The 57,671-nt window shown below is 74.3% G+C and carries 47 protein-coding genes (2 of these 47 cut by a window edge); 27 read left to right on the forward strand and 20 right to left on the reverse strand.

The features are described 5' to 3' along the window. Together ACIQLL_RS16970 and ACIQLL_RS16975 are read right to left on the reverse strand one after the other, a co-directional pair. On the reverse strand, positions 1 to 1,020 hold the start of the coding sequence (locus ACIQLL_RS16970; protein WP_402469721.1) for a helix-turn-helix transcriptional regulator. 1,932 nt of this gene lie to the left of the window's left edge; 1,020 of the gene's 2,952 nt are visible here — the first part of the coding sequence; it begins with the start codon at positions 1,018 to 1,020; its stop codon lies beyond the left edge, outside the window. A 138-nt stretch (positions 1,021 to 1,158) separates the two neighbouring features. Then, positions 1,159 to 4,458, reverse strand: coding sequence for a S8 family serine peptidase (locus ACIQLL_RS16975; RefSeq protein WP_402469724.1), 3,300 nt, complete (start codon positions 4,456 to 4,458; stop codon positions 1,159 to 1,161). A gap of 271 nt (positions 4,459 to 4,729) precedes the next feature. Here ACIQLL_RS16975 and ACIQLL_RS16980 point away from each other — a divergent pair, with 271 nt between their 5' ends. Continuing rightward, the gene (locus ACIQLL_RS16980) at positions 4,730 to 5,383 is read left to right on the forward strand and encodes a biliverdin-producing heme oxygenase (RefSeq protein ID WP_402469727.1); all 654 of its coding nucleotides are present in this window, start codon (positions 4,730 to 4,732) and stop codon (positions 5,381 to 5,383) included. Between the two features lie 102 nt (positions 5,384 to 5,485). After that, a complete protein-coding gene (locus ACIQLL_RS16985; protein WP_402469730.1) occupies positions 5,486 to 6,295 on the forward strand; it encodes a CPBP family glutamic-type intramembrane protease in 810 nt (269 codons plus the stop codon). Here the strand turns inward: ACIQLL_RS16985 and ACIQLL_RS16990 are convergent. Beyond that, positions 6,282 to 7,316, reverse strand: a complete 1,035-nt coding sequence (locus tag ACIQLL_RS16990; RefSeq protein WP_402469732.1) for a DMT family transporter — start codon at positions 7,314 to 7,316, stop codon at positions 6,282 to 6,284. The genes ACIQLL_RS16985 and ACIQLL_RS16990 overlap by 14 nt on opposite strands. A 134-nt stretch (positions 7,317 to 7,450) precedes the next feature. Here ACIQLL_RS16990 and ACIQLL_RS16995 point away from each other — a divergent pair, with 134 nt between their 5' ends. The 3 genes from ACIQLL_RS16995 to aztD all read left to right on the forward strand — a co-directional run bounded on the left by ACIQLL_RS16995 (position 7,451) and on the right by aztD (position 10,987). After that, complete coding sequence (locus ACIQLL_RS16995) at positions 7,451 to 8,767, forward strand: YibE/F family protein (protein ID WP_402469735.1); 1,317 nt, start codon at positions 7,451 to 7,453, stop codon at positions 8,765 to 8,767. Beyond that, positions 8,764 to 9,552, forward strand: a complete 789-nt coding sequence (locus tag ACIQLL_RS17000; RefSeq protein WP_402469737.1) for a potassium channel family protein — start codon at positions 8,764 to 8,766, stop codon at positions 9,550 to 9,552. Before ACIQLL_RS16995 ends, ACIQLL_RS17000 begins: the two co-directional genes overlap by 4 nt. Positions 9,553 to 9,679: 127 nt before the next feature. Continuing rightward, the gene (aztD, locus tag ACIQLL_RS17005) at positions 9,680 to 10,987 is read left to right on the forward strand and encodes a zinc metallochaperone AztD (protein ID WP_402469739.1); all 1,308 of its coding nucleotides are present in this window, start codon (positions 9,680 to 9,682) and stop codon (positions 10,985 to 10,987) included. A gap of 51 nt (positions 10,988 to 11,038) precedes the next feature. On the opposite strand, the gene ACIQLL_RS17010 is transcribed toward aztD, so the two are convergent. Further along, on the reverse strand, positions 11,039 to 11,908 hold the full coding sequence (locus tag ACIQLL_RS17010; RefSeq protein WP_402469741.1) for an MBL fold metallo-hydrolase: 870 nt from the start codon (positions 11,906 to 11,908) through the stop codon (positions 11,039 to 11,041). 75 nt (positions 11,909 to 11,983) lie between these two features. On the opposite strand from ACIQLL_RS17010, the gene ACIQLL_RS17015 reads away from it, so the two are divergent. From ACIQLL_RS17015 to ACIQLL_RS17050, 8 genes are all read left to right on the forward strand, one after another. After that, the gene (locus ACIQLL_RS17015) at positions 11,984 to 13,354 is read left to right on the forward strand and encodes a sensor histidine kinase (protein ID WP_402469744.1); all 1,371 of its coding nucleotides are present in this window, start codon (positions 11,984 to 11,986) and stop codon (positions 13,352 to 13,354) included. Next, a complete protein-coding gene (locus ACIQLL_RS17020) occupies positions 13,351 to 14,088 on the forward strand; it encodes a response regulator (protein WP_402469747.1) in 738 nt (245 codons plus the stop codon). Before ACIQLL_RS17015 ends, ACIQLL_RS17020 begins: the two co-directional genes overlap by 4 nt. Before the next feature lie 111 nt (positions 14,089 to 14,199). Further along, complete coding sequence (locus ACIQLL_RS17025; protein WP_402469749.1) at positions 14,200 to 15,087, forward strand: ABC transporter ATP-binding protein; 888 nt, start codon at positions 14,200 to 14,202, stop codon at positions 15,085 to 15,087. Next, positions 15,084 to 16,340, forward strand: coding sequence for an ABC transporter permease (locus ACIQLL_RS17030; RefSeq protein WP_402469752.1), 1,257 nt, complete (start codon positions 15,084 to 15,086; stop codon positions 16,338 to 16,340). Before ACIQLL_RS17025 ends, ACIQLL_RS17030 begins: the two co-directional genes overlap by 4 nt. Before the next feature lie 39 nt (positions 16,341 to 16,379). Next, entirely contained in the window at positions 16,380 to 18,029 is a 1,650-nt protein-coding gene (locus ACIQLL_RS17035; protein WP_402469755.1) for an outer membrane protein assembly factor BamB family protein, read from the forward strand. A gap of 9 nt (positions 18,030 to 18,038) precedes the next feature. Then, complete coding sequence (locus tag ACIQLL_RS17040; protein WP_402469757.1) at positions 18,039 to 19,712, forward strand: hypothetical protein; 1,674 nt, start codon at positions 18,039 to 18,041, stop codon at positions 19,710 to 19,712. 9 nt (positions 19,713 to 19,721) lie between these two features. Continuing rightward, a complete protein-coding gene (locus ACIQLL_RS17045; RefSeq protein ID WP_402469760.1) occupies positions 19,722 to 21,344 on the forward strand; it encodes a hypothetical protein in 1,623 nt (540 codons plus the stop codon). Positions 21,345 to 21,420: 76 nt separating this feature from the next. Next, complete coding sequence (locus ACIQLL_RS17050) at positions 21,421 to 23,145, forward strand: outer membrane protein assembly factor BamB family protein (RefSeq protein WP_402469763.1); 1,725 nt, start codon at positions 21,421 to 21,423, stop codon at positions 23,143 to 23,145. Here the strand turns inward: ACIQLL_RS17050 and ACIQLL_RS17055 are convergent, their stop codons facing one another. Next, positions 23,146 to 23,787, reverse strand: a complete 642-nt coding sequence (locus ACIQLL_RS17055; protein WP_402469766.1) for a PadR family transcriptional regulator — start codon at positions 23,785 to 23,787, stop codon at positions 23,146 to 23,148. Positions 23,788 to 23,898: 111 nt separating this feature from the next. Between ACIQLL_RS17055 and ACIQLL_RS17060 the strand changes: the two genes are divergently transcribed. Both ACIQLL_RS17060 and ACIQLL_RS17065 read left to right on the forward strand, forming a co-directional pair. After that, a complete protein-coding gene (locus ACIQLL_RS17060; RefSeq protein WP_402469768.1) occupies positions 23,899 to 24,798 on the forward strand; it encodes a DNA/RNA non-specific endonuclease in 900 nt (299 codons plus the stop codon). A gap of 105 nt (positions 24,799 to 24,903) precedes the next feature. After that, positions 24,904 to 26,790, forward strand: coding sequence for a cation:proton antiporter (locus ACIQLL_RS17065; protein ID WP_402469771.1), 1,887 nt, complete (start codon positions 24,904 to 24,906; stop codon positions 26,788 to 26,790). A gap of 53 nt (positions 26,791 to 26,843) precedes the next feature. Here the strand turns inward: ACIQLL_RS17065 and ACIQLL_RS17070 are convergent, their stop codons facing one another. Next, positions 26,844 to 27,638 carry an ABC transporter permease gene (locus tag ACIQLL_RS17070; RefSeq protein ID WP_402469773.1) on the reverse strand — a complete coding sequence of 265 codons (795 nt, stop codon included), beginning with the start codon at positions 27,636 to 27,638 and terminating at the stop codon, positions 26,844 to 26,846. Then, the gene (locus ACIQLL_RS17075; protein ID WP_402469775.1) at positions 27,635 to 28,534 is read right to left on the reverse strand and encodes an ABC transporter ATP-binding protein; all 900 of its coding nucleotides are present in this window, start codon (positions 28,532 to 28,534) and stop codon (positions 27,635 to 27,637) included. Before ACIQLL_RS17075 ends, ACIQLL_RS17070 begins: the two co-directional genes overlap by 4 nt. Positions 28,535 to 28,663: 129 nt before the next feature. Here ACIQLL_RS17075 and ACIQLL_RS17080 point away from each other — a divergent pair, with 129 nt between their 5' ends. Both ACIQLL_RS17080 and ACIQLL_RS17085 read left to right on the forward strand, forming a co-directional pair. Continuing rightward, entirely contained in the window at positions 28,664 to 29,923 is a 1,260-nt protein-coding gene (locus ACIQLL_RS17080; RefSeq protein WP_402469778.1) for a sensor histidine kinase, read from the forward strand. Further along, positions 29,920 to 30,600: a response regulator gene (locus ACIQLL_RS17085; RefSeq protein WP_402469780.1), complete on the forward strand. Its 681-nt coding sequence runs from the start codon at positions 29,920 to 29,922 to the stop codon at positions 30,598 to 30,600. The genes ACIQLL_RS17080 and ACIQLL_RS17085 overlap by 4 nt, the downstream gene beginning before the upstream one ends. 256 nt (positions 30,601 to 30,856) lie before the next feature. Here ACIQLL_RS17085 and ACIQLL_RS17090 read toward each other — a convergent pair whose 3' ends face one another. Next, positions 30,857 to 31,639: a deoxyribonuclease IV gene (locus ACIQLL_RS17090; RefSeq protein ID WP_402469783.1), complete on the reverse strand. Its 783-nt coding sequence runs from the start codon at positions 31,637 to 31,639 to the stop codon at positions 30,857 to 30,859. A gap of 101 nt (positions 31,640 to 31,740) precedes the next feature. Here ACIQLL_RS17090 and ACIQLL_RS17095 point away from each other — a divergent pair, with 101 nt between their 5' ends. From ACIQLL_RS17095 to ACIQLL_RS17110, 4 genes are all read left to right on the forward strand, one after another. After that, entirely contained in the window at positions 31,741 to 31,980 is a 240-nt protein-coding gene (locus ACIQLL_RS17095) for a hypothetical protein (RefSeq protein ID WP_402469785.1), read from the forward strand. Between the two features lie 10 nt (positions 31,981 to 31,990). After that, complete coding sequence (locus ACIQLL_RS17100) at positions 31,991 to 32,821, forward strand: hydroxymethylpyrimidine/phosphomethylpyrimidine kinase (protein WP_402469787.1); 831 nt, start codon at positions 31,991 to 31,993, stop codon at positions 32,819 to 32,821. A 163-nt stretch (positions 32,822 to 32,984) separates the two neighbouring features. Continuing rightward, positions 32,985 to 35,639, forward strand: a complete 2,655-nt coding sequence (locus tag ACIQLL_RS17105; protein WP_402469987.1) for a phosphoenolpyruvate carboxylase — start codon at positions 32,985 to 32,987, stop codon at positions 35,637 to 35,639. Continuing rightward, positions 35,639 to 36,487 carry a copper homeostasis protein CutC gene (locus ACIQLL_RS17110; protein ID WP_402469790.1) on the forward strand — a complete coding sequence of 283 codons (849 nt, stop codon included), beginning with the start codon at positions 35,639 to 35,641 and terminating at the stop codon, positions 36,485 to 36,487. Before ACIQLL_RS17105 ends, ACIQLL_RS17110 begins: the two co-directional genes overlap by 1 nt. Before the next feature lie 15 nt (positions 36,488 to 36,502). Here ACIQLL_RS17110 and ACIQLL_RS17115 read toward each other — a convergent pair whose 3' ends face one another. The 6 genes from ACIQLL_RS17115 to ACIQLL_RS17140 form a co-directional block, all read right to left on the reverse strand. Beyond that, positions 36,503 to 37,267, reverse strand: coding sequence for a VOC family protein (locus tag ACIQLL_RS17115; RefSeq protein ID WP_402469792.1), 765 nt, complete (start codon positions 37,265 to 37,267; stop codon positions 36,503 to 36,505). A gap of 92 nt (positions 37,268 to 37,359) precedes the next feature. Next, positions 37,360 to 38,325 carry a 5'-3' exonuclease gene (locus tag ACIQLL_RS17120; protein WP_402469794.1) on the reverse strand — a complete coding sequence of 322 codons (966 nt, stop codon included), beginning with the start codon at positions 38,323 to 38,325 and terminating at the stop codon, positions 37,360 to 37,362. Positions 38,326 to 38,356: 31 nt separating this feature from the next. Next, complete coding sequence (gene crcB / locus ACIQLL_RS17125) at positions 38,357 to 38,743, reverse strand: fluoride efflux transporter CrcB (protein WP_402469796.1); 387 nt, start codon at positions 38,741 to 38,743, stop codon at positions 38,357 to 38,359. Next, a complete protein-coding gene (locus ACIQLL_RS17130) occupies positions 38,740 to 39,195 on the reverse strand; it encodes a fluoride efflux transporter FluC (RefSeq protein ID WP_402469798.1) in 456 nt (151 codons plus the stop codon). The genes crcB and ACIQLL_RS17130 overlap by 4 nt, the downstream gene beginning before the upstream one ends. A gap of 62 nt (positions 39,196 to 39,257) precedes the next feature. Further along, positions 39,258 to 40,295 (reverse strand): sigma-70 family RNA polymerase sigma factor, encoded by a 1,038-nt coding sequence (locus tag ACIQLL_RS17135; RefSeq protein ID WP_402469800.1) that lies wholly within the window; start codon positions 40,293 to 40,295, stop codon positions 39,258 to 39,260. A gap of 43 nt (positions 40,296 to 40,338) precedes the next feature. Beyond that, complete coding sequence (locus tag ACIQLL_RS17140) at positions 40,339 to 42,684, reverse strand: SpoIIE family protein phosphatase (protein ID WP_402469803.1); 2,346 nt, start codon at positions 42,682 to 42,684, stop codon at positions 40,339 to 40,341. A 147-nt stretch (positions 42,685 to 42,831) separates the two neighbouring features. Here ACIQLL_RS17140 and ACIQLL_RS17145 point away from each other — a divergent pair, with 147 nt between their 5' ends. Both ACIQLL_RS17145 and ACIQLL_RS17150 read left to right on the forward strand, forming a co-directional pair. Then, the gene (locus tag ACIQLL_RS17145) at positions 42,832 to 43,524 is read left to right on the forward strand and encodes a hypothetical protein (protein ID WP_402469805.1); all 693 of its coding nucleotides are present in this window, start codon (positions 42,832 to 42,834) and stop codon (positions 43,522 to 43,524) included. A 67-nt stretch (positions 43,525 to 43,591) separates the two neighbouring features. Further along, complete coding sequence (locus ACIQLL_RS17150) at positions 43,592 to 44,788, forward strand: MalY/PatB family protein (protein ID WP_402469808.1); 1,197 nt, start codon at positions 43,592 to 43,594, stop codon at positions 44,786 to 44,788. A 16-nt stretch (positions 44,789 to 44,804) separates the two neighbouring features. On the opposite strand, the gene ACIQLL_RS17155 is transcribed toward ACIQLL_RS17150, so the two are convergent. Then, complete coding sequence (locus ACIQLL_RS17155; protein WP_402469810.1) at positions 44,805 to 45,809, reverse strand: M15 family metallopeptidase; 1,005 nt, start codon at positions 45,807 to 45,809, stop codon at positions 44,805 to 44,807. Between the two features lie 89 nt (positions 45,810 to 45,898). On the opposite strand from ACIQLL_RS17155, the gene ACIQLL_RS17160 reads away from it, so the two are divergent. Beyond that, the gene (locus tag ACIQLL_RS17160; RefSeq protein WP_402469813.1) at positions 45,899 to 47,998 is read left to right on the forward strand and encodes a penicillin-binding transpeptidase domain-containing protein; all 2,100 of its coding nucleotides are present in this window, start codon (positions 45,899 to 45,901) and stop codon (positions 47,996 to 47,998) included. A 74-nt stretch (positions 47,999 to 48,072) separates the two neighbouring features. Here ACIQLL_RS17160 and ACIQLL_RS17165 read toward each other — a convergent pair whose 3' ends face one another. From ACIQLL_RS17165 to ACIQLL_RS17180, 4 genes are all read right to left on the reverse strand, one after another. After that, on the reverse strand, positions 48,073 to 48,516 hold the full coding sequence (locus ACIQLL_RS17165) for a hypothetical protein (protein ID WP_402469816.1): 444 nt from the start codon (positions 48,514 to 48,516) through the stop codon (positions 48,073 to 48,075). Between the two features lie 73 nt (positions 48,517 to 48,589). After that, positions 48,590 to 49,855, reverse strand: a complete 1,266-nt coding sequence (locus ACIQLL_RS17170) for an amidohydrolase (RefSeq protein ID WP_402469819.1) — start codon at positions 49,853 to 49,855, stop codon at positions 48,590 to 48,592. 234 nt (positions 49,856 to 50,089) lie between these two features. Then, complete coding sequence (locus ACIQLL_RS17175; protein ID WP_402469822.1) at positions 50,090 to 50,206, reverse strand: ribbon-helix-helix domain-containing protein; 117 nt, start codon at positions 50,204 to 50,206, stop codon at positions 50,090 to 50,092. Between the two features lie 344 nt (positions 50,207 to 50,550). After that, positions 50,551 to 52,599 (reverse strand): NAD(+) synthase, encoded by a 2,049-nt coding sequence (locus tag ACIQLL_RS17180; protein WP_402469825.1) that lies wholly within the window; start codon positions 52,597 to 52,599, stop codon positions 50,551 to 50,553. A 71-nt stretch (positions 52,600 to 52,670) separates the two neighbouring features. Between ACIQLL_RS17180 and ACIQLL_RS17185 the strand changes: the two genes are divergently transcribed. Together ACIQLL_RS17185 and ACIQLL_RS17190 are read left to right on the forward strand one after the other, a co-directional pair. Further along, the gene (locus tag ACIQLL_RS17185; protein WP_402469828.1) at positions 52,671 to 53,447 is read left to right on the forward strand and encodes a copper resistance CopC family protein; all 777 of its coding nucleotides are present in this window, start codon (positions 52,671 to 52,673) and stop codon (positions 53,445 to 53,447) included. A 163-nt stretch (positions 53,448 to 53,610) separates the two neighbouring features. Then, positions 53,611 to 53,892 (forward strand): HU family DNA-binding protein, encoded by a 282-nt coding sequence (locus tag ACIQLL_RS17190; protein ID WP_402469830.1) that lies wholly within the window; start codon positions 53,611 to 53,613, stop codon positions 53,890 to 53,892. A gap of 97 nt (positions 53,893 to 53,989) precedes the next feature. Here the strand turns inward: ACIQLL_RS17190 and ACIQLL_RS17195 are convergent, their stop codons facing one another. Next, positions 53,990 to 56,809, reverse strand: a complete 2,820-nt coding sequence (locus ACIQLL_RS17195) for a flippase-like domain-containing protein (RefSeq protein WP_402469833.1) — start codon at positions 56,807 to 56,809, stop codon at positions 53,990 to 53,992. Positions 56,810 to 56,989: 180 nt separating this feature from the next. Here ACIQLL_RS17195 and ACIQLL_RS17200 point away from each other — a divergent pair, with 180 nt between their 5' ends. After that, positions 56,990 to 57,671 carry the beginning of an ABC transporter substrate-binding protein gene (locus ACIQLL_RS17200; RefSeq protein ID WP_402469836.1) on the forward strand. Its footprint extends 971 nt past the window's final position, so 682 of the gene's 1,653 nt are visible here — the first part of the coding sequence; its start codon is at positions 56,990 to 56,992; the stop codon falls past the right edge of the window.

Raw genomic sequence — 57,671 nt, forward strand, 5'->3', positions numbered from 1 at the left:
GACCCCGAGCACCTGGTGCGTCACGGCGTCGCGGAGCGCGGCGGCCGTCGCCGCCGGGTCCTCGAGCCCCGCGGTGCGCTCCGCGGCCGCGCGCAGGAGGTCCTCGCGCACCTGGCGCCCGGCGACCGAGGCGAGCCGGACGAGCTGCTGCACCGCCGGCGCCAGGTCCTGCATGCGGGCGTGCAGCACGTCGGCGAGCGACCACGGCAGCGTGCCGGTGGCGAGCCCGGCGGCCACGAGCTCCTCGGCGAAGAACGCGTTGCCCTCCGAGCGGCGCAGCACCTGGGCGAACTCGGCCTCGGGCAGCGGAGCGTCGTTGAGGGCGGTGGTGAAGGCGCGCAGCTCGGCGGTGGTGAACGGTTCCAGCTCGACGTGGTCCACGCGTTCGGAGCGGTGCAGCTCCGCCAGGAGGGGGCGCAGCGGGTGGCGGCGGTCGACGTCGTCGCTGCGGTAGGTGAGCACGAGCAGCAGGTGCTCGGACCGCAGGCGGGTGACGAGGAAGCGCAGCACGTCCCGCGTCGACGGGTCGGCCCAGTGCAGGTCCTCGATGACGAGGACCAGCGGGGCGCCGGGGCGGCCGACGGCGGTCAGGGCGCTCGCCACGCCGTCGAGCAGCGGCAGGCGCTCCGCGTGCTGGTCGTCGGCGGCCTGGCGGGGACCGGCCGGGTCGAGGAGGCGGGCCAGGGCCGGACGTTCGGCGACCAGCTCGGCCACGCAGGCGGCGACGTCGTCGGTGCTGTCCGCACCGGCCGGCCGCTGCAGCTGGCCCAGCGCCTCGGTGAACGGCAGGTAGGGGATGCCGATCTCGCCCAGGTCGACGCAGTGCGCGACGACGACGCGTCCTCCGGCCTCCTCCGCCGTGGCGGCGAGGTGGGTCACGAGGCGGGTCTTGCCCACGCCCGCGTCCCCGCCCACCAGGAGCACGCCCGGTTCGCCGGAGGCCGCACGGTCGAAGGACCGGCGGAACCCGGCGACCTGCTCCTCGCGCGCCACGAGGGGGATCTGTGAGGACCGTCGCACCTGGGCATCGTCCCACCAGCCGCCGACACCGGCCGAGCGAAATTCGCCCCGACGCTCCCCGGGCGGGGACGTGCGACGGCCCCGCCGTCCCGGGTGGATTCCGGGCCGGCGGGGCCGCGCCTGCTCACCGCGCCGCGGTCAGCGGCGGTGCTTGAACAGCGTCACCTTCACCGGCGTCTCGACGATCGTGGTGCCGGGCACCTCGTCCGCCACGAGCTCGGTGTGCACGATGCCCTTGCCGGGGCGCTTGGCCTTCAACGTCACGTCGTACGTGAGGCTGCCGCCCGGCGTCGGGTCGGTCGAGGTGACCACCTGCGTGTTGCCGTCGGGGAGCTCGTCGACCATGTCGCCCGTACCCGCGGCGTTCTCCGCCCCGACGAGGAAGTCCATGCCCGGGTCGGCCATGGCCTCGGCGTAGTCGAAGGTGATGTCCTGCTCACCGTTGGACCCGATCCAGACCTGGAACGAGCGCGCGTCCTGGGTGCCCCAGACGTACATGTCCCACTGGACCACGAGCCAGTCGTTCACGCCGTCGGTCAGGGAGCCGATCCGGACGCCCTCGGCCGCGGTGCCGTCGCCGGCCTCGCTGTTGAGGTCCGTCCAGAACGGCGCGAGCACCGAGTTGGGCCGTGCGGAGGATGCACCGTCCGGCAGGTCGCAGCAGTTGTTGTCCTCCGACGTCCCGCCGCCGGCCACCAGGTAGCCGTTGGAGTCGACGCCGATCGAGGTGTACGTCCGGCCGTTGAACTCGAACGCGGGCACGTCGTAGTTCGTCAGGGTCTCGTCCCCGAAGGCCTCCGGCGTGATGCCGAAGCTCTCGAGGTCGAGGAACCCGGCGCCGTCGAGCACGTCGACGCTCGGCACGCCCAGCTCGGCGGCCGCGAGGGTCGCCGACTCGGAGTGCTTGCCCTTGAGCGCCCGCTCACCGGTGGTGGTGACCGAGACGTCCTGCTCGTTGAACGACTCGTTGGTCGCGGTCACGGTACAGGTCACGTCGCTCTTGAAGTGGATCGACTCCTCGTCGCACGACTGGCTGAGCGACACGTTGCCCTGGGTGGGCACGTAGGCCACGGGGAGGTGCCCCTCGCCGCGCTGCGTGGCGAACGTGATCTCGGCGAACTTCTGCTCGCCGCTGGCCGACGTGTCGGTGATCGTGATGTCGAACGACCTGCTCTTGCCCGGCTTGAGCACCGCGATCCGGGGGCTGAACGAGATCTTCGTGCCCTTCGGGGTCTCGGCCTTCGGGTGGACCACCAGCGTGCGGCCCGAGGTGTTCTCGAGCGTGCGCGTGGTGGTGAGCCGGCCGGGCAGGGTCGGCGCGTTGATCGACGGGATGTTGAGGTCGACGGCGTGCACCGGGTCCGTGGTCAGCGCGGCGAAGTTCTCCGTGGTGTCGCTGATCGTGAACGGCGGGGTGAGCGACTCACCCACGTCGACCCGTCCCGCACCCATGTCGAACGGGTCGGCCGGCGTGGTCAGGTCCTCCTTGACGACGTCGGTGGTCGACTGCGTCATGATGGCGGACTTGATCTGGCCGGGCGTCCAGTCGGGGTGCGCCGCCTTGAGCAGCAGCCCCACGCCGGCGATGTGCGGCGAGGACATCGAGGTGCCGTTGATGGCCTGGTAGTACTGGCCGGACGGACCGCTCTCCGGGGCCTCCGGCGTCGGCGTCATGGCGGCGAGGATCTGGACCCCGGGCGCCGTGATGTCGGGCTTGACGACCGGACCGGCCGGGCCGCGGGACGAGAACGCCGCGATGACGTCGCCCTGACCCTCGGCCGGCGCGCCGTCGGTGAAGGTGCCGGTGACGCCGGTGTGGGAGTCGAACCACGCCATCATCTCCGTGCCGTCCGCGAGGTGCACGGCCGGCAGGTAGTGGTTGTCCGTCGCGACGTCGGCGAGCGTCGGGTTGTAGAGGACCATCCCGGCGGCGTCACCCTGGAGCACGTTGTACCCCTTGAGCACCCGGGCGTTCTGCCCGCGCTCGCAGAGCACGATCGTGTCCTCGAACAGACCCTCGGGGGCGGGCTCGAGGCACAGCGGGTCGGAGTACGGCGGCTCGGAGGCGTGGACGACGGGCAGCGGCTCGTCGATCCCCTCCACGATGGAGGCGCCCTCCGCGGTGAAGGTCTCGCCGTCGTCGGCGGTGAGGGTCAGCTCGGAGGTGAAGGTGCGGTCCTGCGTGGAGGCCGCGACCGTCGTGACCCAGGGGCTGACGTGGTTGGCCGTCGCCGCGGTGGGACCGGAGTTGCCGGCCGACGCCGCGACGAACACCCCGGCGTCGTACGCGTTGAGGAACGCGATCTCGATCGGGTCGGTCACCGTGCTGCCGCCGGAGATCGAGTAGTTGATCGCGTCGACGTCGTCGAGGATCGCCTGCTCGACGGCGGCGACCAGGTCGGAGGTGTACCCGCCGCCCGGGCCCAGGGCCTTGTACTCGATGATCTTCGCGCCGGGGGCCACGCCCTGGATCTTGGCGATCTCGGGGCCGATGGTCTGGACGTCCTCGACGACGTTGCCCGCCGAGGTGCCCGAGGTGTGCGAGCCGTGCCCCTCGGAGTCCCGCGCGGTGCCCTCGTAGAGGTACTCGCCGGGGTTGAGCAGGTCGTACAGGTCGGTGAACGAGTAGCCGCCGATGAGCTTGTCGTTGCACTCGAACGGGTCGACGGCGTCGGTCAGCGGGTTGTCGCCGAAGTTGCAGGCGACGGTGGGGCCGTCGTACTCGCTGAGGTTGCCCTGGTCCTCGAACGAGGGGTGCTCGGGCCACAGACCGGTGTCGATGTTGCCGAGCACGAGCCCGTCGCCGGCCTCGGACTCGGTGCCGAGCTCGTCGTACGCCGCGGGGGCGTCGATGAAGTCGATGCTGGAGTCCGTCAGGGGCTTCTCCAGGGTGTTCTCCTGGACCGCGACCACACCGGGCACCTCGAGCAGGTCGGGGATCCGGTCCCCGGGCACCAGGGCGGCGACGCCGCCGTAGACGGTGTCGAAGCTGTCCACGACCTCGGTGGCGGGGACGGCGTCGGTGACGTCGGCGGTGATGGACCGCTCCTGCTTCGAGACGTAGCCGCGGTAGCGCTTCTCGGCCTTGCCGTCCTCGGCGAGCGACTTCCCCGTGACGGCGGGGCTGGTGGCGTCGAACCCTGCCACGGAGCCGTCGTAGGAGGCCACGGCGTCGTAGTCGTACTTGACCAGCACCGGGATCTTCTTGCTCGAGCTGATCTTCAGGAGCTTCTTCGGGGTCTCGACGAGCGCGCTCGTCGGTGCCTTGGGGCCGTCCGCGGTGGAGGTGGCCGTGGGCTGGGCCTCGGCGAGGCTCAGGTCGTCGGGGTCGGACGGTGCCGCACCCGCCGCCGCGGCGGTGAGCGACGTGATGGCCAGCGCGGCGCCGGAGGTGGCGGCGACGAGCCGGAGTCTGGTCTGGTGTTTCCGCAAGCGCATGTGAGCGCACCCTTCGTCTCGGTCGTGGAACACGACTGCCGGTCCGTGGCCACCTCGGTGTGGCGTCCCCGTCGCCGGAGTCAACGGAAAATGTACGACGGATGTGATGCAGGCAACATTCGAACGTGTGTCAGGCGTGTGACATGGCACAGCGACGCGACCCGTCGGGGAGTCCAGCGAGCGGGACTGAGGGTAGGTATGCCTAATCCCGACTGCTACCGTGGGCATCGTCCTGACAGCTCGTCATGATCACGCCCCGTCGGAGGTCCCCATGTCTGCCGTCGCCCCCGAGGCCACGCTCTCCACCCTGCTGCGCGACGGCACCCGCGCCGAGCACGAGCAGGCCGAGAACGAGGGCTTCGTCTCGCGGCTGCTCTCCGGCGGGCTCGACGTCGCCGCCTACGCCGATCTGGCCGCCCAGCAGCTCGCGGTCTACACCGCGCTGGAGGAGGCGAGCGCCGTCGTGCGTGCCGACGACCGGGGCGCGACGGTCGTCTTCGACGAGCTGACCCGCGTCCCGGCGATCGAGCGAGACCTGTCCCACCTGTACGGTCCCGGCTGGCGGAGCGAGGTCCGGATCCTGCCCGCCACCGAGACCTACGCGGCCCGCCTGCGCGACGTCGGCGCCGACCTGCCGCGGTACGCGGCGCACGCCTACACCCGCTACCTCGGGGACCTGTCCGGCGGGCAGATCATCGCGCGCATGATGCAGCGCCACTACGGCATGGGCGCCGCCGGGCTGGAGTTCTACGACTTCCCCGCGATCGTCAAGGTCAAGCCCTTCAAGGACCTCTACCGCGAGCGCCTCGACGGCCTCGCTCTGACGCCGGGCGAGGTCGCCGTCGCCGTCGCCGAGGCGCAGGAGGCGTTCCGCCTCAACCGCGCGATGTTCGTCGAGCTGGGCGCGGTGCACCCCGGCGCCTGACCGCGCGTCGCCATCTCACCGGCAGTTCGTCGTCTGCGCGGCAGTCCGAACTGCCGCGCAGACGACGAACTGCCGTCCTGACGGCTCGGTAGGGTGCCGGACATGCCTGTCGTGGTCGCCCGCTACGCCGCCGCGGCGCTCGTCTGCTCCTCGGCGGTGCTGCTGTTCGCCGTGCACGTGCGGCCGCTCGGCTACGTGCCGCTGGTGGCCGGCGTCGTCCTCGGTCTGCTCGTGGACCGGGCCCTGGGGCGCGACCTGGCGCTCGTCGCGGCCGGGATGTCCATCGTCTCGGCGATCCCGCTCGCGGCCGACCTGTCGAACGCGGGCATGACCCGGTTCACGGTGGCGCTGTCCCTGGCGGTGCTGGTGCCGTGGGCGGTCTCGCGGTGGGTGTTCCGCGACGACGGCGGCGCGGGGGCGGTGCGCTTCCCGGTCGCGACGGGCCGGCGCTGGACGCGGGGGCAGTGGATCTACCTGAGCATGGTCGTGGTGATCGGCTACCTGGTGCTGCCGCCGTACTTCCTGGGGTCGGGCGCCTACCTCAACTGGCCCTCCCTGGAGGGCGACGGTCAGGTCGCGCGGCTGTTCGTGGGCGTCAACGCGGTGGGCCTGTGGGACGAGCTGTTCTTCATCTGCGTGGTCTTCACGCTGCTGTGCCGGCACTTCCCCGTGCAGGTCGCGAACGTGCTGCAGGCGACGGTGTTCGTCTCGTTCCTGTGGGAGCTCGGGTACCGCGAGTGGGGCCCGCTGCTGACCATCCCGTTCGCGCTGGTCCAGGGCTGGATCTTCGCGCGGTACAAGTCGTTGTCCTACGTGGTGGCCGTGCACCTGCTGTTCGACGCCGTGGTCTTCGCGGTGCTGGTGCACGGGCACCGGCCCGAGCTGTTCGACGTCTTCGTCACGGCTCCCTGACGCCGGTCGCGGCTCGGCGCCGCAGCCGGGACTCCACCAGCGGGATCGCGACCGCGACCAGGGTCAGCGCGGCGCCGACGTACATCGCGACGCCCGGCGGCGCGGCCTCCGGCACGACGACGTCGAGCACCAGCGCCCCGACGATCTGCCCCGCGATGAGACCGAGCCCCAGCAGCAGCACGCCGATGCGTGCCACGACGGCCGCCTGGATCCCGATGAACACGATGCCCAGCAGCCCGCCGGACCAGAGCACGAGGTCGGCCGGCAGGTCGCTCGGCAGGGTGCCACCGGGCCAGTCGTCCACCGCGACGGAGACCCCGAAGGCGACGAGCAGCGCCGTCGTACCGACGAGGAAGTTGACGAAGGTGGCCGCCGCGACGCCCGGGAACGCCGACGACGGCGGGGCGCCGGCGGGCGGCGGCGGGACGGCGGCCGCTCGCACGCGGCCGTTCATGGCCTGCTGCCAGGCCTGGACCATCCCGGCGAGCAGCGGGATCACGGCCAGCCAGACGCCGTCGACCCGGCCCACCGACCCGGAGACGGCGATCCCCACGGCCACCACGGTCAGCGCCGGGCCGACCGCCCGGCCGACCGTGATCAGGCGCACCCCGCCGGGGGCGAGCCCGAACCGGTCCACCAGCAGCGAGCTGGCCGACTGCCCGGCCACGATGGCGACCATGAACAGCGCGACGCCGAGCGTGGCCACGGTCAGCCCCTGGGCCGCGACGTAGAACCCGCCGCCGAGCCCGCCGAGCGCCTCCCACCAGCGCAGCTCCCGGGTGCGCAGCGCGGTCACCACGTGCCCGACGGCGGTCCGTGCGGCGGGCCAGCACGCCAGGGCCAGCGTCAGCCACAGCAGACCGGAGCCGAACGAGATCACGGCGGCGCCGAACCCGCTGCCGACCTCGGTGGCCAGGGTGCCGTTGACCCGGGACTGCGAGGCGGCGGCGAGCCCGCCCACGAACGCGGCGGCGACGCCGAGTGCGGCCCCGGTGCTGCGGGCTGAGGTGGGTGCGGTCACCCGCGGAGTCTAGGCGGCGGGGTGCGGCGGCCGGGCGGATCGGGGGCGGATCGGGGGCGGATCGCCGCGGGAGCTCGGGGCGACCCGGCGCGGGAGGCCGGGCGGCGGCGTGCGCCGGTGGCAGCATGCGGTGCGTGACGACCGACGTCGACCGCCGCGCCGCGCGCCACGCCCGCACCGGTGCCCAGGCGGCGATCCCCGAGTCCGCCGGCCATGCCCACGCCCATGGCGGACCCGTGCCGCCCGCGCCCTGGCGTACACGCCTGGTGCTGGCCGTCCTGGTGCTGCCCGCCGTCGTGGCCACGGCGCTGGGGCTGTGGCACCTGTGGCCGTCGTCCGCCGACGTGCCGGAGCGGGTGCCCGTCGTCGTCGAGGGCAGCGAGCTCGTCACCGCGACCGTCGTCGGTCCGCTGGAGGGCGAGGCCGCCGGCGACGCCTCGTGGCCCACCACCGAGGACTCCACGATCGGCAACATGGAGATCCGCCTGGCCGACGGCACGACGGCCGGCATGCAGGCCGAACCCCGGTTCGAGCTCGAGGCGGGCGACGCCGTGGTGGCGCTGTACATCGGCGACTTCGCCGAGACGCCCGTGCCGTACGTGTTCATGGACTACGAGCGCGAGGTGCCGTTCGCCCTGCTGGGACTCGCCTATGTCGTGGTGGTGCTGCTGGTGGCGCGCTGGCGCGGACTCGCGGCGCTGGTGGGCCTGGCCGTCGCGTTCGCCGTCTTCGTCGGGTTCACGTTCCCGGCGCTGCTGTCCGGGCAGGACGCGCTGGGCGTGGCCCTGGTGACGTCCTCGGCGGTGATGCTCGCGGTGCTCTACCTGGCGCACGGGCTGACGGCGCGCACCACCGTGGCGCTGCTCGGGACGCTGGCGGGGCTGGCGCTGACGGCGGGGATCGGCGCGTGGGCCGCCGGGGCGGCGCAGATCACCGGCGCCTCGGAGGAGATCGCCACGAACCTGCCGACGATCGCGCCCGGCGTCGACCTGCGCGGGATCGCGCTGTGCGGGCTGGTGCTGGCCGGGATGGGCGTGCTCAACGACGTGACGATCACGCAGGCCTCGGCGGTGTGGGAGCTGCGCGCGCTCGCCCCGCACGCCTCGCGCCGGGCGCTGTTCGGCCGCGCGATGCGGATCGGCCGTGACCACATCGCCTCGACGGTCTACACCATCGCGTTCGCGTACGTCGGCGCGGCCCTGCCGCTGCTGCTCACCGTCTGGCTGCTGGACCAGACCCCCCTGATGACGCTGACGTCGGGGGAGATCGCCGAGGAGGTGGTCCGCACCCTCGTCGGCTCGATCGGCCTGGTCCTGGCGATCCCGATCACGACGGCGATCGCCGCCGTCACGGTGCCGCGCGCGGCGGCGCTCGACGCGCGCCACGCACCGGGCTCCACCACGATGGGGGTCAGACCGTCCGAGGAGGACACCGTGCAGGAGCGGCCGTGACCACGGGGCCCGGGACCGAGCCCGGACCGGACGACACCGACCTCGGCAACGGTCCGCACGCGTTCTTCTCCCGGCGGCGGCAGCCGGTCACGGACGACGACCCGCGGATCGACCCCGGGTCGCGGTGGATCGACCGGTTCGGGGTGCTCCTCGTGCTGGTGGGCGTCACGGTGGCGCTGCTGTCGCTCGTCGACATCCATGCGGAATCAGGCCGGATCAGCGCCCAGCTCGCGGGCCTGGTCACGTCGCTGTCGGTGGGCGCGACGCTCGGTCTCGCGCTGCGGGCCTCGGGGCTGCGGACACGGTGGCGGCGCCGCGCCTACGTCGCGCTCGGGATCCTCGTGGTGGCTTCCCTGGTGATCGTCCTGGTCCTGGACACCACGGACGCCGTGACCTCGGCCCCGCCGCTGCTGCTGCTCCTCGCGGCCCTCGCGCCGGTGGTCGTGGCCCGCCGGCTGGTCCGCCACCGGACCGTCACGCTCGCCACGCTGCTCGGGGCGGTGTCCGCCTACCTGCTGATCGCCCTGGCCTACTACTACGCGTTCCTCATGGTGGACAACTACGGCAGCGAGCCGTTCTTCGGGACCGAGGAGCCCACGACGTCGTTCATGTACTTCTCGCTGACGACCATCACGACGCTCGGCTACGGCGACCTGGCGGCGGTCTCGCCGCTGGGCCGGCTCCTCGCGACGAGCGAGGCGATCATCGGGCAGGTCTACCTGGTGGTGTTCGTCGCGCTGATCGTGAGCCTCGCGGCCGGGCGCTGGCAGCGCGAGCGGGACTGACCGCCTCTTCTTGATAACCGTTCTCAGCCGTGGTTGACTCCGTCCTACTGATGCGAATGGTTCTCATTCGCGTCCAGATCCTGTCGGCGTGCGCCCGCGCGCCACCACCGAGACGGAAAGACACCCCATGACGCTCCGCCACCGCGGACCCGCCGCCCTCGCGCTCACCCTCCCGCTCGCGCTGCTCGCCGCCTGCTCCACCGGGACGGACGCCGGGACCGCAGGGACCGCCGACCCTGCTGCCTCCGAACCTGCCGCCGAGACCCCGACCGAGGTCCAGTCCCGCACCCCGCGCCTCGCCGTCACCTATGACGGCGGCATCCGGGTCCTCGACGCGCTGACGCTCGACGAGGTCGCCGACGTCGAGCTGGCCGGCTTCAACCGGCTCAACCCCACCGGCGACGGCCGGCACCTTGCGGTCTCCACCACCGGCGGGTTCCAGCTCCTCGACACCGGGACCTGGGGCGAGGGTCACGGCGACCACTTCCACTACTTCACCGCCGCGCCCGCCCTGACCGACGTGACCTACGACGCCGAGAAGCCGGGGCACGTCGTGGTGCACGACGGCGTCACCGCGTTCTTCGACGACGGCACCGGTCGGGTGCAGGTCGTCGAATCCACCGATGTCGCCGCGGCGGAGGCCGAGGTCGAGACCCTCGCGCTGCCCGACGCCCACCACGGCGTCGCCGTGCGGCTGAGCGACGGGTCCACCCTGGTGACCGTCGGCACCGAGGACGAGCGCTCCGGCGTCGCCGTGCTGGACGCCGACGGCGAGCAGGTCGCCGCGTACGACGACTGCCCGGGCGTGCACGGCGAGGCCGTCGCCGCGGACGAGGCCGTCGTCGTCGGCTGCGAGAACGGCGCCGTGACCTGGGCCGACGGCGCGTTCACCCCCGTGCCGACCCCGGACGACTACGCGCGGATCGGCAACCAGGCGGGCACCGAGGCCTCGCCCGTGGTGCTCGGCGACTACAAGACCGACCCGGACGCCGAGCTCGAGCGCCCCACCCGCGTCAGCCTGATCGACACCCGCGACGCGAGCCACCGGCTCGTGGACCTGCCCGCCTCCTACAGCTTCCGGTCGCTGGCCCGCGGCGACGACGGCGAGGCGCTCGTGCTCACCACCGACGGCGACCTGCAGGTCATCGACCCGGAGTCCGGTGAGATCACCGCCTCGATCCCGGTCGTGGACGCCTGGGAGGAACCGACCGAGTGGCAGCAGCCGCGACCGGCGGTGACCACCCTGGACGGTTCGGTCTACGTCACCGACCCGGCGCACCAGCAGGTCCACGCCGTCGACCTCGTGGAGGAGGAGGTGTGGCTCACGGCGGACGTCGGCGTCGCGGCGAACGAGATCGCGGGCGTGCGCGGCGAGCCCGCCGTCGTCCCCGAGGACCACGGCGACCACGAGGACCACGAGGACCACGACCACTGAGCCTCGCGAGCCGCCGGGTCCCGTGCGCCGCGGCGCACCGGACCCGGCGGCTCACGTCAGGTGGTCGAAGTCCCCGCGCACCCAGGCGGCGTGCCGCCGCGCCGAGCGCAGGACGACGTCGCGCGCGTCGGCCGCCACCACGCCGTCGAAGTTGTTGTAGAGCCGGTCGAACGGCCGCCGGGCCACGTGCTCGGCGACGCGCTCGGCCACCGCGCCGGACAGCGGGATGCGGTTCGGGTAACTGCGCATGAAGCTCACCGAGACCCGGTCCGGGTTCGCCATGATCGTGTCACCCGCCAGCAGGACGCCGCGCCCGTCCGCTCCGGCTGCCCAGTGCACGACGGCGGAGCCCGGGAAGTGTCCGCCGGGCTGGCTCAGCGTGACCCCCGGCAGCACCTCCCGCTCGCCGGACCACGGGGTGATCGCGGCGTCCGGACGCGCGACCCAGCCGAGGTCCGCCTCGGCGACGAGCACCGGGACGGGTCGGCCGCCGACCCCCAGGCGGCGGCTCCACTCGGTCTGCACCCCGAACATGTGCGGGTGGCTGGCCACCACCGCCACCACCCCGGCGGGGCCGGCCAGCTCCCGCACCGCCGCCGCGCCGTCGTCGTCCACGAACCCGAGCGGGTCCCACAGCAGCGACCCGGCGGGCGTGCGCACCAGCTTGGACTGCTGCCCGATGCCCACCCCGGGCGCGGTCCGCAGGGCGAAGAGGTCGGGCTCGAGCTCGCTGACACGCACGTGCAGCCCGTCCGCGGCGAGCTCGTCCAGCGTGGTCCACGCCTGGCCCGACGCCGGGACCCACTGGCGCTCGTCGGCGCAGATCGCGCAGACCTCGGGGCGGTCGGCGTGCTCGACGGCGCAGGTGCGGCAGATCCAGAACGGCGCGGGATCGGAGGTCGTCGAGGCCATGGAGGTCATAGGGTCACCCTCCCACCGCCGGTCCTCCGCCGCGCGAGGGATCCCGGCGGTCCTCCGACTGCCTAGGCTGGGGGGATGCGAGCACGTCCCGCCGAGGCGGTCGCCGACTGGTTCGGCGTCGACGCCGACTTCGAGCGCCGTCCCGCCGACCCCGCGACCGCCTACCGCCGCGACGTCTGGCTCGGCCTCGGCCTGACGGTGCTCGCGGTGGCCGGCACCGAGCTGTCCCGCTCGGCCGGGTACCTGCCCGACGACTCGCGCCCGACGTGGGTGCTGTACCTGCTGTCCGCCGTCGGGGCGCTGCCCCTGGTGGTCCGGCGCCGCTACCCGCTGACGGTGCTGGCCGTCGTGTACGCCCACTTCCTGCTGGTGGGGCTCACCGTGCCGGTGGTGGCGATGACGCAGGTGCTGCAGGTCGTGTACTTCATGACGCTGTACACGGCGGTGGCCTGGGCCCGCGACCGCCGCGCGATGCTCATCGTGGTCGGCGCCTCCCTGGCCGCGATGTTCGGCTGGCTGTTCTGGCAGATGGCCGTCAGCTCCGGCATGCACCACTACGTCGAGGAGCAGGGTCTGCTCGACGACCCGCCCGGGCTGCTCTCGCCGCTGGGGGCCGCGGTGGTCCAGACCTGGCTGACCAACATCGCCTACTTCTTCGGCGCCATCGCCGTCGGGCAGTTCGCCTGGAACGGGGCCCGCCGCCGGACCCAGCTCGCCGCGCAGGCGGCCACGATCGAGCGTCAGGCCGCCGAGCTCGAACGCCGCGCCGTCGTCACCGAACGGCTGCGGATCGCCCGCGAGCTGCACGACGTCGTCGCCCACCACGTCTCGGTCATCGGCATCCAGGCGGCGGCCGCGCGCCGGCTGCTCGCCAAGGACCCGGCGGCCGCCGGCGCCCCGCTGGCCACCATCGAGACCGCGTCGCGGGACGCCGTCGAGCAGATGCGCGGCCTGGTGGGGACCCTGCGCGACATCGGCGACGACGAGGCCCACGCCGTCGACGGGGACCGCTCGCCGGAGCCCGGGGTCGCCGACATCGCACGGCTCGTCGCCGCCGACGACGGCCTCGACGTCACCTATGCGGTGGTGGCCGAGCCGCCCGGTGCCGTCGCGGCCGTGCCGGGACCGATGGGTGTGAGCCTGTACCGCAGCACGCAGGAGGCCCTGGCCAACGTCCGGCGGCACTCGACGGCCCGGTCGGCGGGGGTCACGGTGCGGGTGGACCGCCGCCGGGTCGACGACGACGCGCGGTTCGCCGGGGGCTTCGCCGAGATCGAGGTGGTCGACGACGGCCGCGCCCGCCCCGGGACGTCGGGTACCGGGCTGGGGCTGGTCGGGATCCGGGAGCGGGTCGCCACCCACCACGGGATCGCGGAGATCGGTCCTCGCGTGACCGGCGGCTACCGCGTGCGCGTGCGACTGCCCCTCCCGCAGGAGGAGTCATGACGGCGATCCTGCTCGTGGACGACCAGCACCTGGTCCGGTCCGGGTTCCGCCTCATCCTCGAGGTGGAGGACGACTTCGAGGTGGTGGGGGAGGCGGCCGACGGCGCGGCGGCGGTGGCGGCGGCGCGCGAGCTGCGTCCCGACGTCGTGCTGATGGACGTGCAGATGCCGGTCATGGACGGCGTCGAGGCGACGCGGCAGGTCGTGGCCGAGGACCTGGCGAAGGTGCTGGTGCTGACCACGTTCGACGACGACGCCTACGTCTTCGACGCGCTGGCGGCCGGAGCCTCCGGGTTCCTGCTCAAGAACTCCGACGCCGACCACCTGGTCGAGGCGGTCCGCACCGTCGCCGCCGGGCATGCGCTGCTCTCGCCCCAGGTCACGGCGCGGGTGGTGCAGCGGATGGTCGCCGGCGAGGTGGGACCATCCGCGGCGGCACCGCCCGCGCCCTCGGAGTCAGGAGCGCCGGTGGCGGCACCCCCGGGATCGGGAGCCGGTGCACCCGCCGTCGTGCCGCCGTCGGCCCCGGGGGCGGACCTGCTGACGCCGCGCGAGCGCGAGGTGCTGGGGCTCGTAGGCCGTGGGATGTCCAACGCGGAGATCGCGGCCGAGCTGTTCCTGGGCGAGGCGACCGTGAAGACCCACGTGTCCAGCGTGCTGTCCAAGCTGCACCTGCGGGACCGGGTCCAGGCCGTCGTCTACGTCCACCGCCACGGGCTGTCGGACCCCGCGTAGCGGAACCTCACGCATCGACCGTCCGAAGGCTGAGGAATCCCGACGCCGCCCCGCGCAGGTTCCGTCGTCAGGGGGATCCCGCCGGCGACCGTCCTTCGTAGGTTGGGACCCATGACCACGCTCGAGGTCCACGACCTGACCAGAACCTTCGGCGACCGCCGCGCCGTCGACGGTGTCTCCTTCGCGGCACCCGGGGGCATGCTCACCGGGTTCGTCGGCTCCAACGGTGCCGGCAAGACCACCACGATGCGCATGATGATGGGCGTGCTGGCCATCACCTCCGGCGAGGTGCGGTTCGGCGGCGCACCCGTGACCCGCGCCGACCGCCGCACCTTCGGCTACATGCCCGAGGAGCGCGGCCTCTACCCGAAGCAGCCCGCCATCGACCAGCTCGTCTACCTCGCCCGGCTCCGCGGCATCCCGGCCGCCGCCGCCCGTACCGAGGCGATGGAGCACCTGGAGCGGCTCGGTCTCGCCGAGCGGGCCAAGGACCACGTCGAGAAGCTCAGCCTCGGCAACCAGCAGCGCGTCCAGATCACGGCCGCGCTCATGGGGCAGCCGCGCGCGCTCATCCTCGACGAGCCGTTCTCCGGGCTGGACCCGACGGCGGTGGACGGCATGGTGGACCTCCTGCGTGAGCACACGGCCCGCGGCGTCCCGGTGCTGTTCAGCTCCCACCAGCTCGACCTCGTGGAGCGGCTGTGCGAACGGCTCGTGATCCTGCGCACCGGCACCGTGGTCGCCGACGGCACCCCGGACGACCTGCGGGAGACCGGCACGGTGCGGCACCGGCTCGTCCTGGACACCGATGCCGGCTGGGTGCGCGGGGTGCCCGGGGTGCACGCGGTGGACGTGGACGGCCCGACGGCGCTGGTGGAGCTGGCCGACGACGCCGCGACCCAGCGCCTGCTCGCCACGGCGCTCGAGCGCGGCCAGGTCCGCGAGCTCAGCCCCGTACGACCCTCCCTGGCCCAGATCTACCGCGAGGTGACGGCATGACCACCCTGACGCAGACCCCCGGCACCGACCCGACCGCCCCCGAGGCGCCGCGGGAGGACGACGGCACGCGGGGCGCCTGGATGCTCGTGGCACAGCGCGAGATCGTGACCCGGGCGATGAACAAGGCGTTCGTCATCGGGCTCGTGGTCTCCCTCGCGGTGATCGCCGCGCTCGCGGGGTTCTTCACCTGGCAGTCCAACCGGGTCGACACCTTCACGGTCGCGGTGGACGGGAGCGACACGGTCGCGGCCGCCGCGGTGACGTCGGCGGCCGAGCTCGCCGACTCGGAGTCCGCCGCGGGGAGCGGCGGCGACGAGGTCGAGCTGCTCGAGGTCGCGGACGACGCCGCCGCGCAGGCCGCGGTCGAGTCCGGCGACGCCGACGTGTGGCTGCAGCAGGGCACCGACGGCGGGTGGATGCTCTCCGGCCAGGGTGAGCCCGACGGCACCCTGACGCGCTACCTGTCGACCGCCGTCGAGCAGCAGGTCATGGCGGCGAACGCCGAGGCGGCGGGGACGTCGGTGGCGGAGCTGTCCGCGGGCGCGGAGCTGTCCACCCAGGCGCTGGACGCCGACGCGATGGGTGAGCAGTCGCTGTTCTTCGCGACGTTCGCGCTGTCCTTCCTGTTCTTCGCGGGGGCGATCACGTCGGGTTCGATGATCGCCAGCTCCGTGGTGGAGGAGAAGCAGTCGCGACTGGTGGAGATCATCGCGACCGCCGTGCCGCTGCGCCAGCTCCTGGCGGGCAAGATCGTCGGCAGCTCGGTGATCGCGATCGGGCAGAACCTGCTCTTCGCCGCGGTGGGCCTGGTGGCGGTGGCGGCGAGTCCGATCTCCATCGCGCTGCCCGCGCTGTCGACGTCGCTGATCTGGTTCCTGGTGTTCTTCGCGATCGGGTTCCTGGCGCTGGCGGCCCTGTACGCGGTGGCCGGGGCGCTGGCGAGCCGGGCCGAGGATCTGCAGTACACCTCCACACCGATGACGATGCTGGTGATGGGCGTGTACTTCCTGACGTTCTCCGCGTCCGGCACGTTCATGACGGTGCTGTCCTACGTGCCGATCGCGAACGTGGTGGCCATGCCGGCCCGGGTCCTGTCCGGGGACACGACGTGGTGGGAGCCGGTGGTCTCCCTGCTGATCCTCGCGGCGTTCGCCGTGCTGGCGCTGCTGGTCTCGGAGCGGGCGTTCCGCGGGTCGCTGCTGCAGACCGGCGGGCGGATCTCCTGGAAGCAGGCGCTGCGCGCCGAGGCCTGAGGTTCTCTTGAGGCAATCATGAGGGATAGATTGCCGAACATGGCTCGACGTCGTGACTCCGCCGTGCAGATCGACCTCAGCCCGGACGCCCCGGGCGTCGAGGGCGTGGGCGCCGATGGTGCGGACGTCGACGGTGCGGGGCCGGGCGAGCGCCCCGCCGCCGACGAGCCGGGGTGGTTCACCCGGCACGTCGGCGGGCCGCTCGCCCGGCGCTGGCGCGCCACCTCCCCGCGGCGCCGGGCGGCGTTCGTCGCGCTGACCGCCGTCGCGGTGGTCGGCACCGCCGGCGGCGTCGCCGTCCTGGACGCCCGCGCGGACGCCGCGCACGCCGCACGCATGGCGCAGATGCCCGGGGGCGTGGCCGACCTCTCGCAACCCGTGGCCGAGACGTGGCGCGTGGAGACGGACGGCGGGATCCGCGCGGTCCTGCCGGACGGCGTGGTGGTCACCCAGGACGGCACCGACGTGCTGGCCCTCGACACCGCCACAGGTGACGAGGTGTGGCGTCGCGACGTCGGCCCGTCCCCGCAGTGCGGTCCCCAGCCGCTGCTGCCCGCCGACTACGCCCGTCCGGTGGACCAGGTCGTGTGCTTCCACGGCCGCGGCGACCGCTCCGTGACCGTGATCGACGCCGCAGGGACGGTGCTCGGCACCCGCGCCCTGGGCGACGAGGGGGGCGGCGTCGACGCCGCCAACGACATCGCGGGGCGCGGCGTCGCGCCGATGGCCGACGGTGCCGTGGCCGACATCGACCAGGTCGACCGGACGCTCGAGGCCGCCGCGCCGGCCGAGGCCCTCGAGGAGCTGGACCGGCGCCGTGCCGACGGCACCTGGCAGGACCCGGTGCTGCGCGTCCGGGACGCGCTCACCGGTGAGGTCCGTGGCGAGGCCACCCTCCGGGTCCGCACCGCGGAGGAGCTCGAGGGGTGCCGCGTGCCAGGGGACGACGGCGCGTCGTCGGTGTGGCTGGGTGCCTCGGTCTGGGCGTCGCCGTCCCTCGTCCAGGGCGCGATCTGCGGCACCTCGGCCGTGCTGACGGCGGACGGGACGCCCACCGAGGCGGTCGTGCCCGCCACCGGCGGCGGCTACCTCGCGTTCGACGACGGGGGGACGCGGCTGGTCGACGTCCACGGCGAGGGTGACGTCGTGCTGCCGGGGTACGTGCTGCAGCCGTTCGCGATCGACGACACGGACGGGCCCCGACTGGTGCTCGACGTCGACGAGGGGCGGCTGGCGGCCTACGACGACACCGGCGAGCGCCGCTGGGGCACCGATGTCGACCGCGTCGGGATCGACAACGTGCTGGTCCGGGCCGGGGGCACGGCCGTGGTGCAGCGCGCCGACGAGATCGTCGGCCTCGACCTGGAGTCCGGGGAGCCGCGCTGGACGCGCACCGACGTCGGGCAGGTCACCCCCGCCGCGGGGTACGGCGGGATCGCGGGGACGGCGGCGACGGACGGGTCCGTGGCGCTCGTGCCCTACTACGGCGACGAGGGCGGCATCCTGATCGTCGCCCTCGACCTGACCGACGGGCACGTGGTGTGGGGGCCGCGCAGCGTCGGCGAGGACCTCACCGAGGTGCAGGCGGTGGCGGGACACCTCGTCGGCACCGCCCGCAGCGGCACGCAGCGCGGGGACGTCCTGGACGAGACGCAGGAGAACACGGCGCTGATCGGTCTGGCGGGCTAGGTTCCCCTCATGGCCCGACGGCGCGGTCCCGCTCCCGTCTCCTTCGACGTCTCGCACGACGCCGCCCGGGACGACGGGCCGGACGGTGCCCCGGCGCCGCGCGCGCCGTCCGGGCGACCCGGGCGGCCGAGCCCGAGGGCGTGGTGGGCGGCCGCCGACCGGCGTCGGCGCCGCAGGGCCGTCGCCCTGGTGGCGGGTGCCGCCGTCGTCGTCGCCGGGGCCGTCGTGGCCGGCTCCGCGCTGGCCGACCGCACGGCGGCCGACCGTCTCCGCGCGGCGCCCGGCGGGGTGCTCTCGCTCGACGGCGACCTCGTCCGGACGTGGCGGGTCGACGCCGGGGCGGTGGCCGCCGTCCTGCCCGACGGGGGACTGGCGACCGTCGAGGACGGTGCGCTGGTGGCCCACGACGTCGCGAGCGGTGACGAGCGGTGGCGGGTCGAGGTCGGTGCCGACCTGCTGTGCGGCCCCGCCCCGCGCGCGACGAGCGGGGTCGAGTGGACGCTGCCCGTCGAGGAGGTCACGTGCGTGCACGGCCCGGTCGGCGCGCGGACCGTGACGGTGCTGGACGCGTCCGGCACCGTCGTCGGCCGTCGTGAGCTCGACGCCGGGACCTACGGCGGGCCGTACCGCAGCGTGGTCCCGGGGGCGGACGGCGGCCTCGTCGTCGCCGACTACGACCCGGGCCTGCCGACGAGGCTGGAGTACCCGACGCTCGACGCGATGTTCGCGCGGCTGCCCGACCTGCCGGTGGACACCGACGCCGCCGCCGTGCACGTGGAGGACGCGCTGACCGCCGAGCACCGGTCCGACGTCCCGCTGCAGCAGATGACGTGGCTCGAGCGCAACGCCCTGCAGTGCTACGAGACGCGGTCGAGCGAGACGAACCCCGGTCTGCCCGGGCCCTCGATCGTCGCAGACCTGACGCTGCCCACCCCCGTCGCCACCGCCACGCTCGTGACCTACCACGGGTGCGGCGTCGACGGGACGATCAGCACGGACGGCCGGTCGCTGGGCGCCGACACCGAGGCCTTCGACGCCGGGCACCTGGGGACCGGGGTCGAACGGCTCCCCGTCCCGGGCGGCGGGTACGTGGTCCCGACGGCGGCAGGTTCCGCCCTGGTGCGCGACGACGGCACGGTGGTGGCCGAGTCGCCGGTGCAGATCGCCGTGCCGACGGCCACGGACGGGCGCTCCGCCGACGGTCTGCTGGGCGTGGACGGCGACGCCGTGGTGGAGCTGGCCGCCGACGGCACCGAGCTGTGGCGGGCTCCCGCCGAACGGCCGCGCGTGGTGGCCCGGACCGCGGACGCCGTCGTCGTGGCCGCGTGGGACGGGCTGGCGGCCTACCGGCCGCAGTCCGGGGCGCTGCGCTGGCGCCTGCCGCCGCCCGACGGCGTGCGCTGGGTCGTCCCGTCGGCCGTGACCGACGGTCGACGGGCCGCGATGGCCGTGCGGGCCGTCGGGCAGGTCGCCATGTCGACGCGGCTGGTGACGGTCGACCTCCGCACGGGTGCGGCCACGACGTCGTCGCTCGACGTCGACCGCGAGGCGTACGTCGCCGCCGTGGCCGGGCGGGCGCTGCTGGTCGAGCCCACGACCGACGAGGGCTCGGGCCAGGACGCCGTCGTCGTGTCCGGGCTGGCCGCGACGCCCGGCTCCGCGCCGTCCGGTCCCACGGGCTAGATTGCGTCCGTGGCACGACGACGCGACACCGGCACGGTCTCCTTCGACGTCTCGGCGGGCGCGGACGACTCGATCGCGGACGCTGCGTCGATCGCGGCCGAGCGGCCCGCGGGCCCGAGCCTGCGCGAGCGGTGGCGGACAGCGAGCCGCCGTCGGCGCCGTGCGGTGGCCGGTGCGGCCGGAGGGATCGTCCTGGTCGTGGCCGGGGCAGCGGTGCTCTCCGGCCCGGTCATGGCGCACGCCGAGGCGGAGAGGCTGCGGTCGGCGCCGGGCGGGGTGCTCTCCCTGGACGGTGAGCTCGCCGAGACCTGGGGCGCGGACGTCGACGGGCTGGGGCCGGTGCTGCCCGGCGGCGGCCTCGTCGTGCTGCAGGACGACGCCGCGGTCGCGCTCGACGTCGCCACCGGCGAGGAACGCTGGCGCGTGGACCTGGGCGCCGACCCGGAGTGCGGGCCGCAGCCGACGATCAGCTCCGGGGTGGACTGGACGATCGGCGTCGAGCTGGTTACGTGCCTGCACGGGACCGAGGACGAGCGCACGGTGACGGTGCTCGGCGACGCCGGCGGCGTCGTCGGGCAGCGATCGCTGGAGCCGGGGACGTACGCCGGTGCGGGGCGCCGCCTCGCCCCGGCCGCGGACGGCGGGCTCGTCGTCGTCGAGCACGAGACCGGCCTGCCCGAGGAGTTCGTCGGCGGCGGTGACATCTTCACCGAGCTCGACCGGCTCGAGCCCTCGGCGTCGACGGCCACGGTCGAGGTGGAGGACGCGCTGACGGGTGAGCGGCGGTTCGAGGTCCCGGTCCGCGAGGTGCCCGCCGATCGCGCCGCCGTGTCGAGCTGCTACGGCGTGCAGGTCGCCGAGGACGACACCGTGCGAGCGCGACTGGTCGGCGTCGACCCGACGGCGACGCCCACGATGGTCGGCTACCAGGGTTGCGGGGTCGAGGCCGCGGCGACCGCCGACGGTCGGGACCTGCTGACGGGCTCCCGGGAGGCGTCCGGGGCCGGCTACCCCCGGCTGTGGTCGCCGGACCGCCAGCCGTACCCGGGCGGCGGCTTCGTGGTGACGGGGCCGGACCAGGGCAGCACCCTGCTGGCCGACGACGGCACGACGGTCCTGGAGTCCTCCGACCGGTTGCTGGCTCCCCGGGCCACCGACGGCACGGCCGACGGCCTGGTGCTGGCGGTGCGGGGCGACGACGTCGTGGTCGCGACCGACCGCGCCGGGACCGAGCTCTGGCGGCGTCCCGTGGGCGGCGTCGACCTGGCGGTCAGCACGGCCGGCGCCGTGGTCACCTCGGCCTGGCGCACGATCGTGGGCCTCGACCCGCTCGACGGCACCGAGCTCTGGACGGTCCGACCCGACGCGGGGACCGACTGGTACCCGGTGTCGGCGGTGACCGACGGGGACCGGGTGGCCACGGTCGTCGAGGAGTACACCGACACCGGGGAGCACCTGGCGTCGACGCTGCTCACGGTCGACCTGGCCACCGGGGGGAGCCGGCGCACCCCGCTCGACGACGACGGCGACGACTGGCCCGTCGCCGTGGACGGGCAGCTGCTCCTGCTGGATCTCGAGCCGGACGGTGGCGCCCTCGACGTCGTGGGGGTGCGGGCGCTCGCGGTGCCCTGACGCCTCGTCCACCGCGGGTCCCGGTGGCTCCCCGGCCGGACCGGTGGGGTCGCGCGGGCGGGGGTAACGTCGAGACGTGGGGCGGCGACACGGCCCCGAGGGGGCGTTCACGTTCGACCTCGTGCCCGACGACGGCGCCGAGGCCGCGGACTCTGCCGCGGGCGCACCGCACGCCGACCTGCGCGCGCCGTCGCCCGAGCGGTCCTCCGCGGGGCCGGACGGGGCGGCTCTCGCCGACCGCGGGGACGCCCCGGCGCCGCAGCCGGCACCGTTCGAGGCCGTGCGAGGGCGCTGGCGGCAGGTCCCGCGCCGTACGCGGCTGGCGGCGCTCGTCGTGGCCGCCGCGCTCGCGGGGACCGTCGTTGTGGTCGACGGCGCGCTGGACCGGGGCCGTACGGAGGAGCTGCGGACCGCGGCCGGCGGCGTCGTGGACCTGTCCTCCCCGCCGGTCGAGACGTGGCGGATCGAGGACCGTGCCGAGGGGGACGTCATGCTCGCCGTCGGGCTGGTCGGTGTGACGGGGGACGTGGCTGCCGTCAAGCGCCGCGACGAGCTGGTGGGCGTGGACCTGCTCACCGGCCGGGAGCGGTGGGCCGTCGACCTGCTGGACGCGAGGGCGAGCTGCGGGCCGGGTCTGACCTTCTGGAACGGCGTGGCGGAGGTGACCCCCACGACGCAGGTGGTGTGCGTGGGCACCGCGTCGTCCGGGGAGCAGGTGGCGACCGTCGTGGAGCCGGACGGGACGGTGCTCGCCCGCCGGACGGTCGACGAGGATCTCGACCTGGCGGTGCCGGGCCCGGACGGGTCGCTGCTGACGGCGTCGTGGGTCGGCGATCCGCAGGACGTCGACGTCTCGCTGCGGGGTGACCCGCTGACGGACCTCGAGGTGCTCGGGGAGATCGACGACGGCTACGACCTGGAGGTGCGGCTCGTCGACGCGCTCACGGGTGCCCAGCGGTGGACGCGCCGGCTGCCGTTCGGCGAGGTCGTCGACGAGACGCGCTGCGTGCGCTGGACCACGGGCGGCCGCAACGCCGAGCTGGACCGGGCGGGCGCCGTCGACCACGTGGTGGCCGGGCGGCTGCTCGGTGTGGCGGGCTGCGGCATCCTCGCCTACCTCACCCCCGAGGGTGACGTGCTCGACCTCGGTGCGCTGGAGGGCTCCGAGGAGGAGGTGGTGCGCCGGGTGCAGCCGTTGGTCGACGGCGGGTTCGCCGTCTCGGCGGGGCTGTGGGGCCGCACGTCGTGGGAGTACCAGGTGCTCGACGCGCAGGGGGTCTTCCGGTTCACGGTCGCGGGGCGGTTGCTGGACCCGTGGGCGACGGACGGGCGTCCGTCCGACCGTCTGCTGGTCGCGGTCGACGGGCGGACCGTCGCGCTCGACGCCGCGGGCGAGGAGGTCTGGAGGTCCGACGTCGAGGCGGAGGAGCTGCTGGCACGTGCCGGTCAGGTCGCCGTCGTCCTCGACGACCAGGACCGGCTCGTCGGGCTGGACCTGGAGACGGGGGACCTGCTCTGGGTGCGTGACGGGGTGGTCGACGTGACCGGGACGGGGCGGGAGGAGGCGCGCAGCGGTGAGCTCCGCTCGGTCTTCACCGACGGCACCGTCGTCGCACTGGCGGTGCCGCGGTACGACGACACCCAGGTGGTCTCGCAGTGGCGTGCCGTCGACGCGGCCACGGGCGAGGAGCTGTGGTCGGCCGACCTGCCCGAGGAGGGGTGGGGTGTGGACCTGGCGGTCGACGGCCACCTGCTGCGGTGGTGGCCCCGCGGGCTCACGGGGTTCACCACCTCGTCGTGATCACTCCTCGCCCGCGAGGATCAGGTAGATCTCGCGGCGGGCCCGCGCGAGGACGTCGACGGCGGCGGTGCCCTGCTCGGGCGTCCCGGTGCGGCCGACCTGCTGGACGGCGCCGCCGAGCGCGTGCATCGCGGACCGCAGCTCGACCTCGTGCCCGCGCGGTCCGGGCTGCTCCCAGGGGGTGCCGAGCGCCTCCCGCTCCGCCTCGACGTGAGCGCGTCCGGCGTCGGTGAGCCGGGCCAGGCGCCGGCCCTCGTCGTCGGACACCTCGACGAGGCCCTCGGCCTCGAGCTGGGAGATGGCGGGGTAGACGGCGCCGGGGCTCGGGTGCCACGCGCCCTCGGAGCGGTCGGTGAGCTCGGTGATGATCTGGTAGCCGTGCTTCGGCTCCTCGGCGAGGAGCAGCAGGATCGCGGCGCGCATCTGGCCGCGGCCGCGGCGGCTCCCGCGGCGGGGGCCGCGCTCGTCGGGACCCGGGCGGCCGCGGCCGCCCCGGTGCCCGCCGCGCGGGCCGGGCTCCCAGCCGGCGTCGAGGCCGCCGCGCCGTCCGCGACCGCCGCGGGGGTGGTCGCCACGGCGCCGCTGCTCGCGGCCGGGGAGGTCGAAGGGGTCGGGGAAAGGGGTGTTCTCGGGGGTTCGCATGAGGTTCTCCTGGGTTCGGTGGTCGCCCGGCCGATTGCCGGGCGACGTATCGAAGATACATCAACGATATATCGTTAGCAACCCCCGTCGATCCGTGGTTGGCTCGGCGCCGTGACCGGCTACGACGCGCGCTTCCTCGGGCCCGACGCCGCCCTGACCGTCCCGCTGCCCGCCCCGGCGGCGTCCGAGGACGGTCCGCCCCGGGAGCTGCGCCGGCTCGACCACCCGCACTTCAGCATCCTGCTCGACCCCGCCCGCCGGCTGGCCGCCGTCGCCGCCTGCACCGTCGACGGCGCCCGGCTGCGATCCCTGCCGCGCACCGGCTCCTGGGACCTCGATCCCCAGGCCCCGCCCGAGGAGCAGTCCGGCAACGAGCTCTACCGCCACAACCCGCTCGACCGCGGGCACCTCGTCCGGCGGCTCGACCCCATGTGGGGAACCGTCGAGGAGGCGCGGCAGGCCGGCGAGGCGACTTTCGTCTACACCAACGCCGCCCCGCAGGTCGACGAGTTCAACCAGTCCAAGGAGCTGTGGAACGGGCTCGAGGACCACGTGCTCGAGTTCGCCGACGCCCACCGGCACCGGATCGTCGTGCACACCGGGTGCGTCTTCGACACCGCCGACCCGGTCTACCGCGGGGTCGCCCTGCCGCGGCAGTTCTGGAAGGTCGCCGCGTGGGCCGGGCCCGGCGAGGAGCTGCGGTCCGCCGCGTTCCTTCTCGACCAGACGCCGCAGCTCACCGGCGCCGAGCTGAGCACCGCCACGGGACGGGCGCTGGCCGCCGGCGGGATCCCGCCGCTCGGCCCCTACCGGACGTTCCAGGTGCCGGTCGCCGAGGTCGGGGCGCTCACGGGACTCGACCTGGGCCCGCTCGCGGCGGCCGACGTCCGCCCGTCTCCTGTTCAGCCCGCCCCCGGCCCCGCCGAGCCCGCCCGCGCCGCCGGAGCACCGCCGTCGGGCCGGACCGAGCTCACCTCCCTCGCCGAGGTAGGCCTCCGCCCGCCGAGGTAGGCCGCGACCCGGCCAGGTAGGCCCCCGCCCGCCGAGGTAGGCCGCGACCCGGCCAGGTAGGCCGCGCGACGCGCCGGGCCACCCGGGTGCCCCTAGGTTGGCTGCATGGAGGTCATGCTCGTCGCGGTCGTCGCCGCCGTCGTCGTCATCGGGGTGACGGCGCTCGCCCCCCGTGCCGGGGTCGCCGCCCCCCTGGTGCTCGTGGTCATCGGGGTCGGCGTCAGCTTCCTCCCGGCGGTCCCCGCGATCGACATCGACCCCGAGGTGATCCTCGCCGGCGTCCTGCCGCCGCTGCTGTACGCGACGGCGGCGTCGTTCCCCGCGATGGACTTCCGCCGCGACTTCACCGCGATCAGCGGGATGTCCGTGCTCCTCGTGGTGATCTCGGCCGTGGTCCTGGGCTTCGTGTTCTCCTGGGTGATCCCCGGCCTCGACCTCGCGGCGGGGATCGCGCTCGGAGCGATCGTCAGCCCCACCGACGCTGTGGCCACCTCCATCGTCAAGAGGCTCGGGGCGCCCCGTCGCGTGATCGTCATGCTCGACGGCGAAGGGCTGCTCAACGACGCCACCTCGCTGGTGCTGCTGCGATCGGCGGTCGCCGCCACCGCGGTGAGCGTGTCCCTGTGGTCCGTCGTGGCGGACTTCCTCGTGGCCGTCCTCGTCGCCGTCGTCATCGGGCTGGTGGTCGGCCGTCTCGGCCTGTGGGTCCGCGCCCGCATGAAGCACAGCGCCCTGTCCACCGCCGTCTCGTTCGTCGTGCCGTTCGCGGCCTACCTGCCCACCGAGGCGCTGGACGCCTCCGGTATCGTCTCGGCCGTGGCCGCGGGACTGGCGACCAGCACGTTCTCGGCGAGGTACCTGCGGCCCCAGGACCGCGTCGCCGAGCGGATGAACTGGCGCACCGTCGAGACCCTGCTCGAGGGCGGGCTGTTCCTCGTCATGGGGCTGCAGGTCTTCGGCCTGGTCGAGGACGTGCAGGCGGAGCACGGCTCGCTGTGGCTGGCGCTCGTCGTGGCGGTGATCGGTGCGGTCGGCATCGTGGCCGTCCGCGCGGCGTTCGTGCTGCCGCTGCTGCGCTACCTCGCGCGCAAACGGCAACGAGGCGAGCAGATGCGCGGCACGCTCGCGACGATGCAGGACCGCCTGGACGCCAAGATCGCGGCGAGCAGGCAGGGCGGCGACGCGACGACCGCGGCGCTCACCGAGCCGATGCCTCGCCCGGGTCGTGAGCGCGGCGAGGAGCGTGACCCGGCCAGGACGGCGCACCGCGCGCGGCAGCAGGAACGTCGCCAGGCCCAGTACGAGGAGCGGATGCGGGCCCGCCTCGAGACGGAGCGGGGCCGCGAGAGCATCGCCGCCCGCTTCGCGGCGTTCCAGCGGCGGATCACCCGCCGGGTCGCCGACATCGACTACCTCGCCGCCGCCCCGCTCGGCCCGCGCGAGGGTGTCGTGCTCGTGTGGGCCGGGATGCGCGGCGTCGTGACGCTGGCCGCCGCCCAGACCCTGCCGGCGGACTTCCCGCAGCGGTCCCTGCTCGTGCTGGTCGCCTTCGGCGTCGCGGCGGGGACGCTGCTCGTGCAGGGCGGCACGCTGCCGTGGGTCGTGCGGCGGCTGGGACTGGCCGGCGCGACGTCGTCGCGCGCCGTCGAGGGGGCGCAGGGGCTCCGCGAGATCGTCGAGGACACCGCGCGCGGGATGCTCGACTCCCCGGACCTGCAGCGCCCCGACGGGACGGCGTACGCGACGTCGGTCGTGGCGAAGGTCCGCGACGTCGTCGTGCGCGAGCAGCACGACCAGGCCGAGGAGGAGACGACGCCGGGCGAGCTCTCCGCCCAGTTCTTCGAGCTGCGGCTCGCGACGATCGACGCCCAGCGCCAGGCCCTGCTCGAGGCGAGAGCCGTCGGGGCCTACGACTCCGACCAGCTCAGCAGGGCGCTCGACCTGCTCGACGCCGACCAGATCGCGATCGAGATGCGGTCACGCGCCGACTGAACGCGGCGCGAGCGTCCCCGCGGTCGTGGGGATCCCCGGGGATGCTCGCGGCGTCAGGCGGTCTTGATCTCGCCGCGCTGCACCCGCAGGATCCCCACCAGCAGCGGCAGCCCGACCCAGATCAGCGCGGCGACCAGGAGCTGCGCCCACTGCTCGCCGCCCATGTCCCCACCGGCGAGCAACGGGATGCTCGCCGTCGACAGGTCGACCCACGGCCACACCTCGGCCCACGCGGTGACGAGCCCGGCGACGGCACCCATGATCGTCGGCACCACGAGGTAGACGACGATCGCTCCCGGGGTGCTCATCAGCGCCAGGCCGAAGGCCACGCCCTGCACCATGTAGATCACGGTCATCAGCGCCATCCCGGCCGTCAGCGCGCCCAGGCCCCAGTCGGCGTCGGCGTCACGGAGGCCGATCACCGCCAGGTGTGCGAGCGCCGCGATCCCCACGGCCACCACGAAGAAGCCCAGCCCGGAGCCGACGGCGGTGACCAGCTTGGCCCACACGACCCGGAGGCGGCGGGGCTCGAGGGTGAACGTCGTCAGGCCGGTCCGCTGCGACCACTCGGCAGTGGTGGCGAGGATGGCGACGATCGGCAGGAGCATCGCCAACGGGGTCGAGGTGCCGGAGACGAACGTCTCGAGGCCGACGTCCCCGTCACCGACGACGGCCATGACCGTGACCACGCCGGCCGTGAGCACGGCGATGACGACGAAGAGCCAGCGCACGGCCCGGGTGTCGAGCTGCTTGCGCCACTCGAACAGCGTCAGGCGGGAGAACGGGACCGGCTTGAGGTCGCCGTGCCGGGTGCGGGTGGACGCCGCGGCCTGCTGGACGGCGGTCATGCGGTCACCTTCTCTCGGGCGTCGGCGGCGGTGAGCTCGAGGAACAGCTCCTCCAGGCCCCGCGAGCCGGTGTCGTGCAGCTCGGTCACGAGGACGCCGGCGGCGAGCGCCGCGCGGGCGACCTCCACGGCCTCGGCGGTCGTGGTGAACCCGCCGGCCGGCTGGCTCTCGAGCTCGATGCCGGCCTGCCGGCACGCGGCGGCCAGGGCGGCGTCGTCGGTGGAACGCACGAACGTCCCCGCGGCGCGCAGCAGCTCCGTCTTGGTGCCCTCGGCGACGATCTGACCACGGCCGATGACGACGAGCCGGTCGGCGACCTGCTCGATCTCGGACAGCAGGTGGGAGGACAGCAGCACGGTGCCGCCGTCGGCCGCGAAGTCGCGCAGCAGGTCGCGCATCCACCGGATCCCGGCGGGGTCGAGACCGTTGGCGGGCTCGTCCAGGATCAGGACCTCCGGGTCGCCGAGCAGCGCACCGGCGAGGCCGAGCCGCTGCCGCATGCCGAGGGAGTAGGTGCGCACGCGGCGCCCGGCCTCGGCCGAGGTGAGGCCGACGAGGTCCAGCACCTCGTCGACGCGGTTCCGGCCGACGCCGGTGAGCAGCGCCGACAGGGCGAGCGTCTCGCGGCCGGTGCGGCCGGCGTGCTGGGCCGCGGCGTCGAGCAGCACCCCGACGCGCCGGCCGGGGTTGGCCAGGGCCGCGTAGGGCTTGCCGAGGATGCGCGCCGTCCCGCTGGTCGAGGGGGTCAGCCCGGTCATCATGCGCATGGCGGTGGACTTCCCGGCGCCGTTGGGGCCGAGGAAGCCGGTCACGAGACCCGGTTCGGCGGTGAACGACACGTCGTTCACGGCCAGGACGGGCCCGTACCTCTTGGTCAGGTGCTCCACGGTGATCATGGCACCCATCCTTCCGACCGGGCGGGGCCCGCGCATCACCCGCGGGGAGGGTTCCGGTCCGCCGCACGGAGCCCGTGGGTCATCCCTTCGACGGATGCTCGGCCGGTGGCCCCGCTCTACGCTCGGCGGGTGGCCACACCCAGCGACGCCCCGGCCCGGCCCGGTCCGGTGACGACGAGGTCGCGGCTGCGGTACGTCTGGGGTGAGGTGTGGCGGCTCGGGCTGGCCCTGGCACTGAGCATGATCGTGACCGGTGTGGTCGTGCTCGAGGCGGAGACCGGGCAGCGGTCCGTGGACGAGGACCGGATCGCCCTCGACATCCTGGTCGGCCTGGTGTGCTTCGGCCTGGTGCTCCTGCGTCGCCGTGCGCCGACGACCGTCGCGCTGGTCGTGTGCGCCGCCGGGGCGATCTCGGTCTTCGCCGTCGGCCCGATCGCGCTGGCGGTCGTCTCCGTGGCCACGCACCGGCGCTGGTGGCGGCTGGCCCTGGTCGGCGTCGTGTTCGTGGTGAGCGGGTGGCTCTACGGGACGCTCTACCCGGTGGACGACGGTATGGGCTGGTTGTTCGACGTCGCCGGCGGCGTCGTGCTCTTCGCGCTCATGGTCTGGATCGGTGCGTACGTCGGACTGCGCCGTGAGCACCTGGCGGGACTGCACGAACGGCTGGCGACGGCGGAGCGGGAGCAGGCGAGCCGGGTCGCGCAGGCCCGGGCCAACGAGCGGGCGCGGATCGCGCGCGAGATGCACGACGTCCTCGCCCACCGCATGTCGCTGGTCGCGATGCACGCCGGAGCGCTCGCCTACCGGACGGACCTCCCGCCGGAGCAGGTGGCCGAGACGGCGGCCCTCGTGCGGGACAGCGCGCACGAGGCGCTCGGCGAGCTGCGGGAGGTGCTGGGGGTGCTGCGCGGCCTGGGCGGGCCGTCGTCGGTGGACGAGCTCGGCGCGGGCACCGGGCCGGACCGTCCCGAGCGACCTCAGCCGACCTTGGCGGACCTGCCGGCCCTGACCCGCGCCGTCACCGAGGCCGGACCCACGGTCCGGCTGGTCGACCGGACGTCGGAGCCGCAGAGGCTGCCGACGGCGGTGTCCCGCACCGCGTACCGGATCGTGCAGGAGGCGCTGACGAACGTCCGCAAGCACGCGCCGGGGATGTCGGCGTCCGTGGTGCTGCGGGGCGCACCCGGTCAGGGGCTCTGGGTGACCGTGACGAACCCGACGATCACGGATCGGCCGGAGGACGCCGACGGGTCGGCGTCGGCACCGCCGGCCTCCGGCCTGGGGCTGCTCGGGCTCACCGAGCGTGCCGGCCTGGCGGGCGGCTCCTTGACGGTGCACGACGGCGACGGGCGGTTCGTCGTGCAGGCCTGGCTACCGTGGGCGTCATGACCGAGTCGATCTCCGTCGTCGTCGTGGACGACGACGCTCTGGTACGTGCCGGGCTGGGGCTCATCCTCGGCGGGGCGCCCGAGGTGCGGGTGGTGGGGGACGCCGGCGACGGCGACGACGGTGTGGCGCTGGTACGCCGGGAGCGGCCGGACGTGGTGCTCATGGACATCCGCATGCCTCGGGTGGACGGGATCGAGGCGACCCGGCAGATCGTCGCCCTGGAGGGCGGGACGTCCCGGGTGATCGTGCTGACCACGTTCGACACCGACGACATGGTGGTCCAGGCGCTGCGTGCCGGGGCCGCCGGGTTCCTGCTGAAGGACACCCCGCCGGACCGGCTCGTCGCGGCGGTGCGGGCCGCCGCGGCGGGGGAGCCGACCCTGTCCCCGTCGGTGACGGCGCAGCTCATCGAGCGGGTCTCGGGGTCGGGGCGGGCAGCGGCGGACGACGCCGGCCGACGGGCCGCGCGGCGCCGTCTGGGGACGCTGACCGACCGGGAGCGTGAGGTCGCGGTCGTGCTGGCGCGAGGGCTGTCGAACGCCGAGATCGCCGCGGAGCTGTACCTGGGTGTGCCCACCGTGAAGACTCATGTGTCGCGCATCCTGGACAAGCTCGGGGCGGCGAACCGGGTGCAGGCGGCGATCGCGGTCCACGACGCCGGCGGAGCGTCGAGCTGATCCGGCTCGCGAGGTAGACAACCCTTCGCCGAGGTAGGCACGGTCGGCGCGAGGTAGAGCGAAGCACCGCGAGGTAGGCCGGAACGTGCGCGGAACCGCGCGTGGCGCGCTGCCGGGGCCCTACCGGTCCGGGTGGTCTGCCTACCTGGTCAGGAAGTTGCCTACGTGGGCAGGCGGTCGCCTACGTGGGCAGGCGGTCGCCTACGTCGGCAGAAAGTTGCCTACCTCGGCGAGGGATTGCCTACCTCGCGAGTGGTCAGAGGCTCTCGCGGAGCCAGGCGATGTCGGTGCCGACGTCGCCCTTGGTCTCGCAGACCACCGGTGCGCCGGCCTCCCGGATCACGCCGAGGAGCAGCTCGGGCGGGATCGTGCCGGCGCCGAAGTTGGTGTGGCGGTCGGCCCCGGATCCGGCGGTGTCGCGCGAGTCGTTGGCGTGGACCAGGTCGATGCGGCCGGTGATCGCGCGGAGGTCCGCGACCACGGTCGAGAGGTCGAGCCCGCCGGCCCAGGCGTGGCAGGTGTCGAGCGTGAACCCGACCTCCGCGCCGTCGGCCTGCTGCACCGCCGCCCAGAGCTGCTCGATCCGGTCCAGGCGCCGCGCCATCGAGTGGTCGCCCCCGGCGGTGTTCTCGATGAGCACGGGGACGTCCGTCTCGAGGGAGTCGATCGCCTTGCGCCAGTTGTCGAAACCGGTCGCGGGATCGTCCTTCGCGGTGACGTGGCCGCCGTGCACGACGACGCCCTTCGCGCCGATCTCGCCCGCACCGGCCATGATCTGCTGCAGCAGCTTGCGGCTCGGGATGCGGATCCGGTTGTTGGGCGAGGCCACGTTGATGACGTAGGGCGCGTGCACGAACACGTCCAGCCCGGCCTCCGCCGTCGCCGCCCGGAACGCCTCGGCGCCACCGGGGTACTCCAGCGGCGGCACCTTCCACGCCTGCGGGTCGGACAGGAAGACCTGGACGACGTCGGCGCGCAGCTCCCGGGCCTGCGTGACGGCGTCGGCCAGGGACACGTGGGCACCGATCTGGAGGCTCATGCCGTCAGCCTACGGTCGCCCTCCGACGACGGCGCGGACCGGACGCCCCGGTCCGCTACGGTGGCACGCGTCACGAATCGGTCGACCGAGGGGCGCACGAGATGGCACTGCTGGCGATGATCAGCGCTCTCGCGCCACCGGCGATGTTGATCGCGCTGGTGGTCATCGCGGTGGCGCTCGTCCGCGGCGCGTCGCGCGGGGGTGATGCCGAGCCGACCGACCGGCCCGGGCTCCTGGAGCAGCGGCTCGACCACCTGGACCGCCTGCGAGCCTCCGGGCGCATCACCGACGAGGAGCGCGACGCCGCCCGCGCCCACCTGCTCGGCCGGCTGCCGTCGTAGGCTGGGAGCCATGCCCAGCACCCCACCGCTCGCTCTCGTCGTGGCCGGATCCGAGGCGACCGGCGGCGCCGGTATCCAGGCCGACCTCAAGACGTTCCAGCAGCTCGGCGTCTACGGCGTCGGGACGCTGACCTGCATCGTGTCGTTCGACCCGACGGACGGTTGGGCGCACCGGTTCGTCCCGGTCGACCCGCAGGTGATCGCCGACCAGTTCGAGGCCGCCACGGCCACGCACGACCTGGGCACGGTCAAGATCGGCATGCTCGGCACGCCGGCCACCGTCGAGGTCGTCGCCCGCTCCCTGGCGTCGAGGCCCTGGCAGCACGTGGTGCTCGACCCGGTGCTCATCTGCAAGGGGCAGGAGCCGGGCGCCGCGCTCGACACCGACACCGCGCTGCGCGAACAGGTCCTCCCGCACGCGACCGTCGTCACCCCGAACCTCTTCGAGGCCGCGACGCTGGCGGGCATGGACGCGATCGGCTCCGTCGAGGAGCTGACCGAGGCCGCACGCCGCGTCCACGCCCAGCTCCCCGCCGGCGACGGCACGCGCTACGTCGTGGCCAAGGGCGGCGCCGAGCTGCCGGGGCCCGACGCCGTCGACGTGCTGTTCGACGGCACGGACGTGACCGTGCTCGCGTCGCCCAAGATCGGCGAGGAGCGCGTCTCGGGGGCCGGCTGCACCTTCGCCGCCGCCATCACCGCCGAGCTGGCCAAGGGCGCCGACGTCCCGGCCGCCGTGCGGATCGCCAAGGACGTGGTCACGGCCGGGATCGAGGCGCGCGTCGCCGCACGCACCCCGTTCGACACCGTCTGGCAGGGGGCGTACGCGCCCGAGGGCTGACGACCGACCCGTGTCCCGTCGTCGGACGCGGCCGGACGACCGCACAGCGGACGCAAACTAGGCCTCAAGCGCGGTTCGGCTTAGTCTCTAGGGCGTGAGCGACAACTACGGACAGCAGAGCCCGAGCACGGGCGCGATCGAACGCGTCGTCGCCCGGCACGAGATGCCCGACCCGTTGCGCGACGACATCCGCCTCCTGGGCGGACTGCTCGGTACCGTGCTGCGGGAGGCCGGCGGCCAGGACCTGCTCGACGACGTCGAGCGCCTGCGCGAGCTGACCATCCGCGCCTACGGAGCGGACGACGGCGGTGCGAGCCTCGACGAGGCCGCGGAGGTGGTCGCGGGGTACAGCCTCGAACGCGCCGAGCAGTTGGCCCGCGCCTTCACGTGCTACTTCCACCTGGCGAACCTCGCCGAGGAGTACCACCGGGTGCGCGTGCTGCACCAGCGCGAGTCCGAGTCCGGTGCGGCGATCGAGGAGTCGCTCCCGGCGGCCTTCACCCAGCTCTCGGAGGAGGTCGGCCGCGACGAGGCCCTGCGCCGCCTCGGCGAGCTCGAGTTCCGCCCGGTGCTGACGGCCCACCCGACCGAGGCCCGCCGTCGTGCGGTCTCCGGCGCCGTGCGCCGCATCGGTGACCTCCTGGCCGAGCGGGACACGATGCGCCCCGGCGGCACGTCGCTCACCGAGAACGGGCGCCGCCTGCTCGCCGAGATCGACACCATGTGGCGCACCTCGCCGATCCGGGCCTCCAAGCCCACCGTGATCGACGAGGTCAAGACCGCCATGGGCGTCTTCGACGCCACCATGTTCAACACGTTCCCCGAGGTCTACCGGCGCCTGGACGACTGGCTGCTCGACGGCGAGGCCGGCGCGACGCCGCCCGTCGCCAAGCCGTTCGTCTACCTCGGGTCCTGGATCGGCGGCGACCGGGACGGCAACCCGAACGTCACCGCCGAGGTGACCCGCCAGGCCGCCACGCTGGCCGCCGAGCACGCGCTGACGGCGCTGGAGGAGGCCGCCCGCACGACGGGCCGCAAGCTGACCCTGGAGGAGGCGACCACCCCGGCGTCGCCGGAGCTCAAGGCCCTGTGGCAGCAGCTGCGCCAGCTCTCCGACGAGCTGGTGGCGCAGGCGACGGCGGACTCGCCGAACGAGCCGCACCGCGCGGCGGTCCTGGCGATCGCCGGGCGCGTCCGGGCCACCCGTACGCGGAACGCCGACCTCGCCTACCGCGTCCCCGAGGAGCTCGAGGCCGACCTTCGCGTCGTCCAGGACTCGCTGGTGCAGGCCGGTGCCCACCGCGCCGCCTACGGCGACCTGCAGAAGCTCGTCTGGCAGGTGCAGACCTTCGGGTTCCACCTGGCCGAGATCGAGGTGCGGCAGCACTCGCAGGTGCACGCCGCCGCGCTCGAGGAGATCCACGACAAGGGGGTGCACGGCGACCTGTCGGACCGCACCCGCGAGGTGCTGGACACCTACCGCGCGCTGGGCGCCGTCCAGAAGCGGTTCGGCGAGCGCGCTGCCCGCCGGTACATCGTGTCCTTCACGCAGGCCCCGGAGCACATGGCGGCGGTCTACCAGCTCGCCGAGCTGGCCTTCGAGGGTACGGACGACGCGCCGGTCATCGACGCGATCCCGCTGTTCGAGACGTTCGCCGACCTGGAGAACTCCGTCGACATCCTCGAGGCGATGCTCGAGATGCCGCAGGTCCAGAAGCGCCTGGCGGAGAACGGCCGCCGGGTGGAGGTCATGCTCGGCTACTCCGACTCCTCCAAGGACGTCGGACCCGTCGCGGCCACCCTCGCGCTGCACTCGGCCCAGTCGCGCATCGCCCAGTGGGCCGAGAAGCACGACATCACGATGACGCAGTTCCACGGCCGCGGCGGCGCTCTCGGCCGTGGGGGCGGCCCGGCGAACCGCGCGGTGCTGGCCCAGCCGCCGCACTCGGTGGACGGCCGGTTCAAGCTCACCGAGCAGGGCGAGGTCATCCTGGCCCGCTACGGCAACCCGACGATCGCCGCGCGGCACATCGAGCAGGTGGCCGCCGCGACGCTGCTGGCCTCCGCGCCGTCGACGGAGAAGCGCAACGCCTCCACCGCGGAGCGGTTCTCCGGCCTCGCCTCCTCCCTGGACGCGACGTCGCGGGCCCGGTTCCACGAGCTGGTCCTGTCCGAGGGCTTCCCGCAGTGGTTCTCCGAGGTCACCCCGCTGGAGGAGGTCGGCCTGCTGCCGATCGGCTCCCGCCCGGCCAAGCGCGGGCTGTCGGTGAACTCGCTGGACGACCTGCGGGCGATCCCGTGGGTCTTCTCCTGGTCGCAGGCGCGCATCAACCTGGCCGGCTGGTACGGACTGGGCACGGCGCTGCGCGAGTTCGGCGACCTCGACGAGCTCACGGCGGCCTACCGCGAGTGGCCGCTGTTCGGCACGCTGCTCGACAACATCGAGATGTCGCTGGCCAAGACCGACGAGCGGATCGCCGCGCAGTACCTCGCGCTCGGCGATCGCGACGACCTCGCGGCGATGGTCCTGGAGGAGCTCCGCCTGACCCGCGAGTGGGTCCTGAAGATCACGGGCAACGACTGGCCGCTGGCGAGCCGCCGCGTGCTGGGCCGCGCCGTGCAGCTGCGCTCTCCCTACGTGGACGCGCTGTCGCTGCTCCAGGTCCGCGCGCTGCGTGCGCTGCGGACGCAGGGCACCAGCGAGGGCCTGACGGTGGACGACGGCGAGTGGGTCGACGGCGGGTACAAGGACCGCTGGCGGCACCTGCTGCTGCTCACCGTGAACGGCGTGAGCGCCGGCCTGCAGAACACCGGCTGATGCGGTCCGACGACGCGACGCCCGCGGGTGCCCCGGCACCGGCGGGCGTCGCCGTGCGGGGAGCCGGCACGGCCACCGGCCCGGGTGAGTCCGGGCCGGTCGCCCTCGAGCTGGCGGTGCAGGACGTGGCCGGTGTGGACGTGGCGGCCTCGGTGGGCGCCCGCCGCGTCGAGCTGTGCGCGGCGCTGGGTGCGACCGGCGGGATGACGCCGGGCCCCGGCCTGCTGGCGGCCGCCGTCGAGCGCGCTCACGGCCTCCCCGCCGCGGCGTCGGGCCGCCCCGTCGAGGTGCACGTGCTGGTGCGGCCGCGCCCCGGCGGGTTCGTGCTGGTCGACGGTGACCTCGACGTCCAGGTGCGGGAGGTCGCCGCGGCCGTCGCCGCCGGCGCCCGCGGCGTCGTCGTCGGTGCCCTGACCGCCACGGGCGAGATCGATGCCGTCGCGGTGCGTGCCCTGGTTGCGGCCGCCGACGGCGTCGAGGTGACGTTCCACCGGGCGTTCGACCAGCTGGCCGACCCGCTCGCCGGCCTCGACGTGCTCGCCGCGGCCGGGGTGCGCCGCGTGCTCACCTCGGGCGGTGCGGCGCGCTGCGCCGAGGGCGTCGACCAGCTCCGCGCCTGCGCCGCGCACGCCCGCGGCCCGCTCGCCGGCGCCGTGCAGATCATGGCCGGCGGCGGGGTGCGGGTCGGGGACATCGCGTCGCTGCGCTCCGCCGGCGTCGACGCGGTGCACCTGTCGGCCAAGCGCACGGTGTCCGACGACGGCGGGCCCGGCGGCGGGGGCGAGTCCGGCTACGAGGTGACCGATCCGCAGGTCGCGGCGGCGGCTGCGGCGGCCCTCGCCGGCTGAGCGCCCGCGGAACCCTCAGGCGGCGATGATCCGGAACAGCGCCCCGTCGGGGTCGCGCGCGTCCACCATGCGCCCGTACGGCGACTCGACCGGCTCGCCGAGGACGGTTCCCCCGAGCTCGCCGACCCGGGCCGCCGCGGCGTCGACGTCGGACGTCCCGAGGTAGACCAACCACTGGGACCGGCCGTCCGTGCCCAGGTCGTGCGCGGCGTCGTAGATGCCGGCCGTGGCGTCCTGCTCGGTGCCGTTGGTCGCGTACCGCATGCTGCCGTCGGTGGGCATCTGCTGGACGTCCCAGCCCACGCCGTCCCGGTAGAAGGCGGTGGTGGCGTCGTAGTCGGTGCTCCACGCCTCGAACCAGCAGGGTGCGCCCGGTTCCATCACCCGCGCGAACCCCGTGTGCGCGCCGGGCTGCCAGAAGGCCACCGGCCCGCCCGCCGGGTCGACCGCGACGAAGAACCGGCCCTGCTCGGGCACGTCGTCGGGCTCCACCAGGAGGGTGCCGCCGTGCTCGGCGACCCGCCGGGCCGCGGCGTCCGCGTCGGACGTGGCCAGGTAGACCGTCCACTCGCTGGGCTGCCCCGCAGCCATGTTGGGCCCGACGCCGGCCACGGGGGCGCCCTGGTGCAGGAACTGGCCGTAGTTGCCGAACTCCTCCCCGAAGCTCACGTGGTCCCAGCCGAAGAGCTCGGTGTAGAACGTGACCGCGGCGTCCAGGTCGTTGGTCCCCAGGTCGATCCAGATCGGTGCGCCGTCGGCGACGTCTCCGCGTGCAGGCATCGCAACCTCCGTGTTCGAGTACCCGTCGTCGACAGTCCAGCACGGGCCACCGACATCTGCTCGTCAGTCGAGACTGCCGCAGGGGTCGGAACTCATCGGTCGGCCAGCGCCGTCAGCACCCGGGCCACGCTGGACCGGATGCCCCACCGGTCGGCCAGCTCGTCCAGCCGCTGCGGGTCCGCCGGCTCGCTCGGTACCGCGTCGTCGACCGTGCCGACCGGCGCGTCCGCCGCCACCTGCACGACGCCGGGCGCCACGGCCAGGTAGTCCGCCGCGGCGGCGAGCTTGGTGCGCTGGGACGGCGTGACCCCCGGCTCCCCGGCCTCGGCGGCCGCCAGGACGCGGTCCAGGGTGCCGAAGGTCGCGAGCAGCTTGGCCGCGGTCTTCTCGCCGATGCCCGCCACGCCGGGCAGCCCGTCCGACGGGTCGCCGCGCAGGACCGCCATCTCGGCGTAGGCGGTGCCCGTTGGCACGCCGTACTTCTCGAGCAGGCGGTCCTGGTCGACCAGGTCGGGGTCACGGACGCCGCGGGCCGGGTAGAGGACGGCGACGCCGGCGGCGTCGTCCACGAGCTGGAACAGGTCGCGGTCCCCGGTGACGATCGCGACCTGCGGGCCGTCGCCGTCCCCGCGGGCCGGTGCTCCGCCGTCGTGCCGGGAGATCTCGCGTGCGACGAGCGTGCCGATGACGTCGTCGGCCTCGAAGCCGGGCGCGCCGACCCGTGCGATGCCGAGCGCGGCCAGCACGTCGACGATGACGGGCACCTGGGCGCGCAGGTCCTCGGGCATCTCCTCGACGTCGGGGCCGTCCGCGCGGGGCTCGAGCACCCGGTGCTCCTTGTAGCTGCCGATGGCGTCGACGCGGAACGCGGGCCGCCAGTCGTCGTCCCAGCAGGCCACGATCCGGTCCGGACGGTGCTCGGTGAGCAGGAACGCGATCATGTCCAGCAGGCCGCGCACCGCGTTGACGGGACGGCCGTCGGGCGAGCGCAGGGAGTCCGGCAACCCGAAGTAGGCGCGGAAGTAGAGCGACGCGGTGTCGAGCAGGAGCAGGCGCATGGGACAAGCCTCCCAGGTGCCACCGTCACCGTCAGCCGAGCAGGACGCCCATCAGGCCGATCCCGGCGGCGACGGCGAGCAGGGAGACCGTGAGAGTGCTCAGGGCATGCACGACGGCCCGCAGCGGGCGGCCGCCACGCAGCATCGTGGCGGTCTCGACGACGGCGGTGGAGAACGTGGTGAAGCCCCCGCACACGCCCACCGCCAGCAGCAGCTGCCACGCCGATCCCGTCCCGGAGAACGCGAGCCAGCCCGTCACCAGGCCGATCAGCAGCGCGCCGAGGGCGTTGACCGTCCACGTGCCCCAGGGAAAGCCGTCCGGGCGGCGGGCCTTGATCGTGTCGGCGAGCCAGAACCGGGCGCCGGCGCCGATCCCGCCGCCGAGCCCCACCAGCAGCGCGTCCCACAGCCCGCTCATCGGCCGTCCTGCCCGCGCAGCAGCCGGCCGATGACGGTGGGGGGGGTGCGCAGGCCGAGCAGGATGCCCAGCAGGCCGGCGAGCGTGCCGAGCAGCAGGGTCGCACCCGCGTAGCTCGCCGCCACCTGCCAGGCGCCGTCGTCGACGAGCTGGGAGATGTCCAGCGCCAGGGAGGAGTAGGTGGTGAACCCGCCCAGCACGCCCGTGCCGAAGAACAGCCGGGTGCGGCGCAGCCGGGGCGACTCGGGTCCGCGCCGGGCCAGCGCCTCCAGCAGCCAGCCGAGGACGAACGCGCCCAGGAGGTTCACGGCGAACGTGCCCCACGGCCACTGAGCGGTCCCGTGCGGCAGGAGCAGCCCGACGCCGTACCGGCCGACCGACCCGACGGCGCCCCCCGCGGCGACCAGGGCGACGAGCCGGAGCTCGCGGTGCGGTGGGCGCGTCGAGGTCACGCGCCCCATCATGGTGCATCGACCGGCACGGCCCGAAAGGCCCCGCCTGCGAGAGCCGCTGCCTACCTCGGGGGCAGGCGGTCCGGGAGGCCGAACCGCGGGAACCAGGTCGCGGTGTCCAGGAAGGTGGTGATGCCGGTGACGTGCCCCGCGCCGTCGTCCTCGAGGACCACGAGCCCCCAGGGCGTCCAGCCGCCGTCGGGCGAGGCCCGGTACTGGCCGAACGCCATCGAGCTGTTGGCCGCCACCCGCAGGCAGCGCGACCCCTCGCACCCGTGGCCGGGGCCGAGCATCCACCGCGCGATGTCCGCCGGACCGTGGACCCACAGCGTGTACGGCGGCATGTTGAGCACGGCGTCCTCGTGCAGCAGCGCGACCAGCGCGTCCATGTCGTACCGCTCGAACGCGTCCACGTAGCGGTTCAGCAGGTCGTCGTCGACGCTGCTCCAGCGGGCCTCCTCACGGTCCAGGGCCTTGGCGCCCAGCGTGGCCCGCGCGCGCTGCAGCGCGCTGTTGACGGAGGCCACGGTGGTGTCGAGCAGTGCGGCCGTCTCCGCGGCGGACCAGCGCAGCACCTCCCGCAGCACCAGCACGGCCCGCTGCCGGGGCGGGAGGTGCTGCAGGGCCGCCACGAAGGCGAGCCGCACGGACTCCCGGCCCACGGCCATCGCCGCGGGATCGCCCTCTCGGGGGAGCACGTCGTCGTCGGCCACCGGCTCCACCCAGCGCTCCTCCGGGAGCGTGGCACCGAAGTTCTCGATCTCCGGAGGCTGGGGTCCGCCCAGCCCCATCGGGCGCTCCCGGCGCTTGGACGAGCCCAGCTGGTCGAAGCACACGTTCGTGGCGATCCGGTAGAGCCAGGACCGCAGGGACGACCGCCCCTCGAAACGGTCGTAGGCACGCCAGGCGCGCAGCATCGTCTCCTGGACGGCGTCGTCCGCGTCACCGGCGCCGGCGAGCATCCGGTAGCAGTACCCGGTGAGCTCGCGCCGGTACTCCTCGAGGCGCGCGCCGACGTCCGGCGGGGAGGTCGCGTCGGAGGTGGCGAGGGCGCCCGCGCGGGGCGGCGCGGCAGCGCCCCCGGGGGCCGTCTGTGTCATGCCTCACACAGTACGACTCGCCGCCGACACGCACCAGGGACGGTCAGGTCCGACGGCGGCGGGCCTCGTCGCGGGTCCACGGCAGCACCCGCTCGACGAGCGGGACCGAGCTCGTGGTCGGGGACCGCCGGTGCACCACGGGGACCGCTCCCGTCAACGGCCGCGCCGACCGGTCGATCTCGAACCACACCGTCTTGCCCTCGCCGAGGTCGCCGTGCCGCCCCACCGACTCTCCCGGCAGGTGCTGCTCGACGCCCCACCGCGACCCCAGCCGCTCCAGGAACTGCACGCCGCGGCCCGACAGGTCCTGCGGCTCGGGCGCCCGCAGGACCGGGGGCCGGGTGCACCCGTCCCGCACGGCGACCCGCAGCCGCTCGTCGTCCACCACGACGGTGACGACGATCGGCGCCGCGCCGTGCTCCAGCGCGTTGGTGAGGATCTCGCTCGACAGCAGCATGGCCGTGCGGCGCTGCTCGGCGTCGACGTCGCAGGACTCCAGCACGTCGTCCACCCACCGGCGCGCCGGCCCGAGGTCGCTCAGGTCGTCGGCGACCCGCCGTTCCGCCGTGGCGGGGCCCTCCTCGGACGGCGGGCCCGAGGGCGCCTGGACGCGCGCGCGGGCGGCGAGCACCGCCACGTCGTCACGCTGGGCCCGGCCGACGAGCCGGCGCACCAGCGCCCGGGGCAGCGAGGCCGTGGCCTCGCCGAGGGCCTCGGACAGCGCCACCTCGAGGTCCGCCGTGCGTTCGGTGATCGACACGCCCCGTCGTTCGACCAGACCGTCGGTGTAGAGCAGGAGGGTCTCGCCGGGCAGCAGGCGCGCGACGTGGTCCCGCCGGGTGGCGTCGGGGGCGATGCCCAGCAGCATGTCGGGTCGGGCGTCCAGCCGCTCCACCGAGCCGTCCCGCCGCAGCACGAGCGGCTGGGGGTGTCCGGCGTCGGACCACGTCAGCGTGTAGCCCCGCTCGGGGGTGCCCTCGGGCCCGGTGTTCCCGACCGGTTCCACGTCGTGGTCGAGGCGCACGACGACGGCGGTCGCCATCGCGTGCGGGCCCAGCTCGGCGTTGGCGCGGTCGAGCCGGGTGAGCAGCTCGGCGGGCGAGTCGTCGTGGCTCCAGGCCATCGACCGCAGCATCGAGCGGAGCTGACCCATCTGCGCGGCGGCGCTGACGTCGTGCCCGGCGACGTCCCCGATCATGAGCACGGCCGTGTTCTCGTCCCGCACCACCGTGTCGTACCAGTCGCCGCCGACCTGGTCGGTGCGCGCGGCCGGGGAGTAGGTCGTGGCGATGTCGAGGTGCGCCACGGCGGGCGGGTCGGTCAGCAGCGACTCCTGCAGCGTCGTGGCGACCCGGCGTCGGGCCTCCAGCAGGGCGACCCGCTCCAGCGCCATCGCCACGTACCGGCTGACGGTCGTCTCCAGGGCCGCGGTGCCGGCGTCGTGGTCGCGGGTGTCCTCCCAGACGCACACGACGACGCCGATGACGTCGTCGTCGGCGATGATCGGCAGGAACGAGCGGGCTCCTGCCGAGAGCAGGCCGATCCCGGCCATCGCGGGGAACACCTCGATCATCTCGGCGTGGTCCCGGTAGAACAGCGTGGTGCGGTCGCGCACGACGGCGGTGTCCGGCCGGGGTGCGTCCAGGCGGGCCGAGCGCATCTCGTCCGGGAAGCCGGGCTCCTGGTGGCCCACGGTGATGTACCGCAGGTGCCGGCGGTCGGCGTCGACCAGCGCCAGGGAGCACCAGCGGGCGCCCATCCCGGAACCGACCACCTGGGCGATGGTCTCCTCGACCTCCTCGATCGTGGTGACGCCCGCGAAGCGTTCGGACAGGCCGAGCAGGAACTGGGCCCGCTGGTGGGCCCGGAACGCGACCTGCTCGGCGCGGCGGGCGCGTTCCCGCTCGGACCGCAGGCGCAGCTCGCTGGTGCACGCCGCCGCCAGGTCGCTGAGGGTGGCCAGATCGTCCTCGGACCAGGTGCGCGGCGTGGAGTCGAGCGCCCACAGCGCCCCGACCACCTGCCCCCGGCTGTCCTCGACGGGGTAGCCGGCCAGGGACCGGGCGCCCAGGTCCTTGACGAGCCCGCGCCCGGAGACGCGGGGCTCGGCGTCGGCGTCGGAGATGACCACGGCGGTGCGGGTCTCGGCGATGAGGCCCGTGACCGGGTGCTCCAGGACGTAGCGGCGGGTGCGCTGCGTCTCGGCCGGCAGGCCCACCGCGCCCGGGAGGTACTGGACGTCGTCCTCCTGGCCGAGCAGCACGAACGTGGCTGCGGGCACGCCGAGGTTGCGGCGGACGAGCCGCACGATGCGGTCGAACACCTCGTCGGCAGGGGACTCATCGGGCGCGCCGTGGGTCAGCGAACCCAGGACCTGGGTCTCGGGCACGGTCCCAGTATGGCCCCGCGCGGGCGCGGCGCCGGTCAGGACGCGGGCGAAGTCGCTGATCGGCGGCCGGATCGGCCCCAGCCGTTGCGACCTGCGTCACACCGCGCGCACACTGGAACCAGGAACCGATACGGGGGTGGACTCGTGGTGGGAACCGCTGGAACGTTCGACGCCCTGCCCATGCTGGGGCGTGGCAAGCACCGCAACCCGAAGAAGGGCGCGTGCTTCATGGAGCTCGCGTCGTTCCTCGCGGGGGAGCGCTGGAGCGACCATCCGCAGTGCACGCACCCGCTGCTGGCGATGATGGCGCGGGCCGTCAACGACCTGACGTCGGACGACGCCCGGCCGCGGCTCGCGCCCCTGATCCCGTCGGTCATCGGCCTGACCAGCGACGACCCGCGCTGGGACGTGCGGATCGCGCTGCGCTCGGCGCAGACCGCGCTGCCCGTCGCACCCGCGGACCGCCAGCAGACGCTGGCCGTGGCGGTCTACGGCGCCGAGCGGATGCTCGACGTCCTCGACGGGCGGCCGGACGGCACGATGGCCCCGGAGAGCCGCGATGCGCTGGCCTCCACCCCGAAGACGGCCGAGTGGGCACGACGCTTCTGCGCCGGGACGCACGTCAAGCCCAAGCGGTTCGTGCGCGACGCCGCCCCGTCCGTCGTCTCGACGGCGGTGCAGGGCATCAGCGAGGCGTTCGCGCCCGACGTCGACGACCGGCTGCGCGCCCTGCTCGAGGCCACGGTCGCGGACGCGCGCCGCTGGTCCGGCATCGTGGAGGCCGGCGAGTCGCTGCGTTCCGAGCAGTGGGTGGACGTGGTCCGGCCCGCGCAGGTGTGACGCAGGTCCCCACCGCGGTGCGGCGTCCGCGTTGGAGCGTGCGAGCGGAGCCTGATACACCGGTGCGGTGACCGACTCCCCGCTCGACGCCCTGACCCTTGCCGACCTGCGCCGTCGGACCTCCGTGAAGTGGCGCGCCCACCCGGACGACGTCCTGCCCCTGTTCGTGGCCGAGATGGACGTGCCGCAGGCACCGTTCGTCGTCGAGGCGATCACGCGGGCGCTCCGGGCCGGGGACACCGGCTACGACATCGGCACCACGTACGCCGCCGCCCTCGCACCCTTCGCCCAGCGGCGCTGGGGCTGGACCCCGGACGAGCGCACCAGCCGCACCCTGCCGGACGTCATGGTGGCGGTCGTGGAGATCCTGCGGGTCCTCACCGCGCCGGGCGACGCGGTCGTCGTCACCCCGCCGGTGTACCCGCCGTTCTACGGGTTCACCCGCAACGAGGGACGGCAGGTCGTCGAGGCCCCCCTCGACGACGCCGGCCGGCTCGACCTCGGCACCCTCGAGGCCGCGTTCCGCACCGCCACCCGCACCGGCGGGCACGGCGCGGGCGCCGGCAGCGGACGCCGCGCGGTGCTGCTGCTGTGCAGCCCGCACAACCCGACCGGCACGGTGCACACCCGGGACGAGCTCGAGGCGGTCCTCGCGCTCGCCGACCGGTACGGCGTCCGCGTCGTCGTCGACGAGATCCACGCCCCGTTCACGTTCGCCGACCTGGTGCCCGACGGCGGCACGCCCTTCACGCCGCTGCTGTCCGTCGCGGGCAGCGAGCGCGCGATCGCGATCCACTCGGCGTCCAAGGCCTTCAACCTCGCCGGGCTGCGGGCGGCGACCGCCGTCGGGGGACCCGACGCCGCCGACGACCTGCGCCGCATCCCGGAGGAGGCGGGGCACGGCGTCAACCACCTCGCCGTGCTCGCCCACGCCGCCGCGTACGCCGAGGGCGACGCGTGGCTCGACGCCCTGCGCGCCGGGCTGGTCCGCAACCGGGAGCTCGCCACCCGGCTGCTGGCCGAGCACGCGCCGCGCGTGCGCGTCCACCCGGCCGAGGCGACCTACCTGATGTGGCTCGACGTGCGCGCGGCGGTGCCCGAGGGGGCCGACCCGCACCACCACGTGCTGCGCCACGCCAGGGTGGCGCTCGGGGACGGCCGGCACTTCGGCAGCGGCGGGCAGGGCCGGCTGCGGCTCAACCTCGCCACGTCACCGGAGATCCTCACCGAGGCGGTCGAGCGGCTGGGGCGCGCGCTGGGGTAGCGGCGTCCGGTGCCCGTCAGTCGATGCCGACCGCCTCCTCGAGGGTGCCGCCGGTGCGGTGCAGGTAGGCCGCGAGGTCGCGTCCGACGTAGCGCAGGTGCCACGGCTCGGCGTCGTACCCGGTGATCTCCTCCGCGCCCTCGGGGTAGCGCACCACGTACCCGTACCGCCAGGCGTGGCGGTCGACCCAGGCCGACGACGGCGTGCCCCCGAACTCGGTGAAGGGCACCCCGGCCTGGGTCACGTCGGCGGCCCAGCCGGTCTGGTGCTCCGAGTGCCCCGGGCGCGCCGAGAACCTGTTCGCCGCGCGGGCACCGTGCTCGGCCGCGTACCGGGCGAACAACCGGTCCTGGTAGCGCGCCGAACGGAACCCGGAGACGAGCACCAGCTTCCTGCCGGTCGCCTCCTGGGCGTCCGCGGCGAGCTCGGCCAGGGCCGTCGCGGCCCGCGGCCGCAGCGACGTCCGGTGACCGACGGTGGCCAGGTCCGGCGTGACGAGCGGTCGCGGGCGGAAGCCTGCCGGCTCGACCCCGCGCTCCTTGGTGACCAGCACGGTCGGGTCCCGGGGGTCGGACACCGCCGGCCACACCGTCTCGACACGCTTGGTCCCGCTGACCGCCGGTGCGGCGTGGGCCGAGCCGGCCACGGACAGGCGCCAGCGCGTCACCGGGGCGTGGGTCCACCGGTCGGGGAGGTCGACGAGCACGACGTCCGCCGCGCCGTCGTCCAGGGTCAGGGACCGGCGGGCCACCCACCGACCGTCCACCTGCTGCTGCAGCTCGACGTCGCGACCTGCGGCGGGGGAGACGACGACCCCGTCGGACCAGGCCTCACCAGCGGTCCGGCGCTCGGCCGGTGCCCAGCCGACGATCGCCGTGGGGGAGAGCGAGGGGGCCTCGGGTGCCGGCACGTGCGGGTCGTGGGGCGGCACCTCGGCGGCCGTCGCCGGCGTCACGAGCACCGCCGCCACCAGACCACCCACCAGGAGGCGGGCAGCGTGACGGAGCGCGGGCGCGGGCACCCCACCACCATCCCAGAGGACGGCTCGCGCTCGCCAGCCGGCGCCCGGACCCTCCACACCGTCGACCGGGGCACGCTACGCTCGCGGGCGTGCGACGTCGGACAACTCTCGCCCTGGCCGCCCTCCTGACCCCGGCCGTGCTCGCCGCGGCCGGATGCACCGGGCCGGACCGCCCGCCGGCGTCCGAGACCGCCGACGCCCTCGCCTCGGCGCTCGCCGCGGGCGACGTCAGCGCGTTCACCCTGGTGACCACCACCTCCGCGATCCCGCAGCAGCACCTGGAGGAGGTCACCGCACCCCTCGTGGCCGCCGCCGAGCAGGCCGGGCTGGAGCCCACCGTGCAGGTCACGGACGTGACGGAGAGCCCCGAGGCCGAGGGTGAGGAGCCCACGGCGGACGTCACCCTCGCCTGGAGCTGGCCGCTGTCCGCCGAGCACACCTGGGAGTACACGACGACGACCGAGCTCGCGTGGGCGGCCCCGCCGGAGGACTCCGACGAGTCCGGCGAGTGGAAGGTCCTGTGGCAGCCCGACCTCGTCGCTCCGGACCTGGCGGCGGGCGAGCGCCTGGAGATCGCCGCCGCCGAACCCGACCGCGGCGACCTGCTCGACGTCCACGGCGACCCGCTGGTGACCGAGCGCGACGTGTGGCGCATCGGCATCGACAAGACCTACCTCAAGCCCTCGCAGTACGAGGCGCAGGCCCGCGAGCTGGCGAAGCTCGTGGGGCTGGACCCCGCCGAGTACGCCGGCCGGGTCGAGGCCGCCGGGGACAAGGCCTACGTCCTGGCGATCACGATCCGGCAGGACCACAAGACCTCCGGGGTGGACTTCACCGCGGACGACGCCCGCGGGATCACCGGCGTCAACGTCCTGGCCGACACCATGGAGCTGGCCCCGACGTCGTCGTTCGCCCGACCCGTCCTGGGCCGCTCGGGTGACGCGACCGCGGAGATCATCGAGGACTCCGACGGCGAGATCGTCGCCGGGGACGTCGTCGGGCTCTCCGGGCTGCAGCAGGAGTACGACGGCGAGCTGCGCGGCACGGCCGGGCTCACGGTGGACGTGGTCTCCCGTGACGACGAGGTGCTGCGCGAGGCCTACCGCGTCGACCCGGTCGACGGCGCCGACGTCGCGACCGCGTTCGACCCGGACCTGCAGGTGCTGGCCGAGGAAGTCCTCGCCGACGTCGAGCCCGCCAGCGCGATCGTCGCGATCCGCCCCTCCACCGGGGACGTCCTCGCGGCCGCCAGCGGCCCCGGCAGCGAGGGGTGGTCGACGGCGACGCTCGGTCAGTACCCGCCCGGGTCCACGTTCAAGGTCGCCGGTGCGCTGGCCCTCATGCGGTCGGGCGTGTTCCCCGAGGACACGGTGGACTGCCCGGCCACCCGGACCGTCGACGGTCGCACGTACTCCAACGTGCCGGGCTACCCGGCGTCGGCGACGGGACAGGTCTCGTTCCGCACGGCGTTCGCCCACTCGTGCAACACGGCGTTCATCGGTGCGGGCGGGGACCTGGCCCCGGGGTCGCTCGCGGACGCGGCCGCCGACCTCGGGCTCGTCGCGGAGCCGGCGACGGGCACCGCGTCGTTCCTCGGCGAGGTCCCGCCCTCGGACGACGGCGCCACGGCGCGGGCCGAGACGATGATCGGCCAGGGCGCGGTCCTCGCCTCGCCGCTGGGCATGGCGACGGTGGCGGCGAGCGTGGCGGCGGGCCGGAAGGTGGAGCCGCGCATCGTGCGGGAGGTCGTGCCCGCCGACGGGTCGCCGGCCGGGGACGCGGGCGACGCGGGCACCGACGACGACGCCTCCACGGCACCGTCCCCCGAGGCTTCCGAGGCTTCCGAGGCTTCCGGGGCCTCCGGGGCGCCGTCGTCGGAGCCGTCCGACGACGCCGCGTCAGCTCAGGCCTCCGCGGGCACGGACAAGGGGCTCACGAAGACCGAGGCCGCCGATCTGCGCGACCTCATGGGCGCCGTCGTCTCGGAGGGCAGCGCGTCCGCCCTGGCGGACATCCCCGGCGTCGTGGGGGCCAAGACCGGGACCGCGCAGTACGGCGACGGGTCGCGCCAGCACGTGTGGATGCTCGCGATCGAGGACGACCTGGCCGTGGCGGTCTTCGTCGAGGACGGCGAGTACGGGTCGACGACGGCCGGCCCGCTCATGGGGGCGTTCCTGTCCGGGATCTGAGCGGCAGTTCGTCATCTGATCGGCACTCCGGAGTGCCGATCAGATGACGAACTGCCGCTCAGAACACCGAGGAGTCACTCCGGCAGGACGTAACCCGCCTCGTCGCACAGGGTGGCGAACGCCGCGGCGGACTCCTCGACGACCGACGGGTCGCCCGACCCGCCCTCGATCGACGTCACGAACGGCTCCTGGATCGCCTCGAGCAGCGTGGCGGGACCGTCCTGCGCGTAGCGGATCTGGGAGCTGAGCCGGTCCTGGATGATGACCAGCTCGGACTGGTTCTCCTCCGTGGCCGGCTCGGCGACGGCGGACGTCCACGTGGTGACGCGCTCGTGGATCGAGAGCTCGCCGCCGTCGTAGTAGCCCGCGCAGGTGGTCGTGGGGTCGGCCGCCGCCGTGGCGGAGGCCTCCGGGGACGCCGAGGACGCAGCCGCCGGTTCGGCGGAGTCCGGGCCGGCGCAGGCCGAGACGAGCAGGGCGAAGGAGAGTGCCGCTGCTGCGGCGCCGAGGGTACGCATGGAACGATTCGACACTGCGTCCCTCGGCGCAGGCAAACCCGGGCACCCCGTTGTGCTGGGTCTCACAGGCGGCTCACACGAACCGTGCGGACCGCTCCACGACGACACCTGCGCCCCGGCCGCCGTCGGCCGCCGCGTCCCAGGTGTAGACCTCGGTGCCGGTGACCAGCACGTGCTCGGCGCGGGACGTCACGTCCAGGGGGTCGCCCGACCACACGACGACGTCGCCGTCTAGGCCGGGACGCAGCGATCCGACCCGCTCGTCCAGGCCCAGGAACGCTGCCGGGTTCACCGTCAGCGCCTCGAGCGCCACCGTCCGGTCCAGGCCCTCCTTGACCGCGAGCGAGGCCTGGTGGACCAGGAAGTTGATCGGCACCACCGGGTGGTCGGTGGTGATGGCGACGCGCACGCCGGCCGCCGCCAGCCGCCCCAGGTGCGCGATGTCGCGGTGGCGGAGCTCGACCTTGCTGCGCGTGGTGAACATCGGCCCGAAGATCACCGGCACGTCCCGCTCGGCGAGCACGTCCGCGACGGCGGCGCCGTCGGTGCCGTGGTTGACCACCAGGCGGTAGCCGAACTCGTCGGCCAGGCGCAGGGCGGTCGCGATGTCGTCGGCGCGGTGCGTGTGCTGGTCCCAGGCGAGCTCGCCGTCGAGCACGCGCACCAGGGTCTCCTTCGCCAGGTCGCGGGCGAACGGCTTGCCGTCGGCCTCGGCGGCGGCGCGGGCGGCCGCGTAGTGCTGGGCGTCCAGGAACGCCTGCCGGATCACGGCGGCGACACCCATCCGGGTGGACGGCAGCTTCTTCTGGTCGCCGTAGACGCGCTTGGGGTTCTCCCCGAGGGCGGACTTCACGGAGACGGCCTCGGCGAGGACCTGCTCGTCGACGGTGCGTCCGCCCCACGTCTTGATCGCGACCGTCTGCCCGCCGATCGGGTTCGCCGAGCCGGGCTTGACGACGACCGAGGTGACGCCCCCGGCCAGCGCGTCGCGGAAGCCCTCGTCCTCGATGTTGATCGCGTCCAGCGCGCGCAGGTGGGCACCGTTCGGACCCGTCTTCTCGTTGGTGTCGTCCCCGGCCCAGCCCTCCGCCTCCTCGTGCACACCCACGTGCCCGTGCGACTCCACGAAGCCGGGCAGCACCCAGCGTCCACCGGCGTCGATCGTCCGGACGCCGTCGGGCACGGTGACGTCGGCGCCGACGGCCGTGATGACGCCGTCGGTGATCAGGACGGTGCCGTGCTCGATCGGCTCGCCGGTCATGGGCAGGACGTAGCCGTTCGTGACGGCGACGGAGGAGCGGGTGGTGCCCGGGGTGGTGGGCTGCTGCGTGGAAGTCATGAGCCCATCCTGCCTCGTCCGTGTCGGGCGATGCCCGATCCCCGTCCCCTGCCTCCGAACTGCCGACGTCGGCACTCTGTCCCGGGATCGGCAGTTCGGACTGCCGATCTGGGGACGAACTGCCGACGTCGGCACATCGGACGGGGGGCGAGGCTCACGGCGCCGCTGCTCGAAGGACGCCGTCCTCGGTCAGCCGGTCGCGCCTGAAGTGCTTGCGAGCTGCATCGTGCAGCCTCACGCGACGTGCGTCCAGGCACGCACCGCCGCACGGATGGCCTCCGACCGGTTGGCCAGCCCTTCCTCTTGCGCCCGCTCGGTCAGTGCCTTGAGCGTGGCGGCGTCGAGCCTCACCGCCACGACGGTTGGCGTGGGTCGAGGTCGCCAGATCACCCGGACAGATGGCAGGGCGGTGATCGGGCAGAGCGACGGGTCGATAGGCTCGGTGCCGTACCGGCTTGATCTCGAGGAGGCGCTGATGATCCCCAGCATGATGGTGCTCGGGCTGCTCGTCGGCCGGTGGTGGCGCACGACGCTGCTCCTGGCTGCCCTGCTGTGGCCTGCCCTGCTGGTGGTCGCTGAGGCGGTGCCACTGACCAAGCCGTCGGCGCTCCTCGGTGCAGCGCTTCTCGGTGTCGCCAACGCGGCGGTCGGCGTCGCCGTCGTGCAGGGAGCACGCTGGGCCGTCCGCGTCGGGGTCAGGCCTCCGGGACGTTCTCCTCGATCTCGCGCAGCCACGCCGCCGCGGAGGCGTCCGACGGCATCCGCCAGTCCCCGCGCGGCGACATCGTGCCGCCGGCCGCCACCTTGGGCCCGTTCGGCAGCGCCGAGCGCTTGAACTGCGAGGCGAAGAACCGCCGGAAGAACACGAGCATCCAGTGCCGGATCGTCGCGAGGTCGTAGGTCGAGCGCTCGTCGTGCGGGTAGTTCGGCGGCCAGTCGCCCACGGACGCGTCGCGCCAGGCGTGCCAGGCCAGGAACGCGATCTTCGACGGCCGCATCCCGAACCGCAGGGTCCAGAACAGCGTGAAGTCCTGCAGGGCGTAGGGACCCACCATCGCCTCGGTGGACTGCGGGGCCTCACCCTCGCCGGCCGGCACCAGCTCCGGGGAGATCTCCTGCACCACGATCTCGCGCAGCACGTCACCCACCTCGACCGGGAAGTCGCCCGCGTCGGCCACCCAGCGGATGAGGTGCTGGATGAGGGTCTTCGGCACCCCGGTGTTCACGGCGTAGTGCGACATCTGGTCGCCCACGCCGTAGGTGCACCACCCCAGCGCCAGCTCGGACAGGTCCCCGGTGCCCAGCACGATCCCGCCGCGGTGGTTCGCGATCCGGAACAGGTAGTCGGTGCGCAGCCCCGCCTGGACGTTCTCGAAGGTGACGTCGTAGACCGCCTCGCCCTGGCCGTACGGGTGGTCCAGGTCGCGCAGCATCTGCTCGGCGGCGGGCCGGATGTCCAGCTCCTCGAACCGCACCCCGAGCGCCGTGGCCAGTCGGGTCGCCCGCTCCTTCGTCTCGTCCGACGTCGCGAACCCCGGCATCGTGATCGCGTGGACGTCCGTGCGGGGCCGGCCCAGCCGGTCCATGGCGTTCGCCGCCACGATGAGGGCGTGCGTGGAGTCCAGACCGCCGGAGACTCCGATCACGACCTTCGGCTGCCCGATCGCCCGCAGCCGCTGCTCCAGGCCCGTGACCTGGATGTTGTACGCCTCGTAGCAGTCCTGCGCCAGGCGCGCCGCGTCGTCGGGCACGAACGGGAACCGGTCCACCCGCCGCCGCAGGCCGACGTCGCCCGACGGCGGTCCCACCTCCCAGGCGACGGTGCGGAAGCCCTGGGTCCGGTCGCCGAGCGCCCGCCGGTTGTCGTCGAACGTGCCCTGGCGCAACCGCTCCTGGCGCAACCGGTCGAGGTCGACGTCGGCCACCGCCCGGCGCGGCCCGTCGGGGAACCGCTCGGTCTCGGCCAGGAGGTCGCCGGCCTCGTAGACGAGCGTCTGCCCGTCCCACGACAGGTCGGTGGACGACTCGCCCTGCGACGCCGCCGCGTAGACGTACGCCGCCTGGCAGCGCGACGAGGCGGAACGCACCATGAGCCGCCGGTCCTGCGCGCGAGCCACCGTGACGGGGCTCGCGGACAGGTTGAGCAGCACCGTGGCGCCCGCGAGCGCCGCCTCCGCCGACGGCGGCACGGGCACCCACATGTCCTCGCACACCTCGACGTGCACGGTCAGCCCGGCGACGTCGGACGCGCGGAACAGCAGGTCCGGGCCGAACGGGACGTCGTCGTCGGCGAACGGCAGCCGCACCGTGCCCCCGCGCCGGTCCGCCCCGGCCGCGAACCAGCGCTTCTCGTAGAACTCGCGGTAGGTGGGCAGGTAGGACTTCGGCGCGACGCCGAGCACCCTGCCGCCGGCGACGACGACGGCGCAGTTCAGCACCCGCCCGTCCACCTCCAGCGGGGCGCCCACCACGAGCAGCGGACGCAGGTCCGCGCTGGCCTCGACGATCTGCTCGAGGGCGTCCCCGACGGCCTCCAGCAGGGTGTCGGCCAGGTGCAGGTCGTCCAGGGCGTACCCGGACACGCACAGCTCCGGGAAGACGGCCACGGCGACGCCGTCGTCGTGGCAGGCACGGGCCTCGGCGAGGATCGCGGCCGCGTTCGCGGCGGGGTCGGCGACGGTCACGGGCACCGTGCAGGCGGCGACGCGGGCGAAGCCGTGGGCGTAGGCGTTGCGGAAGTCCACACCCCGAGTGTGCCCGACGACACCACGGGCGTGTTGGGTGGGTGTCGGATCGCGACGCTAGGGTCGCACCCGTGGCGCAGAATCCTGCGGGCCGAACGCCCGCCTCCTCCGGACCGGGCGGGTCGGGACCCGACGACGGCTGGACGCCCGTCGTGCGGAAGAACCGCCGCCGGGTGGTCGCGATCGTCGTGGCGCTCGCGATGCTGCTCACCGTGGTCGGCGGGACGGCGGTGAGCATCCTCGGGGCGGTCTCCGCGAGCGCGCACGACCAGCTGGTCTCCTCCGACCCGGCCGACGGCGCAGCGCTGGACGAGCCGGTCGGCACCCTGACGCTGACGTTCAGCTCCGAGGTCATCGCGGACGGCACCCAGGTGCGCGTCACCGGACCGGACGGGGCGTCGGAGGCGCAGGTCACGGTCGACGGGGAGGTCGTCACCGCGAGCTTCGAGCCCGCGGGGGCCGGCGGTGCGTACGACGTCGCGTGGCGTGCGGTCTCCGCCGACGGGCACCCGATCGAGGGCCAGGTCGGCTGGACCGTCGCGGAGCAGCCGGGCGCCGACGCGACCGAGCCGGGCGCCGCCGCCTCGGAACCCGGTGACGCCGCGTCGGCGGAGGCCGACCTGGAGGACTCCGGCGAGCTCGACGGGCTCGGGGCCGTGGCCCCGGAACCCTCGGCGTCCACGACCGGACCGGCCACCGGCACCGACGACGGCCTCGGGTCGATGCCGTTGGTGTACGGCGCCGCGCTGGTCGTCATGATCGGGGTCGCCGTCGCCCTGCTGACCCGGTCCCGCCGTCGTCTGTACGAGAGCCACGGCACGGCTCCGCCGGGCCGGCCCACGGACTGATACCACCGTCCGCGGGGGACTTCAAGGCGCGCCGAGGCGCGCAAAAGTCGCAGAAACCCGCGGATGTTCCTTAGTGTGTTCCCGGTCCACCGGTTCCTGCCGGGCTGACCGTGAACGTGACGGCGTACGGGTCCGTACGCCGTGATCCGGAGAAGGGATGCTCATGTCGCTCAACAAGTCCGAGCTCGCCTCGGCCATCGCCGCCAAGGCCGACCTGACCAAGTCGGACGCCGAGTCCGCGCTCAACGCCCTCCAGGAGGTGCTGATCGAGTCGCTCGGCAAGGGTGAGGCCGTCAAGGTCACCGGCCTGCTGTCCGTCGAGCGGGTCGAGCGTGCCGCCCGCACCGGCCGCAACCCGCGCACCGGCGAGGAGATCCAGATCCCCGCCGGCTACGGCGTGAAGATCAGCGCCGGCTCGCTGCTGAAGAAGGCCGTCGCCAAGTGACGTCCCGCTGACCTCGGTCAGCACGCGAGGGCCCGCCGTCCGCTGCGCTGCGGACGGCGGGCCCTCGCGCGTCCGGGCCGTGCTCGCGCCGCAGGCGTCAGAGGTCGCCCTTGCGCTCCAGGAAGCGCATCGCCGCCCAGCCGAAGGGCACCCGGCCCCAGTAGGTCACGAGCCGGAACAGGATCGTGGTGGACAGGGCGATCGACGCCGGGACGCCCGCGGCCGTCAGCCCGGCGGTGATCGCCGCCTCGACGCCGCCCAGGCCGCCCGGTGTCGGCACCATCGCCCCGAGCGCGTTGCCGACCAGGTACACGACGGCGACGTCGACGAGGTTGAGCGACTGGCCGAACGCCGCCAGGGAGGCGTCGAACGCGAGCACGTACCCCAGCGACATGATGACGTTGCCCCCGATGCCCAGCGTGAGCCGTGCGGGGTGCCCCAGCATCTGGGACAGCCGCGGCCAGACCTGCTCCAGGGTGGGCCGGGTCCTGGCCCACACCCAGCGCCGCACCGCGGGGACCAGCAGGGTCGCCACGACGAGCACCGCCACCCCCGCGATCGCCAGCAGCACCGTGACCGACGGCAGCTGGATGAGCCCGCCGGACCCGGTGAAGATCGACAGGAAGACCAGCAGCACGATCGTCACGACGAACTGGGAGACCTGGACCAGGGCGACCGTGGCCACGGCCAGCGGGGTCTCGACGCCGCGCCGCGTCAGCAGGCGCAGGTTGAGCGCCGCGGGTCCGATGCCCGCCGGTGCGGCCAGGGAGACGAACGAGCCCGCCATCTGCGTCAGCGTGGCCCGCCACAGCGGGATCCGGCGGGGGGAGAAGGCCACGAGGGTCAGGGCCGCGCCGAGCCAGGTGATCGCGCCGAGCGCGAAGGCGGCCACGACCCACCACAGGTTGGCCCGGCGCAGGGCGTCGGTGATCTCGTCCAGGTTCATCGTGGTCACCAGGGCGGTGACGACGACGATGAACAGGGCCAGGGTGATGACGGTACGGGTGCCGAACCGCGTGATGTTCTGCGGCTGGACGTCCACCTGGGGGAGACGCTCGACGAGGGCCTCGCGCAGCGCGTCCAGCAGGCCCTTGCGCTGCCGCACCGCCACGCGGGTGGCCGCGGGCAGCGCGACGGACTGCAGCAGCGGCCCGACGGCGGCGATGTCCTCGTCCGGCAGCGCGCGCACCGCGGAGGCGACGGCGCGGTCCGCGCCCACCCGCAGCGCCAGGAGCGCCAGCAGCTGGGTCAGGTCGAGCCGCCGTCCGAGCGCCGTCGACGCGATCTCGCCCTGCTCCCACCCGGTCAGCCACACCTGCGGCGCGGCGTCGTCGTCGCCGACGAGCAGCACGTCCGGCGTCAGCGCGTGGTGGGTCAGGCCGGCGCGGTGGGCGTGGCGCAGCTGCTCCCAGGCGGCCGCCAGGACGCGCTCGCCGCGCTCGCCCTCCAGGGCGTCGTCGGGCAGGTCGCGCCAGGACACGGCCCCCGCGGCGTGCTCCGTGACCAGGACGATCGAGTCGTCGGCCTCGCCGACACCCAGCAGGCGCGGGGTGCGCACGCCCGCCGCCGACGCCGCGTAGGTGAGCAGGGCGTTGCGCTCGGCCACGGCCTTGAGCGACACCTGCGCGCGACCCTCGAGCCCGCGCAGCCGCAGGGCGCGCCACATGCGGGTCAGCATGCCCACCACGTGACGGTCGCCGTCCAGGACGACGACGTCGCGGCGTGCGCCGTCGGGCGTGAACATCGCGTACACGCGGGTGTCGCCGGCGCGCGTCAGGGCCACGGTGGCCGGGTCGGCCAGGCTGCCCGACGCCGGCACGTCGGCCGCGTCGCGGCCGCGGGCACCGTAGCGCGGACGGTTGCGCAGCAGCGCCCGCAGCGTGGTGCGGCCGGTGACCTCACCGGCGGCGTCGACGTGCGTGACGGTCTCGTCGGGCAGGCGGTGGACCGGCGCGGCCGCGCCGTTCTCGGCGTCCGGCTCGGGCGCGTCCGCCCCCGGCCCGGTCGGGGCCTCGTCGCCGTCCCCCGTGCCTTCGGCGCCGTCGGTGCCGCCGGAGACCCCTCGGACCCGGACCAGGGCGGTGGGGCGGAACCCGGCGCGCCGGACGGCGGTGACGAGCTCGCCGCCGTAGGCCCGTTCGGAACGCACCCCGGAGGCGTACTGGATGGTCTGCCCGGCCAGCCGGCCCAGGAGCAGGGCGACGAGCACCCCCGGCAGCGGCGCCTGCCCGGTGATCAGGGCGATCGCCAGCGCCAGGTAGAGCACGTTCCACGACCAGCGCACGGTGCGGCGACGCGTGCGCGGCCCGGCGGTGGTCAGCAGGCCGGCGATGCCGGAGACGTAGCCGGGCACGGTGATCACCCAGGTGCCGTCCTGCAGGACGGAGAACGTCCGCACCAGCTCGTCGCTGCCCAGCCAGTCCAGCAGCAGCACGGCGAGCACGCCGAGAAGCAGCCCGAGGGTGGCCGCGAGGATCGACTCGACCACCTGCCGGCCGAGCCGGCGCAGCCCCAGCTCGACGAGCACGACCACCGGCACGAACAGGGTGACCAGCGCCTCGAGCACCTGCACGGGCAGGAAGAGGAGCTGACCGATGAACGTGTTGAAGTCGCGGACGTCGGCCGTGACCCCCTCCGTGGTGCCGTGCGCCACCACGGACAGCACGAGCACCAGGACGACGCCGAGAGCACTGACCACGATGCCGAGCAGGTCCGAGGGGTTGCGCACCCGGTTCTCCGGGGTGTCCACCACGCGCACGAGCCCGGGGTCGTCGTCGGTGACGGCGCCGCCGGTGAACAGGGCGCGCAGGGCTCCGGTCGGTGGGTCGGGGTCGTCGCCGACGAAGGAACCGACGTCGTGCACGGACGCACCGGCCGCTCCGGGGCCCGTGGGGGCCTCGCCGCTGGCTCGGGACATGTGGGCGATTCTAGGGCCGCCGCGCCGCGTGAGCCCTGTCGAGGTCCCCCGGCGGAACCGGGAGAACCTTCGGGTATGTCACACTCACGTGATCTGGGCGACACAGTTGCCTGGTAGAACGTCGTCACTGTGGACGGCTCGCGGCAACCCCGCGACCCGCAACGAGGAGGGAAACAACTCATGAGGACGATTCGAGGGTCGCGACGTGCCGTCGCGGTCGTGGCGGGCGCGGCAGGGGTCGCCCTGACGCTCGCCGCCTGCAGCGGCGGCGACGGCGAGGAGAGCTCTGACACCGCTGACGGCGACGGCGCGGCCGCGGAGTCGCTGGTGGTCGGCACCACGGACAAGATCACCACGATCGACCCGGCCGGCTCCTACGACAACGGCTCCTTCGCGGTGATGAACCAGGTCTACCCGTTCCTGATGAACACCCCCTACGGCAGCCCCGACGTCGAGCCGGACATCGCGGAGTCCGCCGAGTTCACCTCGCCCACCGAGTACACGGTCACCCTCAAGCCGGGTCTGACCTGGGCCAACGGCAACGAGCTCACCGCCTCCGACGTGAAGTTCAGCTTCGACCGTCAGCTCGCGATCGCCGACCAGAACGGCCCGTCGTCGCTGCTGTACAACCTGGACTCCACCGAGGCCGTCGACGACACCACCGTCGTCTTCCACCTCAAGGAGCCGAACGACCAGGTCTTCCCGCAGATCCTCTCCTCGCCCGCGGGCCCGATCGTCGACGAGGACGTCTTCGCCGCCGACGCGCTGACACCCGACCAGGAGATCGTCGACGGCAACGCGTTCGCCGGCCAGTACGCGATCACCAGCTACACCCTCAACGAGCTCGTCACCTACGAGGCGT

It is taken from the genome of Isoptericola aurantiacus, from assembly GCF_044769875.1.
In the GTDB taxonomy this organism is placed as follows: domain Bacteria; phylum Actinomycetota; class Actinomycetes; order Actinomycetales; family Cellulomonadaceae; genus Isoptericola; species Isoptericola aurantiacus.

Coding starts and splice junctions, on each gene's coding strand:
- ACIQLL_RS16975 (WP_402469724.1), bottom strand. CDS start 4,458: ATGCGCTTGCGGAAACACCAGACCAGACTCCGGCTCGTCGCCGCCACC.
- ACIQLL_RS16980 (WP_402469727.1), top strand. CDS start 4,730: ATGTCTGCCGTCGCCCCCGAGGCCACGCTCTCCACCCTGCTGCGCGAC.
- ACIQLL_RS16985 (WP_402469730.1), top strand. CDS start 5,486: ATGCCTGTCGTGGTCGCCCGCTACGCCGCCGCGGCGCTCGTCTGCTCC.
- aztD (WP_402469739.1), top strand. CDS start 9,680: ATGACGCTCCGCCACCGCGGACCCGCCGCCCTCGCGCTCACCCTCCCG.
- ACIQLL_RS17010 (WP_402469741.1), bottom strand. CDS start 11,908: ATGACCTCCATGGCCTCGACGACCTCCGATCCCGCGCCGTTCTGGATC.
- ACIQLL_RS17015 (WP_402469744.1), top strand. CDS start 11,984: ATGCGAGCACGTCCCGCCGAGGCGGTCGCCGACTGGTTCGGCGTCGAC.
- ACIQLL_RS17020 (WP_402469747.1), top strand. CDS start 13,351: ATGACGGCGATCCTGCTCGTGGACGACCAGCACCTGGTCCGGTCCGGG.
- ACIQLL_RS17025 (WP_402469749.1), top strand. CDS start 14,200: ATGACCACGCTCGAGGTCCACGACCTGACCAGAACCTTCGGCGACCGC.
- ACIQLL_RS17030 (WP_402469752.1), top strand. CDS start 15,084: ATGACCACCCTGACGCAGACCCCCGGCACCGACCCGACCGCCCCCGAG.
- ACIQLL_RS17035 (WP_402469755.1), top strand. CDS start 16,380: ATGGCTCGACGTCGTGACTCCGCCGTGCAGATCGACCTCAGCCCGGAC.
- ACIQLL_RS17040 (WP_402469757.1), top strand. CDS start 18,039: ATGGCCCGACGGCGCGGTCCCGCTCCCGTCTCCTTCGACGTCTCGCAC.
- ACIQLL_RS17055 (WP_402469766.1), bottom strand. CDS start 23,787: ATGCGAACCCCCGAGAACACCCCTTTCCCCGACCCCTTCGACCTCCCC.
- ACIQLL_RS17065 (WP_402469771.1), top strand. CDS start 24,904: ATGGAGGTCATGCTCGTCGCGGTCGTCGCCGCCGTCGTCGTCATCGGG.
- ACIQLL_RS17070 (WP_402469773.1), bottom strand. CDS start 27,638: ATGACCGCCGTCCAGCAGGCCGCGGCGTCCACCCGCACCCGGCACGGC.
- ACIQLL_RS17075 (WP_402469775.1), bottom strand. CDS start 28,534: ATGATCACCGTGGAGCACCTGACCAAGAGGTACGGGCCCGTCCTGGCC.
- ACIQLL_RS17085 (WP_402469780.1), top strand. CDS start 29,920: ATGACCGAGTCGATCTCCGTCGTCGTCGTGGACGACGACGCTCTGGTA.
- ACIQLL_RS17090 (WP_402469783.1), bottom strand. CDS start 31,639: ATGAGCCTCCAGATCGGTGCCCACGTGTCCCTGGCCGACGCCGTCACG.
- ACIQLL_RS17095 (WP_402469785.1), top strand. CDS start 31,741: ATGGCACTGCTGGCGATGATCAGCGCTCTCGCGCCACCGGCGATGTTG.
- ACIQLL_RS17100 (WP_402469787.1), top strand. CDS start 31,991: ATGCCCAGCACCCCACCGCTCGCTCTCGTCGTGGCCGGATCCGAGGCG.
- ACIQLL_RS17105 (WP_402469987.1), top strand. CDS start 32,985: ATGCCCGACCCGTTGCGCGACGACATCCGCCTCCTGGGCGGACTGCTC.
- ACIQLL_RS17110 (WP_402469790.1), top strand. CDS start 35,639: ATGCGGTCCGACGACGCGACGCCCGCGGGTGCCCCGGCACCGGCGGGC.
- ACIQLL_RS17115 (WP_402469792.1), bottom strand. CDS start 37,267: ATGCCTGCACGCGGAGACGTCGCCGACGGCGCACCGATCTGGATCGAC.
- ACIQLL_RS17120 (WP_402469794.1), bottom strand. CDS start 38,325: ATGCGCCTGCTCCTGCTCGACACCGCGTCGCTCTACTTCCGCGCCTAC.
- crcB (WP_402469796.1), bottom strand. CDS start 38,743: ATGAGCGGGCTGTGGGACGCGCTGCTGGTGGGGCTCGGCGGCGGGATC.
- ACIQLL_RS17135 (WP_402469800.1), bottom strand. CDS start 40,295: ATGACACAGACGGCCCCCGGGGGCGCTGCCGCGCCGCCCCGCGCGGGC.
- ACIQLL_RS17165 (WP_402469816.1), bottom strand. CDS start 48,516: ATGCGTACCCTCGGCGCCGCAGCAGCGGCACTCTCCTTCGCCCTGCTC.
- ACIQLL_RS17170 (WP_402469819.1), bottom strand. CDS start 49,855: ATGACTTCCACGCAGCAGCCCACCACCCCGGGCACCACCCGCTCCTCC.
- ACIQLL_RS17190 (WP_402469830.1), top strand. CDS start 53,611: ATGTCGCTCAACAAGTCCGAGCTCGCCTCGGCCATCGCCGCCAAGGCC.
- ACIQLL_RS17195 (WP_402469833.1), bottom strand. CDS start 56,809: ATGTCCCGAGCCAGCGGCGAGGCCCCCACGGGCCCCGGAGCGGCCGGT.